Genomic DNA, 48,266 nt, shown 5'->3' on the forward strand with positions numbered 1-48,266 from the left:
AATCGGCCTATCTCTCTCGCATTGTGAAAACCAGGTCATTGGCTTGTGCAACATCAAGCGCAAAATTCATTGATCACTTCCCTAAGAGGGTGGAGACAAAACAAAGAAAGACCTATTCTTCCTAAAGTGAACATGGAGATGCAGTCATGGGGAAGATGGGAAGGCCCTTGGCCATAGACGAGGAGCATCACGCGCAGTTGCGGGAACTGGTGAGAAGCCATCCGAACGCGACGATGAGGGAGTTGGCCCAAGGCCTTGCCGAGCAAGGCGGCCCCAAGGTCAGCACAGTCACGCTGGCGGCGGCTTTGCGCCGCGCTGGATTGAAGCGAGTTGCGCAACCCAGCGCTGTACTCTATGCAAAGCCCAGTGAGCCCGCGCATTACGGCTACACAACTACGCGGCGCAGCTCGGCTACCTGGCGGGATGGAAGGACCTGTATCAGTCCGGGGTCGGGGCCACAGGCTATCTAGCCGCTCCTTCGCCGAGGCTCAAGTTCCGCGACCGGTTAGCCACTGACGTCTTTCCTTTCAACCCGCATGTTCTCGTTGTCGCTGGCGGCATCAATGACACCGATTATCCCAAGGACCAACTGCGTGCGGAGGCGACCGCCGTGTTCGACGCCATAGCAAAGAATCTGCCGAACACCGTCATCTTTGTACTCGGCCCGTGGTCGCCGGGCTCTCCGCGCACGGACCAGCGGGACGCCATCAAGGCGGCGGTTGGCACGCGCGCCAACTTCTATTTCATCGATAACGTGGCCCAGCAGTGGCAAACCGGGACAGGCAATGTTGCCGATCCGAAGCGCGACGGGAATGGTGACCTGTACGTATCGGACGATGGCACCCATCCCTCGGCCGCTGGCCATATCTATCTGGCAGGCAAAGTTGCGGATGCGGTGAAGCAGGTATTGAACACGTTCTGACGTCACCCCGCTGTACGCATGAAGCTGAAAGCCGCGCAACGCGCGGCTTTCAGCTTTTCCGCCATAGCATGGCGTGGCTGGGCCAGATGCACTTCAGCAACGAGCTAGGGGCGCTTTCTTCCTATCTCGTGTTGATATTCAGGACGCCACGCTGCCAGGCGCCACCCGCTCCAATCCAGCGTAATTGCCACGCAGCGCGACATACTTGCCGTTCACTTCAGCAGCCTGCTAGGGCGGCGGCGCCCGCAATTTCGTCCATACTGAGTGAAAGCTCAAGTCCAGCTACAGGCCGCGAGTCTAGCAGGATGGGGCGAGCTATCGTGCCGCGTGGCCCGTGCGACACATTGCTCTTTCCCGAGTAAGGAGGCGCATCATGTTTCCCGAATTTGATCTGCCGTGGGTAGAGCCTGCGGTGCATCTGTGCGCGGAATGGGCGCGGCATGGGTTGCGAGATGCGCTGCTGCCCGCCTTGCCCGCCGCCATCTGGGACGTCTGGCGCGACGAAACGGCACCCGAAGCGAAGCGACTGATCTATCGCCAAGTCCTCAAAGGTTTATGCGAGGGACTGGGGTTCCTCCTGAACGTGGCAGATCAACCCATCGCTGTCAAATACCACTTGCTCTTTGACCTGCCTGGATCCTGGGCGCCCCCGATTGCGGACGTTGACACCATCCTTCCCCTATTTCAGCGGCAGGCCTACCAGTGGGCGGCGGACGTTGTGGCATACATTGTCGGGCTGCGGCTCAAGCCGATTCACGTCTTCTATGGCACGCAGGACGCGACGACACTCCGCCTGGAAAGCCTGATTCGCAATGCCATCTACTCGGAAATGCTGCGCCAGCCGGCGGCAGCTTGGCGGCTGACGGGGTATTTCCGCGCGGCAGTGTTCGCCCTGATGACCGATCCCGTTGTGGATTTGCCGCAGGCGGTCGAGCATGCCACTGCGTTGCCAACAGAGGGGCAACTGGAGGTCGCACTGAGGACGCGCGTAAGGTTGCCGCACATGAAGGTGCAGACCAACAAGCAGTCCTCTGACGCCCAGGCTGGCGACCGCCGAGAAACGGGTACGCCGAAGCTGCCGGAATTATTGTCTGAGCTGAACCGTACGGCCATGAGCGGATCGAGTTCTTTCACAGTCATCCATCCATTGCGAGCCAGTTGTCGGCCGTCTTCCCATCCGGCGCCAGTATCGGTGAGCCCGACGCTCGTTGTTCGGCTGTGACGAGGTAATAGCCAATCGCATGTACCCTGCACGGTGAGCCGGCCACGCCCCACGGTGGTGGTGAAGAGTGCAGACGGCCTGTGTGAGAAATGCTGCCTGTTCACCTGCTTCGATTACCGGTTCCGTAACATCCATGGCTTCATAAAAATGGAACGGCAGAGGAATGGGCGGTGGGTATCGAACCTGCTGCGCCCGGTATCCTTCTTCGCGCGGCTGATCTGGAATCTTCGCTTGCGAATCTACCGGGACAAGTTGAACTAGCCGGAGGGGCCGGGACTTGGAGATTGTTTCATCGACGTGAAACATCCAAACCGGATCGGCGCGCGCAGGAGAAGTTTCACCCAAAGCACCATGGCGGCCCCCCCGTGTAAGATTGGAATATCGTTCATCCGTCCGGGTTATTCCTTTTCTCATGAGCACCACAATCAAACACGTGAGCGACGCGACCTTCGAGGCTGACGTCCTGCAGGCAGATAGGCCGGTCTTGGTCGACTTCTGGGCGGAATGGTGTGGGCCCTGCCGAATGGTCGCCCCCGTTCTGGAGCAGATCGCAAAAGAGCAGGCGGACACGCTGTTGGTCGCCAAGGTAGACGTCGACGTGAACAAAGACGTGTCCGCAAGGTTTGGCATTCGTGGCATCCCGGCTCTGATCCTCTTCAAGAATGGAAAGATTGTCGGGCAGAAGGTGGGGGCGCTGAGTAAGTCCAAAATGGAGGCCTTCCTTGGCATGCATGTCTAGCCACGCCGCGGCACCCCCGATAGTTCGCAAGCTCCAGGGCCCAACGCGGACGGACATTAAAAACAATTGCTCCATGGCGTGGGCGCTGTCACGTTGTTGCAGACGGACGCAATGTCGGCAAGGGAGGGCTATTGATCAGAAGGTGGCATACGGATTTTGGGTAACACCAGTGAAAGAGACATCTCCCAGACCACCGATTGCTTAGGCGATTAAACAGTGATGGCAAGACGGTCAGACCGTGGTCGGCAGAAACCTGATATGCAACACGAGCGTGAGGTTCGCAGCCTTGATAAGGTGCCGACCAGCGGATTCCATCAGGGACGGCAGGCATGGGCCTGACACGATTGAGACTTGCATAAATGCTGACATCACCACAACTCAGCCTGCTTCCAGCGCGCGGCAATGATGTTGGCGCGTTGCTGTGAGCATGAGCGGCGTTCGTGATGGCGAATCTGTGAGATTTGATCAAGAACGATGAGGGAAGCCGGAGTGCTTCCCTCAGGGACCGTGCACGCATGGCGCTGAGAGAAGATGTCGCCTTTATTGTGTCCAGCTCGCCAGTGTGTCATGTGCTGCTACAGACGCCAGCGTTCTTTAGCCTGTTGCGCCGGATCGACGAAGACCTGACGCAAGCCGTTCGGGAGAATGGCTGTTGCCATTGTGGTCAGCCGCTTCATCGCGCAGACTATCCGCGCAAACCGCGTGGATGCCCGCCGGCGGCACTTCCGGACTGCTGCGCGCGCCTGAGCCTGTGCTGCGCCGATTGCCGCAAACGCACGACACCGGGCTCGGTGCGGTTCCTGGGCTGGCGGGTCTATCTGGCCATCATCCTGGTGCTGCGATCGAGCCGTACCCACGGCTCCAGCATCGAGGCACTGCCGAATGTCAGTTGGATCACCCTCAAGCGCTGGCGACTCTGGTGGGCCGATACCATTCCTTCGACCAGTTTCGCAGGGGCCGGTACCTGGCCGATTCTGGCATCGGCGAGCCATCTGACGGTAAGCGGCCCACGCCCCCCGAGGACAGCGCGCGCGGTCCAGGCCGCGGCGGCAGCGAGTTCCAGGTCGCCCCAGATGGCGGCTCGGACCTACGACGCCCGTCAGAAAGCCCTCCGCGACAAAACCATCCATGCGGCGCGCCGAAGACACCTGCGCGAAGCGTCGCGACAAGGGTCGCCGCGCAGGCAATCTGTTAGCATAGAAGGCAGCCCGATTGCGCGCCAGTTCGTTTCTTCACGCGCGTCTTTAACTGGCCGTCCTCACCGGCCTGACGTAGCCTCGCTACGAGGCCGCGCGCCCGATCCGGGTCGCGCACGCGACCCGCGCCAGAGGAGACAGCGCCATGGAAGATACCCTCCAGAATACGTTCGATGGCCCCGCGTTCACCATCAAGCAGTTCTGCCATCACTACCGCATTTCGCGGACCGGGTACTACCGCCTGATGGAACGCGGGCTCGCGCCAAAGGCAACGCTCATCGTCGACACCGCGCGCATCCTTCACCGGGACAGAATGCAGTGGGAAGCCAGCCTGCGCCATGTGGCCCGCACCCGCCTCGGCCTTTCGGATGACCCGGATCCCCCCGCAACCTAAAGCCTTTCGACGCATGCCGGCCCGCCGCCAGTGCCCGGCGCCGCTACGCCGGGACTCTCTGTGCCATTGCATCCCCATGCCCCCGATGATTCCGGCGACCACCGGCCTTCGGGCTAGAGAGGCATGGCGACCCTTTAGCAGTAAATTTGTTAGTCGCGCTGCAAGTAAGCCAACAACTCCGCGACGTATGCGTTCGGCGTGGGCCGAAATGGTGAAATAATGCTATCAAGGCGTAGACGTTGTGGTCAAGGGCGCGATCCGACCAGTCAGCCCTGCACCAACGTCGAACAACTGATGTGGCGTTTTTGGGATCGGCATCAACGGGTGAGAAGCTAGGTCATGGCGACGTCACGCCAATGTCGCCGAAAATGTAATAAAGTGTTTCAAACAAAACTTGCAGACAAGACCTTGAACGTCGAAACCCCATCTGAATTTGGAATCGACACGCTGCGCGTGGAGTTCCGGAGTGCAGAAACGGAACTTGCCTTCCAGCGTCACCATCTGGACCGCAGTCGGTTGTCACTACGCCTAACACTGTTTTTCTGTTCCGCTTTCTACGTGGCCTTTGCCATGACGGATGTGGTTGCTCTGGGATATGGGCATGTGGCATTGATGCTGTTTGTTGGCCGCACGCTCGTCGCGATCACGGCAATCTTGGGCTGGTTCCTGATCCGCGAACAGCCCGAACCCATAGCGGGTCTCTGGTTTGTGGCAAGTGCCGCTGAAGTGGTCGGGATGGCAACATTCATGCTCATCGTCTGGTTCCGCCCGCACGAGATCACATTGCATGCAATGTCCCTATGCATCATGTTGATCGTCGTCTACGTCTTCATCCCCAATCGGCTGATCATCGCGCAGGGAATTGCCATTGCGACCACGGCGGCTTTCATTCTGATCGCCTTGGACAAGGGAAATCTGACACCTTCTGACGCACTGACCATGTCAATGCTCTTGCTGCTTGCCAACAGCTTCGGACTTGTGGCCGCCCGTCGCTACCATCGGCTGTGGCGCGATGAATACCGTGTCCTGATGGACCTGAAGCATCTGTCGGTACGCGACCATCTCACCGGGTGCTACAACCGACGCCATCTGCATGACACGCTTCTGCCAATGGAAATTGCGAGGGCTCGGCGGTATAAACATTGGTTGACCTTTGTGGTATGCGACATAGATCACTTCAAGTCGATCAACGACGCCTATGGGCACCAGACTGGTGACGCCGTACTCCAACACATTTCGACGGTGCTACGGGCAATGACCCGCGACCACGTTGACAGCGTGGTGCGCTATGGCGGCGAAGAGTTCCTTCTGGTCTTATCGCAAACCGATCTTGACGGTGCCTTGTACGTTGCGGAACGGCTACGTGCGACGATTGCGGATAGCCCGACGCATGATGGTCCCAGTCGAGGCATCGCAACCACGGCCAGCTTTGGTGTATTGGCCGTCGATTTTTCGGTTGCCGGGAGTGATGTGACAGAAGGGGCCTTGATCGCTGCCGCCGATGCTTTGCTCTATGAGGCCAAAGCGGCTGGCCGCAACAGTATCCGATACCGCGAATGGTCCGACGAATCAGCGGTGCGGGACGTGGATTCTTTTCCGCAAATGACATTTGATTTGGTGGCGTCGGACAGGTAAGGGTGGATCGTTCTGCGGTCGTCGCAACGATCCAAGTTGCCGGGTCAAGCCTGCCCGGACTGCCTGATCCTGTCAGGCGCTAATCGCAGTCCGAGAAATCGTCTTGCAACTGGCGGACTGCCTGCATGGTTGTGGGATCGCCGGAGAGAAGCGCGGCCAACTGCGCTGCGATGCACAGAATTGCGGCACAAAATCCCGTTTAATCCTGACATTAGAACTTCTTAGATCAAGGCAAAATGCCCTTGTAGTACCTGCTACCCGCGCCACACCCCGGCATCGCGGGCGTTTTTTTGCCTGTCAGGCCCGTTCAGGTTCGGTAGCTTTGCCGCCATCCGGGTGATGCCAGTGGGAAACATTATGAGCAGCCTGTTCGCACCCTAAACGCTTCCCACCGGCTTCCCCGCTATTCGGCAAACAGGTCCGGGCCGAACACTTCATAGTGGATGCGTGCTTCACGGATGCCCAATTCCTTCAGCGCGTCGTGCTGCAACCGCATGAACGGGATCGGTCCGCAGATGTAATAGTCGGCATCGGGCAGCAGGATCGCATCCTTGATCGCCTTAACATCGACAAGCCCTGCGTGATCGTAGTCCCGGCCCACGACATCCTGCGGCAGCGGGTCGTCGTAGAACACGATCGCATCGAGATTGGCATACGTCTTGGCGGCTTCACGCAGCCGGTCACGCATGGCGTGCACCCCGCTGTTTCGCGCACCATGCACAAATACCACTTGTCGCTGCGGGTCCTGTATGGCCTTTTTGAGCATGCTGACCATCGGGGTCAGCCCCACGCCGCCGCTGATCAGGACAATGGGTGTCTTGGCGTTGACATCGATATGGAAGCTGCCGTAGGGTGCCGCCAGCTTCACCTCGTCTCCGACATTGACGTGATCATGCAACAGGCACGATACATACCCCGGTGGCTGCGTACCACCGCTTTCGCGCTTCACTGAGATTCGATAGCTACGTCCATTGGGCATATCCGACAGGCTGTACTGGCGAATCTGCTGCAAACCTAGTGCTGGCACTTCGACGGCAATGCTGATGTATTGGCCGGGTTCAAAGTTCACCACCGCCCCACCATCTGCAGGTTCAAGGATGAACGATGTGATCACATTGCTTTCGGGCCGCTTCTCACGCACGACGAAGGTACGCCAGCCGGTCCAGCCGCCCAACTGCGCGGCGGACCGCTCATACAACCCGCTTTCCATGCCCATCAGCACGTCGGCCAGATTCCCGTAGGCTTGTGCCCATGCCGAAATGATCTCGTCGGTTGCTGCACTGCCCAACACTTCCTTGATGGCGGCCAACAGATGTTCCCCGACGATGGGATATTGCTCGGGCCGAACACCGAGACTCGCATGCTTGTTGGCAATGTTTTTCAGCACCGCCATCAGACTGCTTGGGTCCTCGATATTCTCCGCATAGGCGTAGACCGCACGTGCCAGTGCCTGCTGTTGCTGGCCCTGTTCCTGATGGGCCATGTTGAACACATTATTCAGTTCAGGATGCGCTTCGAACATGCGCTTATAGAAGCACTTGATGATGTCGTTACCATGTTCGGCCAAAACCGGTGCAGTGGCCTTCACGATGTCCTTCGTCTTCTGGGTCAGCATTGCTGGACTCCTTTTACAAAAGGGGGTTTGTTCGGTTGATCAAGTCAAGGTGGCGACGTGCCACATTGCCTACCCATGGCTGCGCCATCTGCTGTGGCGGCATAATATGTCATGTCGTGACATATTACAGCGGATCGTCGTGATCGGCCCAGACTGGAGTACCGATCATCGACTCAGACATTGCATTACAGTCCGAAGCGCGTCGGCGTCGACGCTACCCTGGACGCTCACCGTGCCGCGCACCAGTTCGATGCGAATGACACCGCGTCACAGCGTTGCTCGGCGGACTAGCCAATTCTGAAGCCGCCGTCGGATCCGTAACGACTACCGGCACCAGCGTGGTCAGCTCCGCCGAACCAGGTATGAGGCGGACTTCCCGTAGCATCTTGCGCCACCCGAAGACGACATTGGCGTTGATCCCGTTCTCACGCGCCACTACCGCAACCGAAGCACCGGGAACGCGAGTCTGTTCGAGTACAGCCAGCTTGAAATCTAGCGGGTAGCATCGTCGAGGCGCGCCCTTGCGTATCAAGGCCGCCGGATGACCAGCTTGATGAATTGGCGGGATAGTGTCCATGATCGCCTATCGCGGGCACGATCCAGTCACATGCCCATCACGACGAATGGTCGGTCAACTGCAGCGATCGCGTCTACGCGGTCGGCGTCGGACGCTTACGCTTCAGGCTTAGTCGAGAATTGGGTACGCGTGGGCAGGCCGCCTGCTCGACGGCACGCAGCACAATGGCTTTCCCGTGAGAACGACGTGACCTCAGTCGAAACTCAGGAACACATCAATGGCCTTACGGCCGTAGTCCAGCGCCGCTTGCTCGGCCGCCGCTCGCGTGAAATAGTCGCTGTGATCGTTGGCCGGTCCGTAGACCAAATCGTCGTCAGGTTCAGGCGTCTGGCGGATTCCCAAGAGAAAGCCCCACGGTCGCCCGAACGCACTACGGAAGACCAGGTGATGGTGGCCCTTGCAAGCCAACTGCGCACCGCACGTGGGGCAAACGCTGGTCCGGGCAACCACCTCGGCAACCTGTGCCACGACCGTCGTGCGCTGCAGCCGGCTCAACATGACTTGGCTTCCGCCAAGTGCAGACCCAGCGAGCCGGCATCAAGGCCTTCTCGCTCGAATTGCGCGTTCTCGGTCACGGTGGCTGGCGTGTCACCCTCGGTATCCACAACGACTTGCAAACTGATCCGCATGGCGACCTCCCGCGCATGTCCGGGCAGCCAGTCTATGCCAAGATCTCTTGCAAGCGATCATTGGCGGTCCGACGGTCGAAGCGCCGATCCAGCCAAACCAGCCATTCGTCGACCTCGTCGCGTAACTCGTCCACCACGATTGGACCCTCGCGCAGCGACTCGATCCACTCGACAAACTCGTATTCGCTACGCTCTTCCTTGCTTCCAGATACCCCTCGATCCCGCCGATGTCCTCTGGCGGGCAAGGCCCGCAACCCGCCACGCAGCGTGGCAGTGGCGCAGGCTGCTGCCGCAGCAAACGCCGCTCGACGCGTGTATCGTGGCGCCACCACGCGTTGAAGTCGTATACATAGATAAAGCCTTCGTGCTCCCGCAGACCAAACTCCGTCAGAGCCAGCTCGTTTGCCACCGTGGAAAATTGCAGGACGCCCTCGTGGGCTTCGCCGTAACGCCTGCCACGAACGGTGAACTGGTGCGGGTGTTCGTCCGTCCACCCCATGACTACCTGGATGACATTGTGCAATTGCGCGAGCGTGAAGTGCTCGGGAACGAGGACGCGCCGCCAAACCGGCGGGCTCAAGCCTCGCAGGCTGATTCGCAACTGGAGGACGGAGATCGCCGGTTGAGGATCGAAGGACATGGGCACATTGCAGGTGGCTCATTATGCTCTTGCGTGAAGAGTGATCTCAGCCCCCGCTTTGGCGCGCTCTCCAACACCGGCGCGGCCGCGGAATGACAGTTAGCGGGAGCAGTTATTCCCTACGGCTTCGCATTGCACCCGCGGCGCACCTTGACGGCCTCGCTGAGCATGTCCAGTACTGCCACCGAGTCCTCCCATCCGATACAGGCATCGGTAATGCTCTGTCCGTATGTCAATGCGGACGGATTGTGCTCGCCCGGGTTGAATTTCTGCGCACCGGGGACCAGGTGGCTCTCGACCATGACCCCGAAGATGGATCGATTGCCGCTGCTGATCTGTTGCGCCACATCGCGCGCGACATCGACCTGCCGCTGGTGCTGCTTGTTGCTGTTGGCATGGCTGAAATCCACCATCAGTAAGCTGTCCAGCCCGGCCGCTTCCAATTGCCTGCAGGCGGCCGCCACGGACTCCACATCGTAGTTGGGGGCCTTGCCGCCGCGCAGGATGACATGGCAATCCGGGTTGCCCTTGGTATGTACCGTCGCCACCTGCCCGTTCTTGTGCACCCCCAGGAAGTGGTGTGGTCGAGAAGCGGCCTGGATCGCGTCGATGGCAATCTTGATATTCCCGTCAGTGCCGTTCTTGAAGCCGATTGGCGCCGACAGACCCGAAGCCAACTCGCGGTGCACCTGGCTTTCCGTGGTGCGGGCACCAATCGCGCCCCAGCAGATCAGGTCGCCGATGTACTGCGGTGAAATCACGTCCAGCAACTCGCCGGCCGCCGGCAAGCCAAGGCGATTGATCTCAACCAACAGGCTGCGCGCGATGCGCAGGCCCTCGTCGATGCGATAGCTCTCATCCAGATAGGGGTCGTTGATCAACCCTTTCCAACCGACGGTGGTGCGGGGCTTCTCGAAATACACACGCATCACGATCTCAAGCGACTCGGCATGCCGCTGCCGCTGCGCCATCAACAGCCGCGCGTACTCCAGCGCCGCCTGCGGATCGTGGATCGAGCACGGCCCCATGATCACAAGCAGCCGGTCGTCCTCGCCATGCTGGATGCGTGCGATGCGCTGGCGCGTCTGCGTGACCAGCGATTCGACGGCCGTGTTGCGGATGGGGAAGAAACGGATCAGGTGTTCTGGCGGAGGCAGCGGAATGATGTCGTCGACGCGGGCGTCGTCCGTCACGCTGGTGCGATCCGGCGGCGCTTGCCAACCCTCGGCGATGGTGGGGGGAGATTTTTGTGGGTCATTCATGGCTAGCTCTTGGAACGGAGAAAAAACCGCCGGGATATGCCGGCGGGCCCGGGTCGGGGGNCGGTCCAGGTTCGGTGGCGCCGCTTCCATCCATGCTCGGCACCTTGCTCCGCCGGTGCGGTGCGAGCGCCGGCCGAAGGAATCGAAACAGGATGAGCCGATCGGAAATCCTGCACCATCGGAACGGTAGGCGTCAAGCACGAAGCTGCATAGCTGAGACCTTCCGAACATCCCGCCCATGCGTTCATCGCCCGCGTGTGCAGCGGGGCAGACTGCTTACGGCTCGGAACGCGCCTCCCTGCCCGCCAAGGCCTCGATACATCGATCACGGACGCTTGCCGGCGCGGGTGCGGATCGTCCGGATTGCTTGTCAACCCACACCCAGACCGCGGTTGCCGTAACGAAATGGATGTCGGGGTGGGACGCGTCACGTAGCTCGAAGCAAAGGTCGACACTGCTCCTGCCAATCCGAGTGCAATGCACCGAGACACGCAGTGTTGCGGGATAGCCGATCGGCACATGGAACGTGCAGCCGACATTGGCGACCACCGGCATCAGTTCCGGGACCTCGGTCGCGGTCCCCAGCACGCTCGTCCACTGCATCCTGGCCTCTTCCGCAAAGCGGAGAACGAGCACGTTATTGACCCGCCCGTCGGCATCCAGATCGCTCCAGCGCACTGGCACGTCAACGATATGGAGAGCGGGTCCTGCGGTTGGCCTTGTACTGTGCATGGACGCCGCTCCTCAAACGGTTCCGCCAGCGCGCAGGGCGAGAATGTCCGAAGGCGAGAAGCCAATTGACGCGAGCACCTCGTCGGTATGCTCGCCGCGCACCGGTGCCGAACTGCGCATTTGCGGCGGCGTGCGGGTCAGCTTGAACGGCTGCCCGACCACATTGATGGGTCCGAGCGTGGGGTGCGTCAGCGGCTGCGCGACTTCGAGGTGCTTCACCTGGGGATCGTCGAAAACCTTGTCCATGGTGTTGATGGGTCCGGCGGCGACGCTTCCCTGCTCGAAGATTTCAAGCCAGGCTGCCGAAGTCCGCGCACGCGTCCTGTTCGACAGCTCGGCATTCAACGCCTTGCGATGTATCGAGCGCGAGGCTTCGGTAGAGAATTCGGGCGTCTCCCACAGATCGGAAGCTTGCATCGTATCGCAAAGCCGCTTGAACATGGCCTGCTCCCCCGCTGCAATGGTGATGTAGCCATCGGCAGTCGGGTATACACCGGTCGGGATGGAGGTCGGGTGGTCGTTGCCCGGCTGGTCAGGGATTTCCTGGTGAAAAAGCCACCGGGCAGCCTGGAAGTCCTGCAGTGCAAGCATCGATTGCAATAATGAAACCTGCACCCACTGGCCCTCCCCTGACCTCTCGCGCTCAAGCAGCGCAGTCATGACGCCCAGCGCGCAATACAGCCCCGCGGCCATGTCCGAAACAGCGATACCGACGCGGGTCGGGCCGTTCTCGGGATAGCCGTTCATCGACATCATCCCGCCCATCCCCTGGATGATATGATCGAACCCCGGGCGCTTGACATAGGGGCCATCCTGCCCGAAGCCCGAGATGCTGGCATACACGATCCTCGGATTGACCTTCTTCAGCGACTCGTAGTCAACGCCAAGCCGGAACTTGACGTCGGGCCGGAAGTTCTCCGCCACCACGTCGGCCTCGGTGACGAGTTTCTGTAGCACCTCCCGCCCGCGCGAATCCTTCAGGTTCAGGGTAATCGAGCGCTTGTTGCGGTGCAGGTTCTGGAAGTCAGCGCCGTCACGCAAGCCGCCCCAGCCGTCGCTTTGCTCAAGGTGTTCCGGCGTTTCGATCTTGATCACGTCGGCACCCCAGTCGGCAAACTGCCGCATCGCCGTCGGACCTGCCCGCACCCGCGTAAGGTCCAATACCTTGTACGCCGCCAGGGGACCTTTTTTCTCCGTCACTTGAGACATGGATTCACTCCCCTTTGAAGTCGGGCTTGCGTTTCTCGGCGAAGGCAGCGCGGCCTTCCAGGTAGTCCTGGCTGGCATAGCATGCATCGATCATCCGCTGCGCTGCGGCCATGTCACGCACGGACTCCGGCTTCTCCAGTTCCAGGAATGCGTGCTTGATGGCCTTCAGCGTCAGGGGCGCATTGGTGGCTACCGTCCTGGCATAGTCGATCGTGCGGGATTCCAGTTCCGAGGCAGGCACCACCTCGTGGACCAATCCGGTCCGCAGCGCCTCATGCGCGTCGTAGCGGCGCGCGGAGAAGAACAGATCGCGCGCCTGTGCTGGACCGATCAGGCGGTTGAGGCGGATCTGGCCCTGGTAGCCGTAGCCCAGGCCCAGGCGCGCCGCGGGAATCGCAAACACAGCGTCATCCGCGGCGATGCGGATGTCGCAGCTCGATGCATAGTCGAGCCCGCCGCCCATACAATAGCCGCGGATCATTGCGATCGTCGGCTTGGAGCATTGGTACACTGAGTTATACGACTTCTCGTTCAGTTGGTGATACGCCTGGTTCTGCGCGGCATCGGTGCGAACCTTGCCGAAGGCCGAGATATTGGAGCCGGCCGCGAAGGCCCGCTCTCCCATGCCGGCCACGATGACCACCCGGACTTCCGGATCCTCATCATGGGCGGCCATGATCCCGGGGATCGCGGCGGACATCTCCATCGAGATCGCGTTCATCGCCTTCGGGTCGTTGAAGAGTACCCAGCCTATGCCGTCGGCCTTGCGTGAAATCATCTGTTCAATCGGGCTCATGTCGGTTCAGGTTTGATTGTTGTGCGCTTACTCGGCGTTCAGGTGCGCAGATGCCACCAGGCCGCTCCACTTGGATCGTTCCGAAGCAACGAAGGCGGCGACGTCGCTCAGCGACCCGCCCACCGGCCGCACGCCAAGCTCTTTCCACTTCGCTGCGAGGCCCCGGTCGTTGACCACCGCATCGATGTCCCGATTCAGCTTCGCCGCAACCTCAGGCGGGGTTCCTGCCGGCACGGCGATGGTGAACCAGGCGCCAAACTGGTAGTCAGGCACGCCCGACTCCGCAACGGTCGGCACGCCGGGCAGGCTATCGAAACGCTGCTTCGACGTGAGCGCGATGGGACGCAGTTGTCCCGATTGGATGAAGGGGAGCACGGTAGGAAGGTTCTCGAACATCAGCTGGGTCTGGTTTCCGATCAGATCGGTCAGCGCTGCGCCACTCCCCTTGTAGGCAATGTGTCTGATATCCACCTTGGTGATCGACTTGAACAGCTCCGCGGCAAGGTGCGTGGAAGATCCATTGCCGGCGGAGCCGAAGAACAACCCACCCGGGCGGGCTCTGGCCAGCGAGATCACGTCATTGACAGACTTGGCCGTCACTGCCGTATTGACGACGAGGACGTTAGGAAACTCTCCGATGATGCTGATCGGCGTGAGCGCGGTAGACGGGTCGTAGCGCAGGTTGGGGAAGATCGAATACGCAGCATGCACGCCGCTCGTGCCCAACAACAGCGTGTACCCGTCCGGCCGCGACCTGGCGACCGCTTCCGCACCGATATGGCCGCTGGCGCCTGCGCGGTTCTCGACGACGACCGGCTGGCCGACTTTCTCTGCGAGCCGTTGCCCGACAATGCGCGCCAGCAGGTCAGCGGAGCCTCCCGCCACAAAGGGCACCACCAACCGGATGGGCTTGGATGGATACGAATCCGCCCATGCCGATGTTGTCAGCCACGTAAAAAAGAAAGCAAAGCCGAAGAACTTCAGTAGATGCTTCATGGTTTAGCCTCTATTCGTATCGAACTGAATTCGCTGGCTACCTGCTGGCAGCCAGCAGGCAGCCTTGTCGCCGCTCAACTCACGCCGCGGATGCCAACGCCTCCGTTGCCATGGCCGCGGCAGGCTGGATTCCCGCCGGCGGCAGCTCGACGATCAGGCTGCCCGAGCCATCCACGACGAGGCTCGCGCCCACCGGCAGCACCAGCGTGGTCGACGCCTCCTGCACCAGGGCTGGCCCATCGACCCGGGTCCCTGCTTCCAGGCCGTCGCGTTCATACACCGGCACTTCTTCATAGCGGCCCCGTGCGCCGACCCAGACACCTCGCGCAGTCATTGCCTTGGCCCGGCCCTGCGCAGTTGCGGAGGCATCCAGCGGTGCGCTCTGCGCCGTGGCGCTCACCGCCACGCGGACGTTGACGACTTCGATCTCGCCCTTCGGCGGCACCTGGCCGAAGGTGTTGCGGTACGCCGCGTGAAAGGCCGTCACGATGGAAGCCGACGCGCCTTCTGTGTACGGGCCCGCCACCAGCGGCGTCACCACTTCGAAGCCCTGCCCGACGAAGCGAAGATCGGCGGATCGTTCGATGCGCAGCGTCGCACCCGGGAGAGTTTCCTGGACCACGGCCTGCGCATCGGCTTCAAGCGCCGCATACACCGCTTCAAGTTCCGCCCAATCCATCTGCGAGAAGCGGCGAGGGAACGTCGCGACGCGGTCCACACGCGCCGGCGCCATCAGCAGTCCAAGTGCCGACGCCACGCCCGCGCTCGGGGGGCAGATCGCCCGCGGGGTGCCGAGCCGGCGGGCAACCTCAAGTCCGTGCAACGGGCCACCGCCGCCGGTCAGTAGCAGCGCGAAGCGGTTCGCGACGTGTCCACGCTCGGCCACGTGGACCCGCGCCGCCGCGGCCATGTTCTCGTTGACGACAGAGTAAATGCCCCAGGCGAACTCAGGCACGGTGATGCCGGCTTCCGCCGCAAGTGGTGTAATCGCCGCCTTCGCCTTCTCCACATCCAGTTGCATGGTGCCACCCGCGAAGCCAGCCGGGTCAAGGTAGCCCAATACGAGATTGGCGTCCGTGACCGTGGGCTGGGTGCCGCCGCGGCCGTAGCAGGCCGGACCCGGGGTAGAGGCGGCACTATCGGGGCCGACCTTCAGCAGCCCGAGGGAATCGAGACGCGCGATACTGCCGCCGCCCGCCCCGATCTCAATGAGTTCGATGGTCGAGATCGAGATCGGCAAGCCGCTTCCTTCGGTAAGGCGCTTTTCGCGGCAAGCCTCGAACTGATGCGCGATCAACGGCTTCGCCTCGTCGACGATGGCGAGCTTGGCGGTGGTGCCTCCCATGTCGAACGCCAGGACATCCGGGATCGACGCCCCTTCACCGAAGAACGCGCCAGCCAGTGCGCCGGCGGCCGGCCCCGATTCGAGCAACTGGATCGGCACGCGCTTGGCTTCCGCTATATGGGTAAGGCCGCCATTGGACAGCATCATGAACAGCGGCGCCTGGATGCCGAACTCGTCGATCTCGCGCGCCGCGAGATCGAGATAGCCATCGGCAAGGGGCTTGACATAGGCGTTGGCAACCGTCGTTACCGTGCGTTCGTATTCCCGGATCTGCGGCGAGACTTCCGACGAGATCGACACGAAGAGCTGAGGATAGGCCTCCGCGATCAATGCGCGGGCGCGTTCTTCATGGGCGCGGTTTGCATAGGCGTGCAGGAATACAATGGCAACCGAACTGACACCGGCATCGACCAGTACGCCGGCCGCCCGAAGCACAGCCTTCTCGTCCAGTGCGATCTCGATCTCGCCGTCGGCACCGATGCGCTCGCTAACTTCCATTCGCAGCCGTCGTGGGACCAACGGTCGAGGCAGTTCAATCTTCAGGTCGTAAAGCTCGTATTTGTGTTCGCGCGCCATCTCGAGCGTGTCGCGAAACCCCGCGGTCGTGATCAGGCCTGTTACAGCGCCCTTGCGCTCGATCAGTGCGTTGGTGAACAGCGTGGTGGCGTGGATGACCCGCCCGACATCGGCCGGCTGCAGCGACTCACGGGCGAACAGGTGGCGCAGGCCGGCAATGACGCCGCGGTTCGGCGCCTCGGGCGTGGTTAGTTCCTTGTGCGAGACAACCCGTCCGGAGGCATGGTGGAAGACAACGATGTCCGTGAACGTGCCACCGATGTCGATGCCCAGCGAAAGCGTAGATGTGGTCATGGATCTGTCTGGAATAGTTGGTTGGAGCGTGGTCTGCGTGCTGGCTGCTTCAGGAAGCGGCTGCAACGTATTCATCCAGTGCGTCAGCCTCTCGGGCCGCAGCGCAGCGCTGCGCTGCCGGGCCGTATCCGCCACCACCGGGCGTCTTCATCTCGACCACGCCGCCCGGCCGGATGATCTGCTGCAGCTTAGCGTTGCACGGCTCGCCGTCGATCAGCACTTGCCCCGGCGCGCCATCGCCGCCGCCGCCCAGTCCCTTCGCGGCCGCCTCTGGTCGGGTCCGCTCGGCCATGAAGCTCACCGTCATGGGGCTGGCCGACCGGTTCTCGAAGCGGATCTCCTGGCCGGTGCCACCGCGGTGGCGTCCGACACCACCGCCGTCCTGGCGCAGGCGCCGGTGGTGGACCCGGATCGGCAGCAGTTGTTCGATGGTCTCGACCGGCGTCGACGAGATATTGCTCGGCCAGGAAAGGACATTGATGCCATCGCGGCCTTGCGCTGCGCCGTAGCCGCCGTTCATGAAGAACATATTGGCGTAGGTGCTGCCGTCGTCGCGCTGGCCCGACACGTTGGCGCACCAGAGCGGCGAGCCGACACCCGCGATGACGCGCTCCGGCATCGCCTCCGCGAAGGCAGCCATCACCATTACTGGCAGCATATGACCCACCAGAGCGCGGGCGCCGCCGGCCGCGGGCGGCAGCGCGTTCAGGATGGAGCCCGGCGGCGCCGTGACCTCGATCGGCGCGATCACGCCTTCGTTGCCCGCCACGTCCGGCAACAATGCGGTACGCACGCCGTAGCACGTGTAGGCCTTGGTGTAGGCCATGCAGACGTTGATCGAGGCAGCCACCTGCGGATCGGTGCCGTTGTAGTCGACCGAGATGGCCCCGTCCTTGACGGTCATGGTCATCTCGAGCCGGATCGGTTGCGCCAGGCCATCGGTGATTGCGCTGCTGTGATACACGCCTTCCGGGATTTTCCGGATCGCGTCCCGCATTGCTTTTTCCGAGCGGGACTGGATTTCCCTGGCGACATCATCCAGCGTGGTCAGGTTCTGGGCTTCCAGCAGCGAGAGCACACGCCGCTCCATCAGGTTCAACGCGTTGAGCTGCGCGTAGAGGTCACCCATCACCATCTCGGGCTCGCGCACGTTCTTGCGCAGGATGCGTTCGAAGGTGGGATCGATCTCGCCGCGGCGCATCACTTTCATGATCGGAATCTGCAGCCCTTCTTCGTAGACGGTACGCGCATCAGCCGAACGGATGCGGCCGCCGATGTCGGGGGCATGGGCCACTGAGCCGGCCCAGGCGACGATCCGCCCCTGCAGGAAGATCGGCTTGGCGACGGTAATGTCCGGCAGGTGACCGGTGCCCAGCCAGATATCATTTGTGATCAGCACATCGCCGGGGTACAGGTCGTCCTCGGCAACTTCGGCGATGAAATGCCGGATCGTCTGCGGCGCGGTGTTCAGGAAGGAAGGGATGCTGTGCGTGGCCTGCGCCATCGAGTACCCCCGGCTGTCGGTGAGGACGCAGGCATAGTCATTGGATTCACGCACGTTGATCGAGAAGGACGTCCGGACCATCGCAACCGCAGCTTCATCCGCGATCGAGATGAGCTGTGTCCACAGCAGTTCCAGCGTGATGGCATCAAGGGGAGAGGTCTTCATGGGTCGTTGGAGGTCGCGTTGGGTACGACTGCATTCTGTGGAACGAGCCCATACCTGCATAATATTTTCTCTGGGGTACACTATTCCGAAACGACATACATCCGATGCCCCACAGCGGTGAGGTTCAGGCGCTCGTTTCACCATGCGTGTGCACAAGGCAAGGCTTTATGGACGACGACGACGATATTTCCTTTTCTCCGGCGCTGAAACATCGCCACATTGAGGCATTTCGCGCGGTAATGATTCGCGGTACGACGACCGAAGCGGCGCTGATGCTTCACGCTTCGCAGCCCGTTATCAGCAAACTAATCGCGCGTTTCCAGGCAACCAGCGGCCTGAAGCTGTTTGAACTGCATAAAGGGCGACTTGTACCAACGCCGGAAGCCCGCGTGCTGTTCAATGCGATCGAGCGCAGCTACATCGGCCTGGAGCAGATTGGCCAGACCATCGCCGAGCTGCGCGGTACGCACAGCGGGCGAATCCAGGTCGGCTGCCTGCCTTCGCTAGGCATGGGCACGCTCCCGGAAATCGTCAAGGCGTTCATGGACCGGCATTCAGGTGTGGAGGTCGTGATCGAAACGGTTGCCTCCTCGCTGGTCAAGGAAGGCGTAGCCTCCGGGCGGCTTGACCTTGGCATCACCTCGATGCGGATCGATACCGCGGGCACGGACGTGGAAGCGCTTGCGCGGGTCAACGCAGTGGCTGTCATGTCGCGGACCCATCCGCTCGCCAGGAAGCGCTCGATCCGCGTCGAGGATCTCGATGGCTGTCAGTTTCTGGCGGCCGGCCGCCCCGACGACATGCACGCCAGCATGCTCGCGCTCTTCGCCAAGCATGGCGTCAACCCCAAGATTGTCTCGGAAACCACCTACGCACTGACCACCTGCATGCTGGCATTGCACGGGGCCGGCATCGGCGTTGTCTCTCCGTTTGTGGTACCGGACCTCAAGAAGCTCGGGCTGGTGGTCAAGCAGTTCTATCCGCGCGTGCCGGTGGAGTTGGCGGTGCTAACGCCCAAGGACATGCCGATCTCGCGCCTGAGCGACGCCTTCCTGCAGACGCTGCGCAAGTCCCTGAAAGCCGTGAAGGAGGAGTGAATGCCCTATGCCCAAGTGGAATAGCCTGGTCGCGTAAAAGCATTTGTGCGACATGGGCGGAGTCCAGAGAATGCATGGCAACGCTAAGCGAGTCGGCATCGCGTCGAGCAGCACCGGACGCGCGGACGCACCGCCTGGCCAGCCAACCAAGTTCATTCACTGGAGACCTCAGATCATGACTCCGCTTGAGCGTAGATTCGCCAACCTGCTGACGGACCATGCACCCGGCCAGGAAGCCCGTTACGCACCGCGCGCCCTCGACGACGCCATGCGTAGCGAAATCCTTCCCGGGACGCCAGTCGACTTTTCGCACGGTGATGTCAATGCCAACGCCTTTGCGCCGACGCCTGGCGCCCTGGACGCGTTTGTCACAGGCGTGGCTCGCGGCGGCGAGCAGGCTTACACCGAATATCGCGGGTCCGCTGAGATCCGGGACCTGCTTGCGGGCCGGCTGGCGTCATTCACCGGCGCGCCGGTCTCCGCGGAGAGCGAGTTGATCATCACGCCTGGTACCCAATGCGCCCTGTTTCTCTCAGTCGCGGCGACTGTCGCGCCCGGCGACAAGGTTGCAATCGTACGTCCGGACTACTTCGCGAACCGCAAGCTGGTGGATTTCATGGGCGGCGAGGCGGTTCCGATCGAGCTTGACTATATCGACGCCAGCGGTGGTGCCGGGATCCGGCTCGAACAACTGGAAGCGGCCTTCCGTGCCGGCGTCAAGACCTTCGTCTTTTCCAATCCCAACAACCCGGCCGGGGTGGTCTACGCACAGCAGGAGATCGACCGGATTGCAGCGCTGGCGGACCAGTACGGCGCCACGGTGATCGTCGACCAGCTTTACTCCCGCCTGCTCTACTCGGCAAATGAATATGTGCATCTTCGCGCAAGGCAGGTGAATTCCGACAACGTGCTGACCATCATGGGCCCCTCCAAGACCGAGTCGCTGAGCGGCTATCGCCTTGGTGTCGCATTCGGATCCGCCCGCCTGATCGACCGCATGGAGAAGGTGCAGGCGATCGTGGCACTCCGGGCGCCGGGATACTGCCAGGCCGTGCTTCGCTCGTGGTTCGCTGAACCCCATGGGTGGATGGAAGAGCGAATCCGGCACCACCAAGCCATCCGGGACGATCTGCTGCGCGTATTTCGTTCCGTCGATGGCTTAGCGATCAGGACGCCCCAGGCAGGCAGCTACCTGTTCCCCCGCCTTCCGGCCCTGAGTGTTTCGCTGCATAACTTCGTGCACACGCTGCGCCTGCAGGCCGGTGTCACGGTAACCCCGGGGACCGAGTTCAGCCCGACGGCGACCGACAGCGTCCGCCTGAACTTCTCACAGAATCATGAGGCTGCCGTCGAAGCGGCGAAACGCATGGCTCAGATGATCCAACGCTATCGACTGTAAAGAGGAGCCTGCCTTGCATCCCGTCGCATTCACCAGCCAGACTGCCCCGCCCCCCGCCGGCACGTATAGCGTTGCGGTACAGGCGCACAGTCTCGTCTTCCTTGCCGGCCAGACACCGAGGGACCGACACAACCAGCGCCACGGCGATGCCCCGTTCGCGGTGCAGGCAAGGATGGCGCTCGACAACCTGGAGGCGGCTGCGAATGCGGCGGGGCTCTCTCTGAAGCATGCAGTGAAGGTATCGGTATTTCTGAAGAACCCCGCTGACGCTAAGGAGTTTGACGCAATCTATGCCGACTACGTAGGCGATCCACCGCCTGCGCGCTCACTGACGCAGTCGAATCTGGTCGGCTTCGACATTGAGGTGGATGCAGTGCTGATGGTTCCGGCACGCATCACTTAGCACACTATGGCATGGTCGACGGGCGGTGCCGGCATGCTCGGCGACGATCTTGCCGCCGCCCGCGCTGCCTCAACCCACCACCGGTCGCAGATCCAGTCGTGCCACGGCAATTCGCGCGTATGGCACTGCACAACAGCTCAGTCGCTCTTGAGCACAGCTTTGCCTTCCGAAGCCAGGCGACCCTCTTGATCGGCGCCAGTGATTGGAAGGCCAAACGCAACCACTTTTATGGCCATCTCAAGCTGCCGCAGGATGGTCAGGCATTCCTGGCGTCCGTGATCGCGCATCTGGACGAAAGCCTCGCCAGGCTGCGGGACGCTGTCTTGTGTGGGAAGCTCAAGATTGACGAGGCGATCCACATCGATCCCTTGGTGGTAAGCGCTCCGCCCGAGAGTGTGGAGACATTCCGATGCGCACCGTTCGAGCGGCACCCCGGCGGTCAGTTGCCTGAGATCCTGCTCGAGATCGACAGCGCCACGCACTTCAGTTGGCTCTTGCTGGGAAGAAAGCCTCATTCCCGTAGCGAATTGCTATTGGTCTACGCAGCGATACGCGCGCATGGCACGTCGATGTCGGCTGCGGATCTCGCCCGAATGGTGCCGGAGTGGTCGCCTCCCGCGATCCGGCAGATGATGCATCGTATCGCGGACTAACGGAAGCTTCGCCACGCGGCAGAAGCCGTGCTGACCTTCATGCATCAGCACCCGATTGCCCAGCATGGGGGGATCGAATGGAAGGGACTTCCCCGTCCCGAGCCTGCGGCGGAAGCTGCAAGTCGGCATTGAGGTGCCATGATGGCGTGTCGAAACGCCATCACGACCACAGGAGGGGAAGTCCCATGTCCATTGTTACCGTGGGTATCGATCTGGCCAAAAACGTGTTTGCCGTTCATGGGGTCGATGCGGCAGGCAAAGCACTTCTCGTCAAGCCGAGGGTTGCCCGCGATCAGTTGGCCGCGCTGATTGCCGAGTTAGCACCTTGTCTGATTGGCATGGAGGCTTGCTCAGGCGCGCATCATTGGGCTCGGCTCTTTAGTGTGCACGGACATACTGTCAAGCTGATGGCGCCCAGGCTGGTTGCGCCATGTCGCATGTCCGGCAAGCGTGGCAAGAACGACGCGGCTGATGCAGCGGCGATCTGTGAGGCGGTGACCCGTCCCAACATGCGCTTTGTACCTACCAAGGACGAGCACCAGCAAGCCATCCTCTGCCTGCATCGCACCCGCCAGGGTTTTCGGCAGGTCGTCGCCGCCTAGCCTAGCCTGACGCCGGGGACAGCATAGCAGCGGCGGCAAACAACGGCTGGGCAGCATTACCAAGGCGGGAGTCGCGTATCTGCGCCCGCTGCTGCTGCTCGGGGCTCGCGCGGTGATGGCAAACCTTGGCGACAAGCAGGATCGGTTCAGTCGCTGGGTCAGAAGCCTGGTTGAGCATCGGGGATACTGGCGAGCGGCTGTCGTGATCGCCGCCAAGAACGCGCAGCTGGCCTGGCAACTTCAGGGGACAGAGTAGCGTCGGCAAACTCTCCATCTCGCACCGGATCCAAGCTTTGAGACGTTGTCATGAAAACCCTCCTACCCTATCGATATGGGTTCAGCCTGGCGCAGAAAGACCTGGCTAATGGACTCCTTCTGACGAGCGGGGTACACCTACTGCACCGAGATGTTGTTGTCTTTGATGACTTTTGTCCATACGGTGGACTCGCGCTTTAGCAGGCTGCGCAATGCGATAGCGTTACCGCTTTGAGGCTCTGCCCCCATGCCTATCAGCTTCTCCCGCACCTCCGGTGCTTCCACAGCGGATCGCACTGCACTTCTCAATGCCGTTAGCACTTCCGGCGGCGTCCTTCCCGTCGAGAATACGCCGAACCAGCCCATCTCCTCGGTAATATTGCCAGCGCGAAGCTCGGCCCAGTACTTCCAGGTGTCAGAGCCAGAGCCGAGGAAGCCGCCCTTGTAATCGCCCCGCAGCATCGGGCCCGCCGGTAAAAAGATGGTCGGCAGGTTCATGCTGACCGCGCCCATGACGAGCGCTGGCGTGGTCTTGTCACATCCCCCCATCAGTACCGCGCCGTCCGCCGGATAGGAACGCAGCAGCTCTTCCGCCTCCATCGCCAGGAGATTGCGGTAGAGCATGGTGGTCGGCTTCTGGAAAGGCTCAGACAGGCTCAGCGCCGGCATTTCCACGGGAAAACCGCCCGCCTGCCAAATGCCGCGCTTGACTTCCTCGACACGCTGTTTGAAGTGGGTATGGCAGGGATTGATGTCGCTCCAGGTATTCAGGATCGCGATCACTGGCTTGCCGGAATAGTCAGTGCGGTGGAAGCCCATTTGGGCGGTACGCGAGCGGTGCCCGAAGCTTCGCAGATCCTTGACTCCGTACCAGCGGTGGCTTCGCAGCTCTTCAGGCTTCTTCTTGCGACCATCAGACATATGACGTGGCTCCAAGACTAATCAATATCAAATCAGGTACACGGATGCCTGCGACAAGAGGCGAGGCCCCCTTGGAGACTGAATCACCGACGTGACCAGCGCAGGGGCAGGCCGCGCCGGTTCTTCCGCGCACCATGTCAGTCAGAACTGCTACGCAATGACCTTTCCAGGATTCATCAGGCCCTGGGGATCAAGCGCCTGCTTGACACGACGCATCACGTCCAGTTCGGTCGGCGTCTTGTACAAGGCGAGCTCATGGCGCTTCAGCTGGCCAATGCCATGTTCGGCGCTAATGCTCCCTCGCATCGCCGCCACTACGTTATGAATCAATTGGTTCACTGCGTCCGTTTGCCCCTGCCATGCCGTGGCACTCACGCCAGGCGGCGCGCTGATGTTGAAATGCAGATTGCCGTCGCCGAGGTGTCCATATGCGATTGGCCGCGAATCAGGGAAGACCTGTTGCAATAGCAACAACACCCGATCCACGAATTCCGGGATACGCGAAATCGGCAATGCCACATCGTGCTTGATGTTGCCTCCATCCATCTGCTGGGCATGCGTGATGTTTTCGCGCTGCATCCAGAACGTCTGGCTCTGCGCCAGGTTGCTGGCCAGAACGACATCCACCAGATGGCCTTCTTCCAGGCAGGCCATCAACGCAGCCTGCATCGCATCCTGCAACGCTTCATGGCTGCCGCCATCGGCGGCCTTCATCAGCACATACCAGGACCAGTCGCGTTCCAGGAAGCGGGGCGTATCGGGAAAATACTGACGCACCAAGGCGGTTGCTGGCCCGGAGATCAGTTCAAAAGCGGTAAAACGCTCCCCAAGGTGGCGCCGCATGGCCCCCAACAGATGCACTGCCTGGGTTAGCGACTCCATGCCTGCGAAGGCGACTACCTCAGCGCTTGGCGCCGGGAACAGCTTCACGGTAGCTGCCGTGATAATGCCCAGTGTTCCTTCAGAGCCAATGAAAAGCTGCTTGAGGTCGTAGCCGGTATTGTCCTTGCGCAGGCCGCGCAGCAAGTCCAGCAATTCCCCATCTGGCAACACGACTTCCAGTCCCAAAACCAGCTCGCGCATGTTGCCATAGCGCAGCACCTGGATGCCACCGGCATTGGTGGCAATATTTCCGCCTAGCTGGCAGGAGCCTTCCGCACCCAGTGACAACGGGAATAGGCGCCCCACTGCCATCGCGTGCTCCTGCAGGCTCTGCAAGATGCATCCGGCCTCCACCGTCGCAGTATTGTTCTCGGGATCAATTTCGCGCACGCGGTTCAGCCGGCCGAGCTGCAGGACTGCCTGGCGCCCTTCAGGGTCGGGTACCGACGCGCCACACAGGCCCGTGTTCCCGCCTTGCGGCACCAATGCCACACCAGTACGCGCGGCCAACCGTACGATTGCCTGCACCTCCTCGGTGCTTCCAGGACGCAGTACGGCCAGTGCACGCCCGTGGTACTTACCGCGCCAATCCCGGACGTACGCAGTGAGATCATCGCCACGATCTTCTGTCAGAACGTGCGCCTCGCCAATCAGTGCGCGCGCCTCGGCCAGCCAAGCATTAGAGTCAAAAGTCACGATCGCAACCTCAGTAGCTGCTTTGCGCTGTCGGGACGGCTTCCTGGGCGCTTCCGCGATAGCGGGCAGCGGCAGCATCGACCCCGTCACGCAACACAATGGTGTCCAGCGCAACCGCAACGAACTGGGCGCCAAGCTCCAGGCATTCACGCGCGCGCTGCTCATCTATCATCAGGATGCCGGGTGCCTTGCCGCTAGCTCGAATGCGGCGGATCGCGTCATTGATAGCCTCGTCCACGGCAGGATGGCGCGCTTTGCCGGCATACCCCAGACTGGCCGACAAGTCGGCAGGACCGATGAAGATGCCATCGATGCCATCAATTGCCGCAATGGCCTCGATCTGCTCTAGTGCCTCGGCGGTCTCCACTTGCACCAGCAAGCACAGCTCGTCAGCAGCACGGTTCGCATAGTCTGATGTCCGCCCGAAATTGGACGCGCGGGTGGAGCCGCCCATGCCGCGAATCCCCTCCGGCGCATAGCGCATAGCCCGCACTGCAGCCTGGGCCTCTTCTGCATTCTGTACAAAGGGCAACAGCAGTGTCTGCGCACCGATGTCCAGGTAGCGCTTGATCAGCACTGGGTCGTTCCATGCGGGTCGCACGACAGGATGGACCGGCAACGCCCCAGGGGCGGGTTGTGCGGCTGCTGTTGCCTGGAGCTGGCTCAGCATCAATGGAACATCGGTTGGCGTATGCTCGGAGTCCAAAAGCACCCAATCGTAGCCGGCGCCCGCGACAAGTTCGGACACATAGGGCGACGGGATGGTGGACCACAGCCCTATCTGCGCACGTCCCGCTCGCAATGCGCGCTTAAAGTGATTCTTATGTAGCATGTTGATGATTTAGTTGGCTCGAATGTTTGCTGTCTTCACAACGCTGGTCCAGCGCTCAACTTCTGCCGAAATGAAGCTGGCCGCCTGCTCCGGCATCCCGGGCGTAGGCACGCTGCTCATCTTTGCCAGCTGGGCAACAACATCCGGCTGGGCCAGGATTGCCTGGCATTCCTTGTTCAATCTGCGGACAATGTCCGGTGGCATCTTTGCTGGACCTGACAAACTGGTCCATGAGTAATTGACAATGCGAGGCTGCCCGGCCTCAGCCATTGTCGGGACATTTGGCAGATTCGCCATGCGCTGCGAGCCTGCTACCGCCAGCGCTTTCAGCTTGCCTCCCTGGACAAACGACACCGCGGAGGTCGCGGGCACAAACAACAGGTCCACCTGCCCCCCCATCAGGTCCGTCATCGCCGGGACGTCACCCTTGTATGGCACGTCATTTAGCGAAACGCCTGCGGTCTGCTTAAACAACTCGGTGGTCATGTGCCCAGACGAGCCCATACCGGTCAAAGCCACGTTCAGTGAATTCGGCTTGGCTTTAGCCATCGCCACAAGCTCTGCCACATTGCTCGCTTTGAGCGCGGGCGAAGCTAGCAGCAGAACCGGCGCACGGCTGAACAACGCGATGTGGGTGAAATCCTTACGCGTGTCGTACTTCACGTTCGGATTGACGAGCTGGTTGGTCGCATGTGTTCCTGGGCCACCGATCACCAGGGTGTACCCATCAGGCTCGGCACGGGCTACAGCTTCGGAAGCTAGCGAGCCATTGACGCCAGGCCGGTTCTCCACCACCACTGGTTGACCCAAACGTTTGGCGAGATGTTGGCCAATCAGCCTGCCGATCACGTCAGTCTGGCCACCAGGTGGGAATGGAATCACTAAAGTCACGGGCCGATTGGGATAGCTGCCTTGCGCAGCCACCCCGAGCGGAGCGAGCACGCCGGCAAGCAACCCGAACAACATGGCACGACGCAACATTGACTGGGGTTTTCGCATAGTTGTCTCCTCGAATGATTGCGCAATCATACTCCGCTAAATATTGGCACTCATCCGGGTTTTTACCTAAATTGCTCGTGTTTATTTATGATAGCGGCAGCTTTACGGTAACATTGCAATCACTAACATAGATAACGCAATCATGGCTCCCCGCGAACCCCGTATCACCTCGCCCACACTAAAGGATCTTGCAAGGCTTGCAGGCGTCTCACCCATGACTGCCTCGCGTGCACTCCATCGCCCTGAACTGGTGGCCGAGGAGACGCGCGCCCGCGTAGCACAGGCGGTCGAACAAACGGGCTACGTGACCAACTCGCTGGCGGGCGGGCTGACTTCGCGGCAGACCCGCCTGGTCGCGGCAATCGTCCCCTCCATGGCTCATTCGCTGTTTTCGGACATGTTGGAAGCATTGGTCAGCACCCTGGAAATAGAACGCTACGAAACCACTCTGGGTATTTCTCGCTATGACCCAGATCGCGAAGAAGCCTGGCTGACCACAATGCTCAGCCGCAGGCCGGATGGTGTGGTACTTACGGGCATCGAACACACGGCACGTACGCGCCGCCTGCTACTCAATGCGCAAATACCGGTGGTAGAACTATGGGACTACACACCGCACCCCCTGGATGTGGTCGTCGGCTTTTCCCAGGAAGACGCTGGCAGGGCAGCATTTCGCCACCTCTGGGCTTGTGGATACCGGCGACCAGCTTTGTTGCGCTCTGATGACAGTCGTGCCAGTCGGCGAGCGCTAGGCTTCTATCGCGCAGCCGCCGAAGCCGGGCATAGGGAGCCGATAGAAATCGTATTCCCCGAAAGTAGCCCCCAAGCTGGACGCGGACGCGAAGCGCTGCATGCCTTGCTGACACGCGCACCACAGGTCGATGCAGTGTTCTGCAGTTCCGATGCCCTAGCCCAGGGCGTTCTTGCCCACGCCAATGCACTTGAACTAAAGATACCGACACACTTTGGCGTCCTAGGCTTCGGCGACCAGGCATTGGCGGCTGAGACGGTACCAGCGCTTTCAACGCTGAGAGTGGACGGCACACGCATCGGTCACCTGGGAGCGCAAGCTCTCTTGGCTCGCATACGTGGTGAAACGATCCATTCAGCACAGGATGTGGGCTTCGAGATAATCCAACGTGCCAGCACGAGGTGCGACGGACGCTGAGCAGGCCCGGGATCACGTCTGAAAATCTCAGAAAGGAAGTCCATGCTGCGTCGGCCACCTGAGCATTGACACCGGCACGAGACCGCGTGTGGCTACGATACTGGACAGCATGCGACGCCGAGGGCCTTCGGGGAAGCGGCTCAAGGCACGATTGTTGCCGCGCCATGCCTATCTCACAACCGATGCGCAGGAGACCCGAGCATGATGAGCGATTCCAACTTATATTACCTGAACGCGTCAGGAGAACCTTCGTCGACACCATCCCCATGAAGAAGCGCAGGGCCTGGAGCGAAGCAGAACTTACAAGTAGTGGGCCGCCGTTTCGTCACAGGATAGCGCCCTGGGGGCTTACCGTCCGAGCGATGATTCGCCCCCTGTCGAGCGCGTGCTGGAAATCTGCGGCGATTTGATTGGACCACAGGCAGAGCAGACGTTTTGAAACGATGTGATAGACAGGGGTCGGCCGGCGCCCATTGCGGCGCCAGCCTCCACCAAGGGACATCACATCTTGATGCCGAGGCGGGTGATCAGCTGCTTGAAGGTGGCGTTGTCGCGCGCGATCAGGCGCTTGAAGACGGGCTCGTCGAGGTAACCCTCGCCCATGTTCTGCTTCGCCATGGTCTGGCGCAACGCGGGATCCTGCATGGTCTTGGCGATGGCGGCGCGCAACACGGCGATGACTTCCGGTGGCGTGCCCTTCGGAGCGGCAATGCCGCGCCATCCGTTGATCGCCAGATCCACGTTGCGCTCCTTCAGCGTGGGTACGTTCTCCCAACCCGCCTTGATACGCTCCTCCGACATCACGGCCAGCGGGCGTATCTTGCCGGCAGCCACATAGGTGGCCACCTCAACCGGCGTGACGGCCACCGCTTCGATATGGCCGCCGAGCAGGTCCAGTACCGCGGGATTGGCGCCGCGGAACGGCACGTGGCTGAGCTTGATGCCTGCCTTATCTTCGAGCGCGGCGGCCGACAGATGCCCAAGCGAGCCAGGACCGGCATTGCCGACGCGTACCTCGCCAGGCTGCTTGCGTGCGGCAGCCAGGAACTGCTCGATGGTCTGGTACGGGGAATCGGCGCGCACGGCGATGGTGGCGGGATCGGCATTCAGGCGCGCGACCGGAATCATGTCATCGGCGGTGAACTTTGCCAGGCCCAGATGCGGAATCATGGTCAGTTCCACCGTGATGACCGCGAGCCGGTAACCGTCGGGCGCGGCGCTGACCAGGTCGGCCCAACCTACCGCGCCACTGGCGCCGGACTTGTTCAGGATCACGATACTCTGCGGCATGTGCTTGCGCGCCGCTTCGGCGAAGGCGCGGGCCAGCACGTCAGTGCCGCCGCCCGGCGCGAACGGCACGATCAGTTCGATTGGCCGGGAGGGATATGTGCCGCCCTGCGCAAAGGCGGGGCACGCCGCCGTGGCGGCAAGGGCGGCAGCGGCGGCGAGGGCGCGCAATGCGGCACGTCGTTGAGGATGCGGTCGGCTCATGAGGAAACCTGTTTGCGGATGGCTTTGGATCAGTCCGTGGACTGGAAAATGATCGGGCTGGCGGTACGCGGGCAGTCAGTCCAGCCGGATACCGGCGTTCTTGATCACGCCGGACCAGAGCTTCTGCTCGCTGCGGGCGAACTGGGCAAACTCCTGCACCGACATCGGCATCGGCTGGATGCCGAGCTCTTCGAGCTTGGCGCGGGTTTCGGGATGCTGCAGCGCTGCCACCAGTTCCTTGTTCAGGCGGGTCACCACGGGCGCGGGCAGTTTCGCCGGACCGACAAAGCCCTGCCACGCATACGCCTCGAAACCGGCAAGGCCCGCCTCGGCCATGGTCGGCACATCCGGCAGGATGGCCAGGCGCTTCGGCGTCGCCACCGCGAGGACGCGGATCTTGCCGCTGCGGATCAGCGACAGGCTCGGCGGCAGGTCGACGAACATCGACTGGACCTGCCCCGCCATCAGGTCCTGCAGCCCGGGAGAGGATCCCTTATAGGGGACGTGCAGGATATCGGTTTTGGTGCGCTGCTTGAACAACTCCAGCGCGACGTGCAAGGGCGAACCCGGACCGGACGAAGCCGACGTCACCTTGCCTGGCGTCTTGCGGGCGAGCGCGAGGAATTCGGTGAGGTTCTGCGCCGGGAAGGACGGATGCACAGCCAGCACCAGCGGCATGCGCCCCAGCCCGCCGATAAAGGTGAAGTCCTTGTCCGCGTCGTAGCTGAGGGAGGCGTACATCGCGGGATTGAAAGCCAGGGTGCCCGAGTCCGCGGTGCCAACGGTATATCCGTCCGGCGCCGAGCGTGCGATGGCGGTGGCGCCGATGATGCTGGCAGCACCGGGGCGGTTCTCTACCACCACCGGCTGGCCCAGATCATGGCCCATCCTGACTGCCAGACCGCGGGCGATCACATCGGTGGTGCCGCCTGGCGCGTAGGGCACGATCCACTTGACCGGCTGGCTGGGAAACGTCTGGGCGTGCACGCCGGCGGCGCAACCGACGGCCAGCGCGGTGCTGGCAAGAACGCGGGCAAATATGCGCTTCATGGTGTTGTCTCCTGGGTATCGTGAATTCCGGGAATCATTGCGTTCCCTTGTCGTATTGGGGCTGTCAGCCTGACTGCCTTCCTGCCGCCGGTGGGCGGGCGGTGTTCAGCGCGCGAGCATCCACTCGTGGGCAGGATCGTTCTTGAACGCCCAGCGCCGCTCGGGTCCGGCCATCGTGTTGAGGTAATAGAGGTCGTAGCCGTATGGCGCGGCGCAAGGGTGGTAGCCACGCGGCACCAGCACGGTGTCGCGGTTCTCCACGACCATTGCCTCGTCAAGGCTGCGATCGTCGGTGTATACGCGCTGGAAAGCGAAGCCCTGCGCCGGATTGAGCTGGTGATAGTAGGTTTCTTCCAACGCCGTTTCCGCGCTGCCCGCGCTGTCATGCTTGTGCGGCGGATAACTGGAGGAATGGCCCGATGGCGTGATGACTTCTACCACCAGCAACCCCTCGGCCGGTTCGCTTTCGGGCAGGATGTCGCAGACGTAGCGCGTGTTGGCGCCCTCGCCCCGCACGATGCGGCGCATCTGGCCCGGCTCGATCACTCGCGTGGGCAGGCGGCCCTGTGCCGGCGCCGTGCTCAACGCCACCTCGGCCGCACCACGCGCATCGATACGTACCTCGCGACCCGGCGGCACGTAGACGGCATAGGGCGACTGGTCCTCGAAAACGGACTGGCGGCTTCCCAGCGCGGAATAGCGCTCGCTGCCGACGTACACGTCGACCTGCCCGGACAGCACCGTCACGCACATTTCCCGTGCCCCGGTGGAGAAGGACTCCGCCTCGCCGGCATCGAGCCGCAACGCCTTGAACCCCACGTGCTTCCATCCAGCGAGCTGCGGCGTGATATCGACAATCACCCTCACCGCAGCCTCGCCCTTGACAAGCAGGCTTGGCCGCCCGCTGGCAACGGCAGCAACATTGGACCGATCCGGAACAGCGTCTGCGGGATTCATCGCACCCCCTGCTCTTCGACTGCGGCGCCAGCCGGCGCCGTCGCGCGGCTGGCTTGCCAGCCCGCGATCAGGCTACGGAAGTTGGCGGCCACCTGGCGGCGGAACGCGGCGTCGTCGATCTCCTTGCGCAGCCATGCCAGGCTGGCATCGGCCCAGACCGTGCGGCCGATCATGAAGCCCTTGACCAGTGGCGTGGTCGCCTGCGCGAAGCTCGTCACCAGTTGTTCAAGCGGCTGGTTCAGGCCAAGGATCACGGCGCCGCGGCACCATGGATCCCGCTCCTGCACCAGCGCGTCCAGCGCCTGCCATTGGCGCGCGGACATCGCGCCGACCTTCCACCATTCCGGCTTGAGCCCAAGGTCATAGAAGTGGCGGATCGCCCTGACCACGGCCTGTCCTTCATCGTCCGCCGCCAGGGTCTCCTTGGGCGGAATCACTTCGAGCAGCAGTTCATGGCCGCTGTGGCGCGTGGCTTCCCACACCACCCGCAACTGTTCGTCCTGCTCAGCGCGCAGCGCCTCGGGATCGTCCGGGTGATAGAAGACCAGGCATTTGACCACCTGCTCGCGCGGCCAGTGCGCCAGGTCCGAGGCCAGCGAGCGCGTGCCATCGAAGCGCAGCGGCCGCGAACCGGGCAGCTCGATGGGCCGGCCCACCCACCAGCCCCGGCCGGTGGCGTCGTGCAGGGCGGCTTCGCCCAGTCTGCCATCGATCAGCACGCCGATCTTGCCCTGGCAGCCGGGGTCGCTCTCCACCTCCGCCACGACTTCGGTGATCAGCCGCTTGAGCACGGGAATCTGGCCGAGGTCGGCACCGACGGCGCGCGCCAGGTCCTCGAACTGGGCACGATGGTCATAGGCCAGCACGTACAGTTCAGGCCATTGCGCGCGCGGGACCGACACCCGGTGCAGATGCGCGAGCTGCGCATCCTGGTCGGGACGCGGATGGCGGCTGCCGGAGAACCAGTGCGCGAGTTCGGCGGGCGTTGGCATGGCCGGGGCGCAGCCATGACGCGAAACCACAATGGCGCCGCAGGCGTTGGCGATGGCGGCCGCTTCGCGCCAGTCCTTGCCGCGCAACAGGCCCGACAGCAAACCCGAAGCGAAGGCATCGCCCGCGCCCAGCACATTGAGCACCTCGACCCGTTCGCCCTCGACGGTCAGCGCATCGTCGATGCGCGCCGGAATGTCTCCCTGCACGATGGAGCAGCCGAGCGGCCCGCGCTTGACCACCAGCGTGGCATCGGTGCATTCGCGCACGCGGCGCAGGCTGGCGAGCAGGTCTTCCGCGCCGCCTGCGATCATCCATTCCTCTTCCGTGCCGATGATCAGCTCGAAGGCGCCAAGCTGCGCCTGCAAATGGCGGCTGACCTCGGCATTGCCGATATAGCGCGTCTCGCCGTCGCCCTTGCCGGTCAGGCCCCACAACACTGGCCGGTAATCGATATCCAGCGCGCGCACCACGCCGTGGCGCCCGGCGATATCGAGCGCGTGCCGCGACGCCGCCAGCACGCCCGGCGTGCTGAGGTGCGTGCCGGTGATGACGAGGCTGCGGCAGCGGGCCAGAAAATCGGAGTCGATCGCGTCGGCGTCCAGCGCCATGTCGGCGCAGTCTTCGCGGGCGAAGAGCAGCGGGAAGGTGTCCTGGTCCTTGATGCCCAGGAGTACCATGCCGGTCAGGCGCGCGGCGTCGATCTGCACCTGGCTGACGTCGCAGCCTTCGCGGCGCAGCCTGTCGAGCAGGAAACGGCCGTTCTGCTCGTTGCCCACCCGCGAAATCATGGCCGAGCGCAGACCGAGCCGAGCCGTACCGAACGCGATATTGGCCGACGAGCCGCCAAGGTATTTGGCGAAGGTGCTTGCCGATTCCAGGCTGCAGCCGATCTGCTGCGCATAGAGATCGACGGCGAGCCGGCCGAGGCAAGCAACGTCAAAGTCCCGGTCGGCGGGAAAAGCTGGAGTTCGCATGCGTAATCTGTATTCGGGTCAGGCGCCACCGGCGTCGGCAGAGATTGAGGACGGTCTGGAAGATGAGCCAGGACCGCCCTCGTGTCAGGTCATCATAGCCGAACGATGGAATTTTTGTTCTATTTTTTAATGTATGCGAAAATATTTTCCATTTCGCGCTGGAGCCCGGCCGCGCCCGGTGGCCCACGCCGCACACGCCTACTTGAACCCTGAACCCGTCATCGATGAGTACTGAGCAACCCTACCCCAACGCCGATGCCTTCCTTGCCGCCATGCAGAGCGGTTTCCCCGCGCTCAGCAAGCAGCTGAAAGCGATCGCGCAATACGTGGAGCAGAACCGGGAGCGGCTGGTGCTGGATGGAGTCAACGACATCGCCCGGCACTGCGAGGTGCAGCCGTCGGCGATCATCCGCTTCGCCAAGCACTTCGGCTTCTCCGGCTTTTCGCAGATGCAGGGATTGTTCCGTGACAGCGCCTCACGCCAACTGGCGCCCAACGCGAACTACCAGGACAGGCTGCGCGACCTGATACGCGCCAGCGAGGGGCCGTTGTCGGCCAGCGGCATCGCACAACAGGTCATCGTCGGCAGCATCGAAAGCCTGGAGGCGTTGCAGCGCGCCGCGGCCGAGATGCCGTTCGAGCAGGCGGTGGAGTTGCTGGTGGAAGCGCCCTCAGTCTGGCTGATGGCCTCGCGCCGGGCATTCCCGGTGGGCTCCTACCTGGCTTACGCCCTGCAGCACACGGGCAAGCCGATCCAGTGGCTCAACGGGCTTGGCCAGATGCAGCAGGGACAGTTGCGGGCGCTCAGGTCCGGCGACGTGATGATCGCGGTGTCATTCGAGCCGTACGCACGGGAAACGTTGCTGGCCGTGCAAGCTGCCGCCGAACGCGGCGCGCACATCGTTGCCATCACCGATAGCCCGCTGAGCCCGCTCGCCGACCATGCGCAGGTGCTGCTGCCGGTGCAGGACGCGGCCACCTTCGGGTTCCGTTCGCTGACGAGCACGCTGTGCCTCGCGCAGTCCCTGTTCCTCGCGCTGGCTTACCGATTGGAAATCGCCTACACGCAGCCACCGTCAACGCCGCAGCGCTCAGGCAGGCCGCTGCGCAAGGGGAATTGATTCAAGGCGCTGTCGCGGGCAGGCGGAAACACCCGCCTGCCCGCAAACTTTGCGCCTGGATCCAACGCTTACTTCCAACGCTTACTTGGCGGTCGGCATGACAAATTCGGCGCCCTTTTCAATGCTTTCCGGCCAGCGTTGCATGATCGACTTCTGCTTGGTGTAGAAGCGCACGCCCTCCTCACCGTAGGCATGCATGTCGCCAAACAGCGAGCGCTTCCAGCCGCCAAAGCCATGCCAGGCCATCGGCACAGGAATCGGTACGTTGATGCCAACCATGCCGACTTCGATCTGCTGGCCGAATTCCCTGGCAGCGTTCCCGTCGCGCGTAAAGCAGCTCACGCCATTACCGAACTCATGCGCGTTGACAAGCTGCACCGCCTCTGCCATGTCCTTGACGCGTACGCACGACAGCACGGGTCCGAAGATCTCTTCCTTGTAGATACGCATGTCGGGCGTGACATGGTCGAACAAGGTACCGCCCATCCAGTATCCTTCAGCGCATCCCACTCCCGCGCTGGCCGGATCAAAGTCACGTCCATCCACCAGCATCGAGGCGCCCTCTTCCACGCCTTGCGCGATATAGCCCAGGATGCGCTCGTAAGCGGGTCGGGTAACAATAGGCCCCATCTCCGCGGCCAGATTCTCGCCATCGAGGACCTTCAGCGCCTTCGTGCGCTCAACGAGCTTAGGCATCAGGCGCTCGGCGACGTCGCCCACGAGCACCGCAACGCTGATCGCCATGCAACGCTCGCCGGCCGACCCATATGCGGCGCCGATCAGCGCGTCGACCGTCTTGTCGATGTCGGCGTCAGGCATCACCACCATGTGGTTCTTGGCCCCGCCCAGTGCCTGCACGCGCTTGCCATGGCGGGCACCGGTTTCATAGATGTAGCTGGCGATCGGCGTTGAGCCCACGAAGCTCAGTGCCTTCACGTCAGGGTGCTCGACCAGGGCGTCGACTGCTGCCTTGTCGCCCTGGACCACATTGAATACGCCGTCCGGCAAGCCAGCCTCCTTCAGGAGATCGGCAATCAGCAACGATGGGCTCGGATCCGTGGGGCTAGGCTTGAGCACGAAGGTGTTGCCTGCCGCGATCGCCACGGGGAACATCCACATCGGCACCATCACCGGAAAATTGAATGGGGTGACTCCGGCAACGACACCCAACGGATGACGCAAGGTCCAGTTATCCATCCCCTGCGAGACCTGCGCGGTGTAGTCGCCCTTCAGCAGTTGAGGGATGCCGCACGCAAACTCTACAATGTCGATGCCGCGCGCGACCTCGCCCTGCGCATCGGTGAAGACTTTGCCGTGCTCAGCGGTGATGAGGTGGGCCAGGGTGTCCTTGTCCCGGTTCAGCAACTCGAGGAAACGGAACATGACGCGTGCCCGACGGATCGGCGGCGTCTGCGACCACGCGGGAAAAGCGGCTGCGGCGGCAGCGACTGCCGACTCGACGTCCGCCGGGTTGGCCAGCGCCACCTGCCCCGTGACCTTGCCGGTGGCCGGGTTCGTCACGGCTTGCCGGCGATCCGACGTGCCCGCGACCCGGCGGCCGCCGATATAGTGCTCAATGGTGTTGTCCGTACGTTGCATGACTTGCCCTCCAGTCGATAGTCTGCGTGTAGTCTAAGAATTGACAGCTTCCGGGCCAAGCCCGCAACCGAGAACTACTTGTTTAGTTTTCTAAACAGTCGACGGATAAGATGAAGAACAAAGACGAGATCTGGGGCCATCTCCACTGGCTGGTCATTCTGGCGCAGCAAGGCAGCTACACTGCGGCCGCGGCCTACCTGAACGTGACCAAAGGCGCCGTCAGCCAGCGCATTGCCGATCTTGAGCACGCCGCGGGCGTGCCACTGGTCCAGCGCACCACGCGCAGTGTCCGCCTCACCGATGTCGGCCAGCGGCTGGTCGATGAAGTCGCCGCTTCGTTCGAGCAGATCGCGAACGGCTTCGCAGGCGTTCGCGATTCTGCCGGCGAACCCCGGGGAGTCTTGCGGGTAACCGCACCGGTTTCGTTTTCCCGCCAGCAGCTTGTCCCTCGCCTGGCGGATTTCTTCGAGATCTACCCCGACATTCGGGTGGAACTCGAATTGTCGGATCAGTTACGCTCGCTTGCGCTGGAAGGGTTCGACCTGGCCATCCGCCATACCATGGCGCCGCCCGACACCCATGTCGCCTGGGCGCTCTGTCACACCCGCAGCCTGCTGGTCGCCAGCAAGACATACCTGCGCAAAAGAGGTAACCCTCGCGCACCATCGGATCTCGCCGAGCACGCGTGTCTCTACTATCCGCGCGCCCATGAGAGTCCGACCTGGCATTTCGTGGAAGCAAGGCCTCGCGCACGTACGCCAAAGGAGCGCATCACCGTGCCGGTCGCGGGCCCTCTGTGCGCCACAAATAGCGAGGCCCTGCGGGACGCCGCCATCGCTGATTTGGGCATTGCGCTCGTGCCTGATTTCACCGCCCAATCGGCTTTGCAGGACAGGAAGCTCGTGGAAGTCCTGGAAGACTGGCGGCCTGCGGGGGCGTTTCCTGACCAGATATTTGCGATTCGGCCATACTCTGCGCACGTCCCGCGCGCGGTATCGGTGTTCGTCAAGTGGTTGAGGACGGCCCTGCAAGGCGGCTTCCATCCGTAGGAAATGCCGGACCGAAATGCCGGACCGCAGGCAACTCACACGGAAGCGCCAGCCTTCTCGGACATGGTCCCGACATAGCGCCCCCGCGGACGTATCACTTGCCCCACACCCAAAGGCTCCAGGCTATGCGCCAGCAGTCCGATGCTTCGCGCCGTGGCTGGCGCGGGAGATGCCGTATCAAGCCGCATCCCCGCACGGGCGGGCTTTAGGGTTAACCCCTATACTGGTGATTCTTAGTCCTCATATATATTCATCCGTGGTTTCTTCGTCAGCGCCACCTTAATGGTGGCGTCTTTTTTTGCCATCGTTGTTGACGAAGCTGACGACATCAATTTCTACGTAGAGAGACAAGAAGCTCGCATACCCCACCAGCGTATGACACAGGATCGGCAGTAATCTAGTGGATACTTACCATGTTACCGGGTCGCCAAAGAAACCGGCACATGTTAAGGGTCAACATGCTTTCAACGCTGGCTGTAGGCGGGTACGCCTTAGTCTTGCTCATTGTGCTGTGGATAGGCGTGCGCTGGATTTTGCGGCACGATCCCGGTTTGCGCGAGGATAGATCACAAGACCGGCAGCCGACGTACAGCGATACGGGCGACTGTGGCAGTGGCGATGCAGTGGGCAACGGCCAGCTTGATAGCGGGGCACAGCCGCCGCAAAGTTGACATACTACCCACCGTCGATTGCCCGTACTTGATGCCACTGGGTTACGGATTCACCACCGTCAGCACGCTGGCGCGGGAGATGCCATAAGTCTTTGTCAACGCACTTACCATCACCCCGGCTGCATACCTGCCCTTCATTTCTTCACATTGGGCTGGTGCCAAGCCCAAGCCAACAAGAAAAATCCCCGCTCGGCGTTCCTGCGGGGATTTTGCGAACTGCGAAATGAGGATTCTAATCGGTTCCTTACGATTGAATTATCAGCGAGCGTTTCAACCGCCGTCGGTGAAGGAATCACGCCTGTCAGTTACCCTTGTACCGTCGGTGTAGACATCGAATCGGGATGACTTTGCACCATCAGAATACACATCGAACTTCGTTGCTCTATTTCCATCGGTATAGGGATCACGCGGTCCCATAACGCGTGCGCCATCGGTGAAGACATCACGCGTGCCTATGCCAGCATAAGCCGTCCCCGCACCAAGGGCGGCACCTGCCACAGCGATTAGGAAGAGTTTCTTTACCATTTTCCCACTCCTTTTCAAGTGGTCATTCGTGTCCCCGGCCAGTAAAGGTATTGGTTCACTCACTATAGGTTGGTGCGCCGCAATAGCGATTGCGGAAAGCAGATAATTTTGTTATGAAGGCGGGTACTGCTTATAATTCGCGAGCGTTTGCACCGCGCACGTGGGCATTTTAACGAACTAACCGGATCATTTTCCATTTGAATGTGCTCGACGACGTACCGGTTCTCGGGGTCTCTTGTGCGAGACGCGACCAGCGGCGACGCGTTTTTTTGCCATCGTCTGGGCCAAGCTGGCGGTATCCGTTGCCGCGAGTACCCTACCGACGTACGGCGACGATGCAGCGACCGCGCGCCACAGCACAGCACATAGGGCTCGTCGCGCAGCGTGACGATCATTTCGTCCCCGATGGCAGTTGGAACCGGGCTTGCGACGTGCGGCTTCGACGCAAGTGGACGAACGTTGCCCAGAACCTGTCACATCAGTGGCGGATCGTTTCGTAGCTGACGACCACGCCGCGCTCGAATAGCAGCGCCTCAACATAGCGTGGTTCGACTAAAAAGCGACCCGCGGATCGCATGAGATGATTGCCGCCGAGAATCGGTTTCCCGCGAAAGCGCAGTCCGGCCTCATCACTACGCCATTTAATCCCTCCCGATCCCTAACTCGACAATGCCCTTCTTCTGCTTCACGTCTGCACTGGTGCCGAGTGTGATCTCCTCTGACGGTCAAGTCCCCACGTGCGCAGGGACCCAAACCAGAGGGGCGCTATCCTGATCTTTGGAAAGTTCAATGGATGCGTTCAGACTCCAGGATTTTCTCGACCGTGATTTCGAGAAAGTTCAGGCTCTCAGGTACCGCGACACGGACATGCTGGCCCTCGTGCAAACCAAACAGCGCCATACCCACCGGCGACAGGATTGACAGCTTGCCTTGGCGATAGTCGGCGTCTTCAGGGTACACAATGCGCCAAAGCAGATGCTCACGATGGTGCGCTTCGATGCATAAAAAGGGGGTATGCAGCGTTATGGCCTTGGCCGGCAGGCTGGTGCGTGCAGATGACCGCATGCTCGATCATGTCACGCAGGCACTGCCGCTTATGCGTCGGCAACCCCTGATCCAGCACAAGAGAATTGAGCCGCTCGATATGGGCCGTTGTAAGGAAAATCGTCGTTCGCATCGCAATCTCCGCGCATCACTTTGAATCCATTCACCAGGCAGGCTGTCCATGGCGTCAGGGAAACGAGTTTCGGCCCGGTGCTCTGCAGACGGTCCAAACGAGGTCAGGCAGAGCGCCGGGCGGCAGGGAGCATTGCGGCAGTCGCCGCGCGATGGAGCGGGAAGGTGCGTTTCACGGGAATTCAGATGCGAGAATGACAATTCTCACAGTCATCATTTACTCATCAGTCAGAAATATAGCGGACAGATGGGTGCCTGAAGAATGAGCGCACGAGTTTCGGGTTGCGTCCAATTTGCGCAAGCTGCTCGTGAATTCGCGGGCCCAGTTTTTCACCTTTTTTCAAAGGGCGTCGCGCGGCGCCGTTGCGCTTGACGTGACTCCACACCAATTCATCCGGATTTAGGTCGGGTGCGTAACCGGGCAGGAAATGCAAAACCAGTTTGCCCTGCAGGTTGGCGACGTAGTCCTTGACGATGGCTTTCTTGTCCGCTGGCAATCCGCCGATGATCAGATGTACCGCCCTCTTTCGATTGAACATCAGCTTCTTGAGCAGCGTGACGAACAACTCGCCGCTGAGTCCACCTTCGTATGTGGCAAACCAGAAGGCTCCCTTCGAATTGACTGCGGACGCCGCACTCATGCTTTGCCGCTGGCCCGGCCGCTCGACAACGGGCGTTTCGCCGCGCGGCGCCCAGGTCTTGCCATGCACCGAGTCAGCTCGAAAGCCCGATTCGTCCCAGAAGAAGATATCTGCCTTCTGCTCGCGGGCCTGCCTGGCAATGGCCGGATACGTCTCGTGCTGCCACCGATCGATTGCCTCCGGATCGCGCTGATAGGCGCGCTGCAGCGGTTTTTGCGGCGTGAGGTTCAGACGTGCCAGCATCGCGCCGATCGAAGCTAGACTCAGCGTCACACCGAACTTTTTCTGCACCAGTTCGCGAACCAGTTTGCGTGTCCAGAGGCCGAAATCGAACCCATACTGCGTCGGATTTTTGCCATTGATCCATCGCAGCACCCGCTGCTCCTGCGTAGGCGTGAGCGTGCGCGGCCGACCTGTGCCTTTGGTCGAGCGCAGCGCCCGTACACCACGGCCGTGCGCCTGGCCGCGAATCTTGTATGCCCACGACCGATTCATCCCGAACGATGCCGCGACATCGTCCGGATGCTCTCCCTCGGCCATGCGTTGCACTGCCAGGATGCGCATTTCTTCCAGCGTATTGTGAGCCAGGCTGCGGCCGTCATTTTTCATGAACGCCCCTCTAATGATCTATCGTTCAAGCATAGACTATTTGTCCGCTAAATTCCTGACTTATGAGTAAGTCGCGAATGCCCCTCGAATCGGCCAGGATCATGGCGCGAGCGATCGCTACTTCTTAGATCACCCAGGACGATCGGGTTCCCAGTGTTGATGTCGTGCGCAACGGCGCGGCTGCGCGACATGCTGACGGCTCGGCCTCGCTTGCACCCAGACGACGCTGTGGAGCTGCGCCGCAACAGTAGCGATGCTGCGAACTTGGAGTGGCCGTACTTTTTGAGAGAAATCTGGCGGTGATTGCCCAGAGAGCCGCTTGCAGCAAGGATCCGCTGGCCCACCCCTTTCGCGAGGCAGGCGATTTGGCATGCCCTTGATTCGCATGAGTATTCATGCCAAAACCGCCAGATTGCGCACGATTAGTTCGACTACCAGAATTTGGTGCCGTGGCGTCCTGTGATTGAGCTGCGACGGGGACAGAGACTTGCTGTGACCGTCTTTGGCGGACGAGCATCGTGGGAACTGCGACCCTCGCGAGAGCAAGAAATCACCTGAATGAGCTATGACATCGCTTGGGTTACAGCTTGCCTGCCAACTCAATGATGGCTTCGCGTAGCCAACGTTGTCCGCTGTGGCCATGGTTGCGCTCGTGCCACAACATGCTCACGGCGAAGCCCGGCACGGGGAAAGGACATTCGACCACCTTGAGCGCCTTGCTGCGATCGCGCACCAGCCGTTCCGGCACCAGGGCGATAAAGTCAGAGTGGGCGACGATTTCAGGTACGAGCAGGAACGATGCCGCGGAAAGCGAAACGTTACGCTTGCAGCCTAGCGCTGCGAGCCCGTCGTCCACAGGGGTTGTGAAGTCGCCACCGCGCAGCGAGACGATTACATGGTCCAGCCGTGCGAACTGCTCCACAGAAAGCCCTCGTCGCAGTCCGGGATGCCGATGTCGGCCGATAAGGACATAGCGCTCGTCGAACAGATGCCGGCTGCGCAGGCTGACTGGGCCATGCTCGGGCGTCATCAGCGCCAGATCCACTTCGCCGCTAGCCATCTGCGCTTCCAACTGTGGCGGATCAAGATGGCGCAAGGCAATCCGCACACCGGGTGCCCGCTTTCGTAGCGCAACCGCCAACGGCTGGGCCACTATCTTCTGCAGGTAGTCGGTGCAGGCGATGGCAACGGTGAGTCGAGCCTTTACCGGGTTGAAGTGGCGGTGTTCGGCCAACGTTGCGCGCACCTGATCCAGCGCGTGGCGAAGCGGATCAAGCAGTTCGAGGGCCTTGGCAGTGGGCGTCATTCCACGCTGCACCGGTATCAGCAAAGGGTCATCGAACAGTTCGCGCAAGCGGTTCAACTGTGCGCTCACTGCCGGCTGGCTGAGGTGCAGGCGCTCAGCCGCGCGAGTCACGTTCTGTTCCACCAGTAGGGTTTCCAGAGTGACCAGGAGGTTGAGGTCCAAACGCTTTTTGGTATCCATCGCATGGATGGTAGCAGCAAATCATTTTGATTTCATAGATACCTTAGGTCACTGCAAACTGGCATCAGTCTCGATACTCAATGCCCTGTGAAAGCCAAGCCATGCATTCAACCAGCAGAAAAAAAGTTCTTATCGTCCATGCCCACCCCGAGCGGACTTCCGTGACGCGTCATCTTGTCGAAATCTCCATCGAAGTACTGAAGGCCCAAGGCCACGAGGTAATGCAGTCCGACCTGTACACCATGGGATGGAAGGCGGTGTTCGACGGCCAGGATTTCCCCAAGCGCGCCAATCAGGACCGTCTGTCTTTCATTGAGGAATCGGGGTACGCCTTTTCGAACGGCTGCCAGACTCCCGACGTCGAAGAAGAGCAACGAAAGATCCTGGCGGCGGATGCGGTGATCCTGCTGTTCCCACTATGGTGGTTCAGCATGCCCGCGATCATGAAGGGGTGGGTGGATCGGGTGTGGGCCTTTGGTTTGGCCTACGGCTACCAAGGGGCCGGTAACGCCTATCGCTACGGCGAAGGCGGCTTTACGGGAAAGCGCGCGCTGCTAGCGGTCTCTGTCGGCGGGCCAGCGGACGACTATTCTCCCCGTGGCATCAACGGGCCGTTGGAGCAACTGCTCTTTCCCATCACGCACGGTACGCTGTTCTTTCCTGGCATGCAGGTGCTGCCCACCTTCGCGGTGTACGGGACTGTTCGAATCGACGAAAACCGCATGCCCGAAGTAGCCGCCGCCTGGCGCGGCCGAGTGGAGCGCCTGTTCGCCGACGCGCCGATTGCTTTCCGTCCACAGAACGGCGGTGACTATCCGGACCGCCACGTGTTGGCCGACCACGTTGCACCGACTCAGACTGGGTTGCGGGCTCACATCGCCGATGCCTCTCGACCCGCTGCGGCCGAGGAATGCAGCGCCCCTTTGCCCACCGCCATTCAGTAGGGCTGAGGTGAAGACGATCGTGATTCTCATGCGCAGAGCGGACGCTTCTGGCGAAGCACTGGCAAGCCTTGCCACGCAGGAGATGGAGGCCGGCAACGGGCTGCATGCGCGCCGCATATGGGTTGCGGGAAGGCGCAGGAGCAGTACTGGAACTCGAAACAGCCACCTCAACCTTACCCCCAGTGCCACGCTGCCACGGCACCAGACCGAGATAGGCCGACAGTTGCCGGCCCGATTGGAAGCCTCGCGCATCACTCTTGCGCCTGGAATCGCGGTGACCGCCTTGCATGTGATCGAGACTGTCCTCACCAACCCGTCGATCGCAGGCACCGTCAATCTATGCTTTACCCGCAGCCTGCGGCGGTTCGGTGGCGAGCCCAAGACGCGCTGGCGCGTCCGGCACGCAGTCCGGGCGCTGGGCTTCACGAAGGCGATCGCCTGTGCGCCCTAGGCGCAAGGGGCCTGGCTGCTGGCCCACGCCGGCGTCGGTACCGCGCTCAAGGCCGAGTCGCTGGCACGCCAGCTTGCTGCGCTGCCCGTTGGCACCCTACCAGCGGCGCGGCACGATCTCGAATGGCTGGATGGATTGGGCTGCCGCCCCCTGGGCGCTCACTGAACCAGGTTGGCGACAAAGTCGAGCAGGGCTCGTGTCTTGGCCGGAACATGGTGACGCGACGGATAGTAGGCGTATAGCGGGAACCGCTCATCGGACCAGTCCGGAAAGAGGTTCACGAGCTTGCGCTCCTCAAAAAACTGCTCAGCCCCGAGTTCCAATATTTGCCCAATGCCATGGCCAGCAACGCAGACACTTTGCATCGTGCCGGCCTCATTGACAGTCAATTGACCGCGCGAGTTGAACACGATCTTCTTGCGTCGCTGGTGAAACTCCCACGGAAACGGCCGTCCGGTCTCGGGGTCCCGGAACTGGATGCAGACATGACTGCCCGACTCCAGATCCCTCGGTTCTTTGGGCAATCCGTATCGCTGAATGTAGGCGGGCGCCGCCGCGGTGATGATCCTCGTCTCCAGGAGTTTTTTTGCCACGAGCGCCGAATTACGAGGGTGGCCAAATCGGATAGCCACATCGAAGCCATCCGTGATCATGTCGCCCAACTCGTCGCGCGTAATCAGCTCGAGCTGCAAGTCCGGGTGGCTTTGCAGAAACGCTCCAAGCCGCGGACCCAGTATCAGCCGAGAGAAGAACGGGTCGACGTTGACGCGAAGGCGTCCGTTGATGGCCTTCGCACTTCCGCTTGCTGACGCAGTGATGGCGTCGAGGTTTGCGATCAGAGGCATGACCTGCTCGTAGAAGGATCGCCCTTCGTCTGTCATCCGAACGGAGCGAGTGGTGCGGTCGAAGAGTCGCAAGCCGAGCTGCTCTTCGAGTCGCGCGATCGCGCGACTGACACCGGACTGCGACATGTCGAGCGCCTCGCCCGCGCGTCCGAAGCTCCTGCTGTCCACCACCGCCGCCATTACCCGAATTCCGTCCAATACGCGCTGGTCGAGTCCGCCCATTGATGCGCTCCAAGCATGATTCAAATGCAACCCATGCTATCGCCTTTTGTTGGCCTTGTCACCAGAATGCATGTCACGACGAGGCGGCAACACGACTACGAGGAACGTCACGCGACCCATCTCTGTCGACCGCTCGGCAACCTAGAAAGGAGAGCCCATGCTCAAAGCAAGCAAATTCGTCGTTCGGCAAGGACTTCCACGTCTGGCCGTCGCCGTTATGTCCATGATGGCGTTGGAGGCAACAAGTCCCGCGTTCTCACAAACCGACAATGATCAAAGGAGCAGCATCATGACCATGAAAGACGATCTCGCCAACCGCTCGCCAGACATTCACTGGCCGGCCGGCTTCGATCCGCGCAAAGCTGATCTCTTTTCGCATAATGAGTTGTTCATCAGCGCGACGTGTGAACGCGTCTGGCAGCACATCGTCGAGGCGCCGAAGTGGCCTCAGTGGTACCCGAACTCCAAAGAGGTCCACATCATCAGTGACCCGGGTTCTGTGCTCAAGGAAGAGAGCACGTTCCGCTGGACCACGTTCGGCCTGCCCATCGAGAGCAGGATCAACGAGTTCGTCCCGTTCTCGCGCATTGGCTGGTTCGGCTACGCCCCGGGCACCAAGCCGGCCTTCTATCACACGTGGTACCTCACACCTCGTGGCAACGGCTGCCAAGTTGTGACCGATGAAGTAGGTAATGGCCCCGATGCCGCTAACCTTCGCAAGAACGATGAAGGGCTGATGCACCGTGGTCACGACCTCTGGCTGGCAACTCTACGTTGGGTTGCCGAGAACAAGCTGGACTGATGAGGAATCATGCAGCTTGAATCGCCCCCGGAAACCTCGGAGTGTGCGCTCTGCCACTGGCCGCGCCACCGGCCAAGACGCGTCGCGCACCCCCAAGGCCTTCGGCTCGCCCAGCGAAGCCCGTTGAGCCCGTCGATCCGGTGCTGCAAGCCATCGTGAAGCTGCAAAAGCGCTTCCCGCAAACCTTTCCAAAACGTCCTGCGCCCAAGGTACCACTCAAGATCGGCATCTTCAAGGACCTCGTCCAGCACGCGCAGGAACTTGGTCTGGCGGAGCCGGTATTGCGCGATGCAATCCGGACCTGGTGCCGCGGCACCCGCTACTGGACCAGCCTGGTGGAAGGTGCCCCGCGCGTGGATCTGGCGGGTCAGGTAACGGGACACGTTGCACAGGCCGATGCGACCCGGGCACAGCAACTGCAGGCCCATCGCGCGGCGCGAGCGTTATCTCGACCCGCGACGGAGCCGCAGCCCAACTGATCCGTGATGGCGGCGCCGCGCCATCGACGTAGGGTTCGTGCGCCGACAAAGCGCAACCAGGCATCACATGCCTGCGCTCGACGACTGGAATCCATTGTTCCCCGTCGAACTGCCGCGGTCACCGCCGCAGCCATGATCGTTGCGCCCTACCCTTCCTGCTCCAGGCGTTGCCCTACGCTCCTCACATTTACCGTGACGCTCGAGAGGAAATTGCCGCCCGCGTGGAAGAAATTCGATGTAGCGAATCCCAAGGCAGTGATCGAGCGCACTGTCGATGCCTTCAGCGGCTGGGCCGCGCTGGGCCGGCTCTAAAAAGAGGCACCAAAGGAGATTGAGGCGCGCGCCAGGCGCCTGCGCCTGTTTAAACTCTGAGCGCGTAAGCGGAACCGTTGCCGAAGCGTCCACCACGATCATCATCGCGACGTGGCAGGCACAACTGCGCCGGTTGCGCCCGTTGACATTGGAAGCGAGGAACCGCATGAGCCAGACTTCCCACCGCCACGACACGACCTACATCATGGTGGCCGAGGCGCTCCTCACCTCCCGCATGGTTTCCGCGACACTCTCAAACATGAGAGCAGCATGTATAGGGGGCGCAGCACGCAAGCGTGGGACTCAAAATCGTAGCGAGCGCACTGCCCCCGCGATGTCGGCAGCCTCGCGACTTGAGCTTGCCTGTTTCAGAACTTACGGATTGTCACGAGTTCTGAGTCAACTCGGCTCGGGACATTACCGTTTTCTCCGGTAAGCAAGGCACATTGCCGAGCTGCTAATTTTTCCCCAGGAGTTCACATCATGAAGAAGCTGTTCGCTGCTCTCGCCTCTGCAGCCCTCGTCGGTACCGTTTTCGCGCAGACTGGTGTGCCAGCTTCCGCGACTCAGCCGCATTCAGGGGCGACGAAGGACCAGGTAAAGGTCGTCAAGGAAAAGAGCCCCACGCAGGCAAAAGCCGACAAGGACAAGATGAGTGCGGGCGCGCAGGGCGATGTAGGAAAAGCTCAAGCCAGCACCAACAAGGAGAAGGCTGACGTAAAGGCTGATGCCAATAATTCCGCCGCCAAGGGTACCCACCACAAAGCGACCGAGATGGGGGCCGCCAATACCGAGGCTGGTAAGGCGAAGGTTGACGTAAAGAATGATGCCGACCAAGCGAAGGCCAAGGCGGACGTTGCGAAGCCGGACGCAAAGGCCGACGCTGCGAAAGCCGGGGCCAGTGTGGACAAGACGAAGAAGCAGTAGGCTGCTCCCATTGGGCGAACCGTGGAGGGGTTGCCAGGGCGAAGGCCGCTGCAACGTAGCCTGAGTGCAGGAGCTTTGCGGAGAGCGCAGGTTAGCTGGAAAGCCAGCCTGACCTCTCCGCCTTTGTCACCTTTGGGGAATCGCCATGAAACCCATTCTCGCATTACTGATTGCCGTATCTACGCTGCTCTGTGGTTGCGTCGTGGTGCCATACGATAGAGGATACGGCTATCGTCCATACGGGTATTGGGGCTACGGACACCACGAACACCATCGACGCCACGGAGATAACGACGACTGAGGCAGAAAGGGCCGGCAACAACTCCGCGCTGCAATATGCGCCAAATTGTCGCGGCATCAGAGTCGACAAATCAATTGATGTTGTGCCTACGCGTGCGTCGAGAGTGAAGCACCCGAAAAGTCTATGAATGATCTTGCCCCCGAAGAGTGGAGTTCTTAGCCCTATGTTCAAATACGAGCAAGGAGCTAAGACATGTCAGGCAAGCAAACGCGAGCGAAATACACACAGGAATACAAATTGGAGGCGGTTCGCCAAGTGAGGGCCGGCCAATCGATTGCGGTCACGG

40 protein-coding genes and 4 pseudogenes are annotated in these 48,266 nt (G+C 61.5%); 17 read left to right on the forward strand and 27 right to left on the reverse strand.

Features of this window, described 5'->3' with window-relative positions; translation table 11 throughout:
* Positions 1-433 precede the first annotated feature (433 nt).
* The 5 genes from CF70_RS22890 to CF70_RS22910 all read left to right on the forward strand — a co-directional run bounded on the left by CF70_RS22890 (position 434) and on the right by CF70_RS22910 (position 6,108).
* Complete coding sequence (locus CF70_RS22890) at positions 434-922, forward strand: SGNH/GDSL hydrolase family protein (RefSeq protein WP_235185174.1); 489 nt, start codon at positions 434-436, stop codon at positions 920-922.
* A 373-nt stretch (positions 923-1,295) separates the two neighbouring features.
* Complete coding sequence (locus CF70_RS22895; protein ID WP_035870174.1) at positions 1,296-2,144, forward strand: hypothetical protein; 849 nt, start codon at positions 1,296-1,298, stop codon at positions 2,142-2,144.
* Positions 2,145-2,556: 412 nt separating this feature from the next.
* A complete protein-coding gene (gene trxA / locus CF70_RS22900) occupies positions 2,557-2,883 on the forward strand; it encodes a thioredoxin (RefSeq protein WP_035870177.1) in 327 nt (108 codons plus the stop codon).
* A gap of 1,341 nt (positions 2,884-4,224) precedes the next feature.
* A complete protein-coding gene (locus CF70_RS22905; protein ID WP_035870178.1) occupies positions 4,225-4,473 on the forward strand; it encodes a hypothetical protein in 249 nt (82 codons plus the stop codon).
* A gap of 408 nt (positions 4,474-4,881) precedes the next feature.
* Positions 4,882-6,108, forward strand: a complete 1,227-nt coding sequence (locus CF70_RS22910; RefSeq protein WP_235185170.1) for a GGDEF domain-containing protein — start codon at positions 4,882-4,884, stop codon at positions 6,106-6,108.
* 403 nt (positions 6,109-6,511) lie between these two features.
* On the opposite strand, the gene hmpA is transcribed toward CF70_RS22910, so the two are convergent.
* The 11 genes from hmpA to CF70_RS22960 all read right to left on the reverse strand — a co-directional run bounded on the left by hmpA (position 6,512) and on the right by CF70_RS22960 (position 18,592).
* Positions 6,512-7,723, reverse strand: a complete 1,212-nt coding sequence (gene hmpA, locus CF70_RS22915) for an NO-inducible flavohemoprotein (protein ID WP_035870179.1) — start codon at positions 7,721-7,723, stop codon at positions 6,512-6,514.
* 214 nt (positions 7,724-7,937) lie between these two features.
* Entirely contained in the window at positions 7,938-8,300 is a 363-nt protein-coding gene (locus tag CF70_RS39060; protein WP_081862305.1) for a transposase, read from the reverse strand.
* A gap of 192 nt (positions 8,301-8,492) precedes the next feature.
* Positions 8,493-8,798 (reverse strand): hypothetical protein, encoded by a 306-nt coding sequence (locus tag CF70_RS22920; protein ID WP_035870180.1) that lies wholly within the window; start codon positions 8,796-8,798, stop codon positions 8,493-8,495.
* Positions 8,799-8,888: 90 nt separating this feature from the next.
* Positions 8,889-9,569, reverse strand: a complete 681-nt coding sequence (locus tag CF70_RS39065; RefSeq protein ID WP_081862306.1) for a plasmid pRiA4b ORF-3 family protein — start codon at positions 9,567-9,569, stop codon at positions 8,889-8,891.
* A gap of 119 nt (positions 9,570-9,688) precedes the next feature.
* Positions 9,689-10,831: a 3-deoxy-7-phosphoheptulonate synthase gene (locus CF70_RS22930; protein ID WP_035870182.1), complete on the reverse strand. Its 1,143-nt coding sequence runs from the start codon at positions 10,829-10,831 to the stop codon at positions 9,689-9,691.
* A 276-nt stretch (positions 10,832-11,107) separates the two neighbouring features.
* Positions 11,108-11,563 carry an acyl-CoA thioesterase gene (locus tag CF70_RS22935; protein WP_051648819.1) on the reverse strand — a complete coding sequence of 152 codons (456 nt, stop codon included), beginning with the start codon at positions 11,561-11,563 and terminating at the stop codon, positions 11,108-11,110.
* Positions 11,564-11,575: 12 nt separating this feature from the next.
* A complete protein-coding gene (locus CF70_RS22940) occupies positions 11,576-12,772 on the reverse strand; it encodes a CaiB/BaiF CoA transferase family protein (protein ID WP_035870183.1) in 1,197 nt (398 codons plus the stop codon).
* A 4-nt stretch (positions 12,773-12,776) separates the two neighbouring features.
* Positions 12,777-13,568: an enoyl-CoA hydratase gene (locus CF70_RS22945; RefSeq protein WP_035870184.1), complete on the reverse strand. Its 792-nt coding sequence runs from the start codon at positions 13,566-13,568 to the stop codon at positions 12,777-12,779.
* A gap of 27 nt (positions 13,569-13,595) precedes the next feature.
* Positions 13,596-14,564: a Bug family tripartite tricarboxylate transporter substrate binding protein gene (locus tag CF70_RS22950; protein ID WP_051648821.1), complete on the reverse strand. Its 969-nt coding sequence runs from the start codon at positions 14,562-14,564 to the stop codon at positions 13,596-13,598.
* A gap of 79 nt (positions 14,565-14,643) precedes the next feature.
* The gene (locus tag CF70_RS22955; protein WP_063830492.1) at positions 14,644-16,779 is read right to left on the reverse strand and encodes a hydantoinase/oxoprolinase family protein; all 2,136 of its coding nucleotides are present in this window, start codon (positions 16,777-16,779) and stop codon (positions 14,644-14,646) included.
* A 49-nt stretch (positions 16,780-16,828) separates the two neighbouring features.
* On the reverse strand, positions 16,829-18,592 hold the full coding sequence (locus tag CF70_RS22960) for a hydantoinase B/oxoprolinase family protein (protein ID WP_152561888.1): 1,764 nt from the start codon (positions 18,590-18,592) through the stop codon (positions 16,829-16,831).
* Between the two features lie 23 nt (positions 18,593-18,615).
* Between CF70_RS22960 and CF70_RS36205 the strand changes: the two genes are divergently transcribed.
* The 5 genes and pseudogenes from CF70_RS36205 (at position 18,616) to CF70_RS22985 (ending at position 22,858) form a co-directional block, all read left to right on the forward strand.
* Positions 18,616-19,545, forward strand: coding sequence for a LysR substrate-binding domain-containing protein (locus CF70_RS36205; RefSeq protein WP_051648823.1), 930 nt, complete (start codon positions 18,616-18,618; stop codon positions 19,543-19,545).
* Positions 19,546-19,597: 52 nt separating this feature from the next.
* Positions 19,598-20,944: a pyridoxal phosphate-dependent aminotransferase gene (locus tag CF70_RS22970; RefSeq protein WP_235185172.1), complete on the forward strand. Its 1,347-nt coding sequence runs from the start codon at positions 19,598-19,600 to the stop codon at positions 20,942-20,944.
* A 13-nt stretch (positions 20,945-20,957) separates the two neighbouring features.
* Entirely contained in the window at positions 20,958-21,347 is a 390-nt protein-coding gene (locus CF70_RS22975) for a RidA family protein (protein ID WP_035870190.1), read from the forward strand.
* A 116-nt stretch (positions 21,348-21,463) separates the two neighbouring features.
* Positions 21,464-22,072 (forward strand): annotated as a pseudogene (locus CF70_RS22980) (Tn3 family transposase); the annotation flags it as partial.
* A 113-nt stretch (positions 22,073-22,185) separates the two neighbouring features.
* Positions 22,186-22,858 (forward strand): annotated as a pseudogene (locus CF70_RS22985) (IS110 family transposase).
* A 137-nt stretch (positions 22,859-22,995) separates the two neighbouring features.
* Here the strand turns inward: CF70_RS22985 and CF70_RS22990 are convergent.
* From CF70_RS22990 to CF70_RS23005, 4 genes are all read right to left on the reverse strand, one after another.
* The gene (locus CF70_RS22990) at positions 22,996-23,778 is read right to left on the reverse strand and encodes a tripartite tricarboxylate transporter substrate-binding protein (protein ID WP_081862309.1); all 783 of its coding nucleotides are present in this window, start codon (positions 23,776-23,778) and stop codon (positions 22,996-22,998) included.
* 150 nt (positions 23,779-23,928) lie between these two features.
* Complete coding sequence (locus tag CF70_RS22995) at positions 23,929-25,356, reverse strand: FAD-binding oxidoreductase (protein ID WP_051648825.1); 1,428 nt, start codon at positions 25,354-25,356, stop codon at positions 23,929-23,931.
* Between the two features lie 10 nt (positions 25,357-25,366).
* Complete coding sequence (locus CF70_RS23000) at positions 25,367-26,194, reverse strand: aldolase/citrate lyase family protein (RefSeq protein ID WP_035870194.1); 828 nt, start codon at positions 26,192-26,194, stop codon at positions 25,367-25,369.
* Between the two features lie 3 nt (positions 26,195-26,197).
* Positions 26,198-27,187, reverse strand: a complete 990-nt coding sequence (locus CF70_RS23005) for a Bug family tripartite tricarboxylate transporter substrate binding protein (protein WP_152561890.1) — start codon at positions 27,185-27,187, stop codon at positions 26,198-26,200.
* Positions 27,188-27,329: 142 nt separating this feature from the next.
* Here CF70_RS23005 and CF70_RS23010 point away from each other — a divergent pair, with 142 nt between their 5' ends.
* Complete coding sequence (locus CF70_RS23010; RefSeq protein WP_035870195.1) at positions 27,330-28,355, forward strand: LacI family DNA-binding transcriptional regulator; 1,026 nt, start codon at positions 27,330-27,332, stop codon at positions 28,353-28,355.
* Between the two features lie 501 nt (positions 28,356-28,856).
* Here CF70_RS23010 and CF70_RS23015 read toward each other — a convergent pair.
* The 4 genes from CF70_RS23015 to CF70_RS23030 all read right to left on the reverse strand — a co-directional run bounded on the left by CF70_RS23015 (position 28,857) and on the right by CF70_RS23030 (position 33,820).
* Positions 28,857-29,846 carry a tripartite tricarboxylate transporter substrate binding protein gene (locus tag CF70_RS23015; protein WP_035870197.1) on the reverse strand — a complete coding sequence of 330 codons (990 nt, stop codon included), beginning with the start codon at positions 29,844-29,846 and terminating at the stop codon, positions 28,857-28,859.
* 75 nt (positions 29,847-29,921) lie between these two features.
* Positions 29,922-30,896, reverse strand: a complete 975-nt coding sequence (locus CF70_RS23020; protein WP_035870198.1) for a Bug family tripartite tricarboxylate transporter substrate binding protein — start codon at positions 30,894-30,896, stop codon at positions 29,922-29,924.
* A gap of 105 nt (positions 30,897-31,001) precedes the next feature.
* Positions 31,002-31,853 (reverse strand): 5-deoxy-glucuronate isomerase, encoded by an 852-nt coding sequence (gene iolB / locus CF70_RS23025; protein ID WP_081862310.1) that lies wholly within the window; start codon positions 31,851-31,853, stop codon positions 31,002-31,004.
* Entirely contained in the window at positions 31,850-33,820 is a 1,971-nt protein-coding gene (locus tag CF70_RS23030) for a bifunctional 5-dehydro-2-deoxygluconokinase/5-dehydro-2-deoxyphosphogluconate aldolase (protein WP_035870200.1), read from the reverse strand. Before CF70_RS23030 ends, iolB begins: the two co-directional genes overlap by 4 nt.
* Before the next feature lie 224 nt (positions 33,821-34,044).
* Here CF70_RS23030 and CF70_RS23035 point away from each other — a divergent pair, with 224 nt between their 5' ends.
* On the forward strand, positions 34,045-34,941 hold the full coding sequence (locus CF70_RS23035; RefSeq protein WP_051648826.1) for a MurR/RpiR family transcriptional regulator: 897 nt from the start codon (positions 34,045-34,047) through the stop codon (positions 34,939-34,941).
* Positions 34,942-35,022: 81 nt separating this feature from the next.
* Here the strand turns inward: CF70_RS23035 and CF70_RS23040 are convergent, their stop codons facing one another.
* A complete protein-coding gene (locus CF70_RS23040) occupies positions 35,023-36,540 on the reverse strand; it encodes a CoA-acylating methylmalonate-semialdehyde dehydrogenase (protein ID WP_035870203.1) in 1,518 nt (505 codons plus the stop codon).
* A gap of 110 nt (positions 36,541-36,650) precedes the next feature.
* On the opposite strand from CF70_RS23040, the gene CF70_RS23045 reads away from it, so the two are divergent.
* A complete protein-coding gene (locus CF70_RS23045; RefSeq protein WP_035870204.1) occupies positions 36,651-37,589 on the forward strand; it encodes a LysR family transcriptional regulator in 939 nt (312 codons plus the stop codon).
* Positions 37,590-37,624: 35 nt separating this feature from the next.
* Here the strand turns inward: CF70_RS23045 and CF70_RS38220 are convergent.
* From CF70_RS38220 to CF70_RS23060, 5 genes and pseudogenes are all read right to left on the reverse strand, one after another.
* A pseudogene (locus CF70_RS38220) lies at positions 37,625-37,753 on the reverse strand (citrate synthase); the annotation flags it as partial.
* Positions 37,754-38,530: 777 nt separating this feature from the next.
* Positions 38,531-38,785: a hypothetical protein gene (locus tag CF70_RS35210; RefSeq protein ID WP_081862311.1), complete on the reverse strand. Its 255-nt coding sequence runs from the start codon at positions 38,783-38,785 to the stop codon at positions 38,531-38,533.
* Between the two features lie 786 nt (positions 38,786-39,571).
* Positions 39,572-39,850 carry a GreA/GreB family elongation factor gene (locus CF70_RS23050; RefSeq protein ID WP_035870205.1) on the reverse strand — a complete coding sequence of 93 codons (279 nt, stop codon included), beginning with the start codon at positions 39,848-39,850 and terminating at the stop codon, positions 39,572-39,574.
* A gap of 335 nt (positions 39,851-40,185) precedes the next feature.
* On the reverse strand, positions 40,186-41,211 hold the full coding sequence (locus CF70_RS23055; protein WP_035870207.1) for an IS630 family transposase: 1,026 nt from the start codon (positions 41,209-41,211) through the stop codon (positions 40,186-40,188).
* Positions 41,212-41,791: 580 nt separating this feature from the next.
* Positions 41,792-42,697: a LysR family transcriptional regulator gene (locus CF70_RS23060; RefSeq protein ID WP_035870208.1), complete on the reverse strand. Its 906-nt coding sequence runs from the start codon at positions 42,695-42,697 to the stop codon at positions 41,792-41,794.
* A gap of 101 nt (positions 42,698-42,798) precedes the next feature.
* Here CF70_RS23060 and CF70_RS23065 point away from each other — a divergent pair, with 101 nt between their 5' ends.
* Positions 42,799-43,641 (forward strand): NAD(P)H-dependent oxidoreductase, encoded by an 843-nt coding sequence (locus tag CF70_RS23065; RefSeq protein ID WP_051648828.1) that lies wholly within the window; start codon positions 42,799-42,801, stop codon positions 43,639-43,641.
* A 163-nt stretch (positions 43,642-43,804) separates the two neighbouring features.
* Here CF70_RS23065 and CF70_RS39070 read toward each other — a convergent pair.
* Positions 43,805-43,894 (reverse strand): annotated as a pseudogene (locus CF70_RS39070) (transposase); the annotation flags it as partial.
* Positions 43,895-44,250: 356 nt separating this feature from the next.
* Positions 44,251-45,159 carry a LysR family transcriptional regulator gene (locus CF70_RS23070; protein ID WP_035870210.1) on the reverse strand — a complete coding sequence of 303 codons (909 nt, stop codon included), beginning with the start codon at positions 45,157-45,159 and terminating at the stop codon, positions 44,251-44,253.
* 157 nt (positions 45,160-45,316) lie between these two features.
* On the opposite strand from CF70_RS23070, the gene CF70_RS23075 reads away from it, so the two are divergent.
* The 3 genes from CF70_RS23075 (at position 45,317) to CF70_RS23085 (ending at position 47,679) form a co-directional block, all read left to right on the forward strand.
* Positions 45,317-45,961 (forward strand): SRPBCC family protein, encoded by a 645-nt coding sequence (locus CF70_RS23075; protein ID WP_035870211.1) that lies wholly within the window; start codon positions 45,317-45,319, stop codon positions 45,959-45,961.
* 140 nt (positions 45,962-46,101) lie between these two features.
* Complete coding sequence (locus tag CF70_RS23080; RefSeq protein ID WP_051648830.1) at positions 46,102-46,440, forward strand: ProQ/FinO family protein; 339 nt, start codon at positions 46,102-46,104, stop codon at positions 46,438-46,440.
* A 795-nt stretch (positions 46,441-47,235) separates the two neighbouring features.
* Positions 47,236-47,679: a hypothetical protein gene (locus CF70_RS23085; protein WP_035870213.1), complete on the forward strand. Its 444-nt coding sequence runs from the start codon at positions 47,236-47,238 to the stop codon at positions 47,677-47,679.
* The last annotated feature ends 587 nt before the right edge of the window (positions 47,680-48,266 follow it).

The organism is Cupriavidus sp. SK-3 (genome assembly GCF_000611145.1).
Taxonomy (GTDB): Bacteria; Pseudomonadota; Gammaproteobacteria; order Burkholderiales; family Burkholderiaceae; genus Cupriavidus.

Bases quoted from the DNA above. Each gene is read 5' to 3' on its own strand.
- CF70_RS22895 (WP_035870174.1), top strand. From the start codon at position 1,296: ATGTTTCCCGAATTTGATCTGCCGTGGGTAGAGCCTGCGGTGCATCTG.
- CF70_RS23030 (WP_035870200.1), bottom strand. From the start codon at position 33,820: ATGCGAACTCCAGCTTTTCCCGCCGACCGGGACTTTGACGTTGCTTGC.
- CF70_RS35210 (WP_081862311.1), bottom strand. From the start codon at position 38,785: ATGGTAAAGAAACTCTTCCTAATCGCTGTGGCAGGTGCCGCCCTTGGT.
- CF70_RS22930 (WP_035870182.1), bottom strand. From the start codon at position 10,831: ATGAATGACCCACAAAAATCTCCCCCCACCATCGCCGAGGGTTGGCAA.
- trxA (WP_035870177.1), top strand. From the start codon at position 2,557: ATGAGCACCACAATCAAACACGTGAGCGACGCGACCTTCGAGGCTGAC.
- CF70_RS36205 (WP_051648823.1), top strand. From the start codon at position 18,616: ATGGACGACGACGACGATATTTCCTTTTCTCCGGCGCTGAAACATCGC.
- CF70_RS22940 (WP_035870183.1), bottom strand. From the start codon at position 12,772: ATGTCTCAAGTGACGGAGAAAAAAGGTCCCCTGGCGGCGTACAAGGTA.
- CF70_RS22970 (WP_235185172.1), top strand. From the start codon at position 19,598: ATGGGCGGAGTCCAGAGAATGCATGGCAACGCTAAGCGAGTCGGCATC.
- CF70_RS22955 (WP_063830492.1), bottom strand. From the start codon at position 16,779: ATGACCACATCTACGCTTTCGCTGGGCATCGACATCGGTGGCACGTTC.
- CF70_RS39065 (WP_081862306.1), bottom strand. From the start codon at position 9,569: ATGTCCTTCGATCCTCAACCGGCGATCTCCGTCCTCCAGTTGCGAATC.
- CF70_RS23060 (WP_035870208.1), bottom strand. From the start codon at position 42,697: ATGGATACCAAAAAGCGTTTGGACCTCAACCTCCTGGTCACTCTGGAA.
- CF70_RS23055 (WP_035870207.1), bottom strand. From the start codon at position 41,211: ATGAAAAATGACGGCCGCAGCCTGGCTCACAATACGCTGGAAGAAATG.
- CF70_RS23035 (WP_051648826.1), top strand. From the start codon at position 34,045: ATGAGTACTGAGCAACCCTACCCCAACGCCGATGCCTTCCTTGCCGCC.
- CF70_RS23045 (WP_035870204.1), top strand. From the start codon at position 36,651: ATGAAGAACAAAGACGAGATCTGGGGCCATCTCCACTGGCTGGTCATT.
- CF70_RS23065 (WP_051648828.1), top strand. From the start codon at position 42,799: ATGCATTCAACCAGCAGAAAAAAAGTTCTTATCGTCCATGCCCACCCC.
- hmpA (WP_035870179.1), bottom strand. From the start codon at position 7,723: ATGCTGACCCAGAAGACGAAGGACATCGTGAAGGCCACTGCACCGGTT.
- CF70_RS22990 (WP_081862309.1), bottom strand. From the start codon at position 23,778: ATGTCTGATGGTCGCAAGAAGAAGCCTGAAGAGCTGCGAAGCCACCGC.
- iolB (WP_081862310.1), bottom strand. From the start codon at position 31,853: ATGAATCCCGCAGACGCTGTTCCGGATCGGTCCAATGTTGCTGCCGTT.
- CF70_RS23075 (WP_035870211.1), top strand. From the start codon at position 45,317: ATGCTCAAAGCAAGCAAATTCGTCGTTCGGCAAGGACTTCCACGTCTG.
- CF70_RS23020 (WP_035870198.1), bottom strand. From the start codon at position 30,896: ATGAAGCGCATATTTGCCCGCGTTCTTGCCAGCACCGCGCTGGCCGTC.
- CF70_RS23010 (WP_035870195.1), top strand. From the start codon at position 27,330: ATGGCTCCCCGCGAACCCCGTATCACCTCGCCCACACTAAAGGATCTT.
- CF70_RS23015 (WP_035870197.1), bottom strand. From the start codon at position 29,846: ATGAGCCGACCGCATCCTCAACGACGTGCCGCATTGCGCGCCCTCGCC.
- CF70_RS22905 (WP_035870178.1), top strand. From the start codon at position 4,225: ATGGAAGATACCCTCCAGAATACGTTCGATGGCCCCGCGTTCACCATC.
- CF70_RS22935 (WP_051648819.1), bottom strand. From the start codon at position 11,563: ATGCACAGTACAAGGCCAACCGCAGGACCCGCTCTCCATATCGTTGAC.
- CF70_RS22920 (WP_035870180.1), bottom strand. From the start codon at position 8,798: ATGTTGAGCCGGCTGCAGCGCACGACGGTCGTGGCACAGGTTGCCGAG.
- CF70_RS23005 (WP_152561890.1), bottom strand. From the start codon at position 27,187: ATGCGAAAACCCCAGTCAATGTTGCGTCGTGCCATGTTGTTCGGGTTG.
- CF70_RS23040 (WP_035870203.1), bottom strand. From the start codon at position 36,540: ATGCAACGTACGGACAACACCATTGAGCACTATATCGGCGGCCGCCGG.
- CF70_RS22960 (WP_152561888.1), bottom strand. From the start codon at position 18,592: ATGGTGAAACGAGCGCCTGAACCTCACCGCTGTGGGGCATCGGATGTA.
- CF70_RS39060 (WP_081862305.1), bottom strand. From the start codon at position 8,300: ATGGACACTATCCCGCCAATTCATCAAGCTGGTCATCCGGCGGCCTTG.
- CF70_RS23085 (WP_035870213.1), top strand. From the start codon at position 47,236: ATGAAGAAGCTGTTCGCTGCTCTCGCCTCTGCAGCCCTCGTCGGTACC.
- CF70_RS23050 (WP_035870205.1), bottom strand. From the start codon at position 39,850: ATGCGGTCATCTGCACGCACCAGCCTGCCGGCCAAGGCCATAACGCTG.
- CF70_RS22945 (WP_035870184.1), bottom strand. From the start codon at position 13,568: ATGAGCCCGATTGAACAGATGATTTCACGCAAGGCCGACGGCATAGGC.
- CF70_RS22950 (WP_051648821.1), bottom strand. From the start codon at position 14,564: ATGAAGCATCTACTGAAGTTCTTCGGCTTTGCTTTCTTTTTTACGTGG.
- CF70_RS23070 (WP_035870210.1), bottom strand. From the start codon at position 45,159: ATGGGCGGACTCGACCAGCGCGTATTGGACGGAATTCGGGTAATGGCG.